Source organism: Candidatus Defluviilinea gracilis (assembly GCF_057138825.1).
The window spans coordinates 1-51,656 of record NZ_DBNHEF010000026.1 but is presented as its reverse complement, the minus strand read 5'-3'; the positions used below and the strand labels follow the sequence as shown (position 1 = coordinate 51,656).

Genomic DNA, 51,656 nt, shown 5'->3' with positions numbered 1-51,656 from the left:
GGCTCCAATACGCTCCATGCCGGTATCGAATTTCAAATGAGTTTTGACGCGCCTGCCCGAAGTTCGAGAGAAGTCTTCCGCGGCGGAAAGCAAAGCAATGGAAGAGCCAGTCAGCGTCAGATCGTATTCGGCAAACAAGGGAAGTTGTTCCGCAAACGCCCCGCCCGCGACCAGAATCGGCTTTTTGATTCCCAACGCGCGAAGGTGGATTCCCTCCTCCGCGATCGCAACGCCGAAATAATCCACAAAGGGTTCGATGAACGGCGCGACGCCATCCACACCGTGCCCATAGGCGTTGGCTTTCACCATCGGCATCACCTTTGCGGGGGCAACCCGCGCGCGGATCGCTTCGATGTTCTTTTTCAGTTGAGTGAGATTTACTTCAAGGAAGGTAGGTCGCATGATTCGATTTACGATTTACGATTTACGATTTACGATTGGCGATTTACGATTGGCGATTTACGATTGGCGGATTGCGCCAGTGATATTCAACATCAGGCTCGCTTTCGGGCGGCGGGCTTGTTCCAAACTTCTCGGCGATAAACCCGTGTTTTTCGTAAAACGCGCGGGCATTCCGATTGACCTGCAACGTGTAAAGCCAAAGATGCGCAGGCGAGATCTTTCGCGCATGTTCGAGCAACGCTTCGCCAATTCCCTGCCGCCAAAAATCAGGGCGGACGTATAACTGGTCGATAAACTCGTTTTCCATTGCCATAAACGCCGCAATACGACCGTCCGTCACAGCAACCCAAACTTTGTTCGTAGCCAGTATTCGATTTTGAAAATAATCGCGGTCTTCGAAGAAGAAATGACCTTTCTCGCGCTGAAGATCGGGCAACGATTTTTCACGAGAAACACGCCACAAGATCGTCACCGAATCAAAATCAGCGTCGATGTATTCACGGATCGTCAAATTCTCAATCATTCGATACACCTTGCCTGCTAAAAATGAATTGAGCCAAATGGCTGGCACCGCCCATTTGGCTCAACATCAAACCGAACGAGATGGCTTAGTAATCGCGCCGGCGCTCGCGGTTACGGTCGCCGCCGCGGAAACCGCCGGGACGTTCCTCGCGCGGACGGGCAATGTTCACGGTCATCGCGCGGCCATTGAAATCTTTGCCATGGAACATGGAGATGGCGTTCTGGGCTTCGTCAGCCGAATTCATCTCCACAAAGCCAAAGCCCTTGGAACGTCCGCTGGCGCGGTCACGGATGACCTGCGCCGACTTCACCGTGCCCGCCTGCGCGAACAGGTCCTGCAAATCCGCATCGCCTGTGTTGAACGGCAGATTACCGACATACAATTTTGCTTCCATGCTATTCTCCTGAGTGTGGGCTTCGACGGTGAAGCAACCGCCGAAGCGAGACGGAACGATAGTGCATGACGTAGTGATCACAGACACCCAGGTGCCAGGAAGCGAGTTTCCCTCTGATTGTCGGACCGCCATTTCTCATGCAACGACCTCTAAATTTTAGCACAATCTGGATTTGACGGACTACGAATTCATCGACCAAAATCTCAGCCACTTCCCGTTCTCGCGCAGGGAAAACTGGTTCGCCACCTGCAACTGGTCCAACCGTGACGAGGCGTCTCCGCCAAGCGCGTTCGCAATCCGCGCATCGCCAACTCGCCCAAAAATACGGGTGCGAAAAATGGGAATCCACGAAATGACTCTTCCATAGCGTGGCGCGGTCATAGTGAGGAAAGCCCAAACCTGGCGAGACGCCCCATGCGCGAGGAGCCAGCGCAAGTTTTGCAGGGAGTCGAAGTCGAATCCTGCCACTGCCTCGAGATCGTCGATCAGCAAAAGCACGGATTGTTTATTGCTTGTGTTCGCGCGCGCCCATGCGGCAAGTGAAAGCAACAACTCCGGCGCGCCATCTTCATGAGCCGAGAAAATCGCCACGCGATACGGCGAAATCCTCTCGTCTTCCCACTCATTAAGATGCGTCGTGATCACTCCGAACTGAACCTCTGATGGTTCATGAGTCAACGACAGCGCGCGGACAATGTTTTTCAAGAATGCGGTCTTCCCCGAACCGGCGTCGCCGGCGATGAGGATCGGTCCCACCGCGGGATCGCGCATGTTCAACAACACCGGCAAGCCGTCTGAAGCCATGCCGAGGAATAATGCTTCGCGCGGTAGAGGACCAATTTGGGCGAGAATCTGGTCGAGGGTGGGCAAAGCAGGCAGAGGCGCGGGATGAGGCGCAGCGGCTTCCGCTTTGAGTTCCATCCGCGCATCCAACAGCTGTGCGTAACGATGATTGTCGTGGGTCATGGCAAGCTCCTTTAGAACTTATGTTCTATTTTAATCGCCATGAATTTCTCGTCAAGGTTTTGAAACTTAAAGTTTGAATCAAAAAAGCGGACGCGGATTGCGCCCGCTTTTCGCATGGATCGACCTATCCAATCGCGCCCGAAACGGTTCCACTCGCAAGGGCGCCATGAGCGCGGTTAGATCTTCCCCGCCACATAATCCAGCACATCGATCTTGGTGAGGATCCCAAGCGGGCGGCTGTTATCGATGACAATGAGAGCCAGCCCAACTTTCAACGATGGCATCGCTTCTTCGAGCGACGTCTCTGAGGGAAAAACTGCGCCAGCGTGTTGCACAAGCGGATCGATCGCCTCATCCTGTGTATGCTCGTGTTTATCGAGCATGTGATTGAGCAAATCCACTTCTTCGATCAAGCCGACAAGCGTTCCATCCGCGCCGACGACAGGCATTTGTGAAATCCCATGCTGGTGCATGATGGCGACAACCTTGCGAATTGAATCGCCGATCGTGGCGGTGTACAAAACTTTGTCGGGTTTGGCAATGAGCAGATCGCCCAGCGTCGTTTCGCCGAATTCCATCGAGAGGAAACCGAACTCGCGCATCCACTTGTCGTCGTAAAATTTTGAAAGGTAACGCGAGCCCGAATCCGGGAGAAGCACAACCGGCAAACGAGCTCCTCTTAACTTACGACAATATTTGATCGCGCCAGCCAGCGCCGACCCAGACGAGCCGCCTGCAAAGATTCCTTCCTGTCTCACCAGTTGACGCGCCCACAAAAACGATTCGCGGTCGCCCGCGCGTTCGATGGCATCTACAACCGAAAGATCGAGCGCGGTTGGAAGAAAGTCCTCGCCAATCCCCTCCACTTTGTATGTTTTGGGATACGCGCCATCGGGAATCGTTCCTTTGTTTTGCCAAATCTCTGTGAGGATCGAGCCTTCGATGTCCACGCCCACGATTTGGATCTTCGGATTCTTCGACTTGAGAAAACGCCCGACACCTGTGATCGTTCCGCCGGTCCCCATGCCGATGATGACATCGGTCACACGCCCATCGGTCTGATCCCACAACTCGGGACCGGTTGTCAGTTCGTGCGTCTTTGGGTTATCGGGGTTGTGATATTGGTTGGCAAGGATCGCGTTCGGCGTTTCGCGGACGAATCGCTTTGCCACTTCATAATACGAGCGCGGATCGTCCGGCGCAACCGCTGTCGGTGTGATGACCACCTTCGCGCCATACGCGCGTAACAACAAAATTTTTTCGTTGCTCATTTTATCCGGCATGACGAAGATGGTTTTATAGCCCTTCAACGCCGCCGCAATGGCAAGACCCACGCCTGTGTTTCCCGATGTCGCCTCAACGATTGTCCCGCCCGGTTTGATCTCTCCGCGCTTTTCAGCCTGTTCGATGATGAACGCCCCAACCCGGTCTTTGACCGAACCGCCTGGGTTCATCCATTCCAATTTTGCATACAACGGAACCGGTAAATCTCTGGCTATCCTCCCTAATCGTACAAGCGGGGTGTTCCCCATCGCGCCTAGGATATTGTCATAGACTCGTTTTTCCTTTGAGACGGGTAATGCCATTCTCGCTCCTTCGTTGGGATGCTGGTATTTTACCAGTTTCGTTTAGAAACAAAATCACACTTGACAGAACATCGCCAGTAAACCATAATGGTTCCAAAATGGAACCGCGAGGCAAAAATGGTCACTGTGACAATCAAAAATATTCCAGAAGCCGTTTATGACATGATCAGAAATCAGGCAAAGACCAATCATCGCAGCATCAACGGAGAAATCCTGTCCATTCTTGAGCAGGCAATTTCCATTCCGCCGCTTGATATTCAAGAAACCTTGAAACGCGCCCGAAAGGTGCGCGAACTCACCGCCCAATACAAAATTACGGCAGATGAAATTGAAAAATTGATCAACGAGGGCAGGGAATGATCGTTGCGGACACGAACTTGATCGTGTATCTCTTTATTACGGGCGACCAAACACCTTTAGCGCAAGATGTTTTAGCAAAAGACCCTCATTGGATCGTTCCGCCTTTGTGGCAAAGCGAATTCCGAAATGTTCTTGCGGGGTACATTCGCCGGGGCATGGAATTATCTCAAGCGCAAGAAATTATGAGGGATGCTTTGTTGACATTAGAAAACCGGCAGGTGGCGCCTTCGTCTGAAAAGGTGTTTGAACTGGTTTCAAAAAGCGACTGCACCGCTTATGACTGCGAGTTCATTGCCCTAGCCCAGCAACTTAATATATTGCTCGTAACATCGGACAAGCAATTATTACAACGATTTCCAGGTTCAGCGATTGCATTAAAAGAGTTTATAAAGTAAGCACATATCTCTAATAGACCTTTTTCAAAGGTGGAAATGTTTGCTCCGAAAGCGGATGTTCTCTAACGTCCGCGTGCACGTCACTCGGATTTAATAGAATTTTGAGAAACAACTCAAACCGATCTAATGACTGGGGAAATCCATCTTCACCTATGAGGCGCAGCTGTGAAATGAACATTGCTAATTAGAGTTTCGCTTTGCGCAATGCAATTTTCGCTATCCACATAACCCGGATAAATAATAAACATCAACCCTTGCGACAGTTGATCGTTTCCTGCAGAAGTGGCATCGAACTGCTCATAAAGAATATAGAAGATAAGATCAGGATCACCTGATAACCGAGAGTAATATTGAAAATCACCTAAAACTTTGGATTCGACGATATACCTAGAATATGGGTCAGATAGCGTTTTAGGCATCGTCACAACGCAATCAGGAACAGATCGATTCACAAACTCCCAAGAATGGGAAACCCCATTATGCCACGACAGAAAATCCCAAACAGTGTTCTCAAAATCAATTGAATAATCGGGAAATTCTTGAACCGCCCAATGGAAACGATCTATGTCTATTGATTCGAGTTGCGAAACAGACGCACTAGATAAATCGGATGGAACAGGATAACGAGGGTCTTGATTGAGGAAAATCCACGCTTGATCCATTGTCAATCCTACAGTCATTTCCAGCGGCGTGATTGACATTTCAGTAACGATTGTGGTTTTCAACTCCGGGCTTGCCCATTGACTAATTTTATCCAGGTAGGTGAGCACTGCATTTACTTGAGCATCAGTAATTTTTACATCATCACCATTTCCGTTTACAAGGGCATTGAGATTTGGAGTCCATAAATTTAACAAGGACAATGAATCAAGCAGCAGCGGAGACCGATGTGCAAATAAGATATCCGTGATCTCTCTGCCATGTTGATCGAATAAGTCTATATAGTGATGTCCCTTTGGCGACTGACCAAGGAGTTCAAAACGAACCCGCCAGAACAAAACAATATCGAAATTGCGAGCGATTGCTTTTGCGATCATTTCCGGGTTAGACAAGACGCCAATGCACATTAAAAGCCCTAGTGAGAGGATGGTCACTATTTTTGGAAACCTGCGTCGATTAGTGTTTTTCATCTTCGCTCCTTCAAATATAGGTGACTTTGTTCAATCTTTGACACATCACCAAAGTAAACGAATGTTCAGTTGGAAAAGTTCCTAAATTTCAACCTGGTCTTCATGCTTAAGTTCATGCCTAAGTTCTTGCTTAAGCTCAATCAATACAACGGCAAACTCCCATCCACCTCCCTCGCCCAGGCGTTGATGCCGCCTTTGAGGTTCTTCGCCTTCTTGAACCCGGCGCTTGCCAGCAACTCCAGCGCGCGGGCGGAGCGTGAGCCGCCCTTGCAAAAAACGACCATCTCGTCGGCAGAGTCCAATTCGGTGAGCCTGCCCGCCAGTTCGCCCAGCGGAATGTTGATCGCGTTCGGCAGTGCGGAAATTTCCAACTCGTGCGGTTCGCGGACATCGAGCAGTTTGAGGTGATTCGTCTTCAATCGTTCAGAAAGCTCGGGGGCGGTGATATCCAAACCGGCGCCAGCAGACCCTTCGTCGTGGTCGTGACTCGGGACACCGCAAAATTCTTCGTAATCGATCAACTCTTTGATGTCGGCGTTCGGTCCGCACACGCGGCAGTTTGGATTCTTCTTCAACTTCACAAAGTCAAACGACATGTCGAGCGCGTTATACAGCAGAAGTTTTCCGATCAACGGCTCGCCGATGCCGAGTAAAAGTTTCAACGCTTCTGTGGCTTGCAGTGTGCCGATCGTTCCGGGCAACACGCCTAGAACTCCGCCTTCCGCGCACGAAGGGACGAGTCCCGGCGGGGGCGGCTCGGGGAAGAGACACCGGTAGCACGGTCCCTCTTTGGCGTAGAAGACGCTCACCTGCCCGTCGAAGCGATAGATCGAGGCGTAGACGTTCGGTTTGCCGAGGAAGACCGCCACGTCGTTGGTGAGGTAGCGCGTAGGGAAGTTGTCGGTGCCATCGAGAATCAAGTCGAAGTCGCGGGCGATTCGAAGCGCGTTCTCGGAGGTGTACGGCTCGTTGAACACATCCACTTGAATGTCGGGATTCAAATCCAGTAATTTTTCTTTGGCGCTTTCCACTTTCAACTTTCCAATCGTAGACGTGCCGTGAATCACCTGCCGTTGCAGGTTCGACGAATCAACCACATCGTAATCCACGAGCCCGATACGACCGACGCCCGCCGCGGCGAGATACAACGCGACAGGCGAGCCAAGTCCGCCTGTGCCGATGATCAGCACGGAGGAATTTTTCAATTTACGCTGACCCTCGAGCGCAACTTCGGGAATCAACAAGTGGCGCGAGTAACGCAGGATTTCATCGCGAGAAAGTTCTTGGGTCATAAAATCTCTTTTCATTCGGAGCGCAGACTTCGGTCCGCACCATTATTTTCTTGCGGACTCAAGTCCGCATTCCGTTTCTTCAACCGCCCGCAATGGACGGGATCAACATCAACCTCTCCCCATCTTTGATCGGCGTTTCGACGCCTTGCAAATCTTTGATATTGTTCTCGCCGATAAAAATATTGACGAATGGACGCAGTTCGCCGCCCTCATTGAACAAATGCGGCTTGATGTTCGGAAATTGCTTGGTCAGGTCGTTCAACGCTTCGGATATGTTCGCGCCGTTCACGTTGACTTCATTCTTGCCGTTCGTGTACGGGCGCAAGGGGGTTGGGATTCTCAAAATGGTCATAAGGTATATTTTCTCGTTTCTTTTTACCACAAAGGACACGAAGTACACAAAGGGGAAAGGCGGTTTCGCCTTAAGGTTTTAAACCTTAGTGACCGTAGTGTCCTTTGTGGTTAAGGAGTTCTAGATAAACAATTGTACATCCGCATCGGCGGCATATTCGAGGAAAGTCGCCGCCCCGCCGATCTCTGCCTGCGGGATGAAATCTTCCCTGCTGAAGCCGAACACATCCATCGTCATCTGGCAACCGATCAAGCGAACGCCCAAGTCAATGGAGACCTCGCGCAGTTCCTCAATGGTAGCGACGCCTTTATTCTTGAACGTCTTCTTCATTAGATTGGTCGCCACGCCTTCAAAGCCCGGCACATTTGCCATGAGCAAATTCGGCATCGCCCAATTAATATTTTGGAACGCTTCGGGACCGAAGGGCATTTTCATCGGCATGGCGGGGTTACCCAACGGCGAGACCGCCGCAGTGAGTTCAGGCTTGAGCAACGTGAGTCCATAAAACGTGAAGAACACGCCCACTTCCCAGCCCATCGCGCCAGCCGCGCTCGCAAGGATGAACGGAGGGTATGCCCAGTCCAGCGTCCCTTTGCTGGAAATTAACGCGAGCCTCTTCGGCGCGTTCGGGTTTGATTTAGACATAGTAAATTCTCCAAAACTTTCCAACACGAAGGATACAAAGTACACAAAGAGAAAATCTACAGAAAGGCGATTCGCTCGTCACTCATCCAACCTTAGTGACCTTCGGGTCCTTTGTGGTAAGAAAATTATTTCTTCCTTAAAAAGAATACAAACTTGCCGCCTTCGACGGTCGAAAGCAACAACTCATTACCAGTTTGCCGACTCCACGCTTCGATGTCAGGCGGCGAACCCGCGTCGGTGGAGACCATCTTCAAAATTTGACCGGGCTGTAATTCCTTCATCGCCTTCGTCGTATTCACGATCGGCATCGGACACAACAGATCACTGCAATCCAACAGCCGATCTTCTTTGATCACTTCAAACGCTTCCATTATTTTTTCTCCTGTTCGTTTTCAAAAATATAAATTTCTTCTTCGTCATACTTCGAGCGATCTTCCGTCAATCTCCACGAGCGATGGCTGACCGCCTTGCCATCGTCCACGCGCGTGATGATGTACGAGAAGAACGGTTGCGCCCACTCACGGTCATATTCGGATGGGACGTTGGGGCAATCGGGATGCGAGTGGAAGACGCCGATCAGACTCAGGGTGAGGCTGTCTGCCCTCACCTCAGCCTTCATGTACTCCTCAGCCGTGATCAAAAAGCGATTGTGCCGCGCTCCGTCTTCGCGCGCGTTGGGCAATGTGAGAATCTCTTTCACTTCGCCTTCCTCGCCCAGCAAGAATCCCGCGCCTTCATCGGGATATGCCGCTTCCAAATGCGCGTTGATGCGAACGAGTAGGTCATTCGAAATCTTCAACATATTGCCTCACCCTCTCCCCGCTTCGACTTCGCTGTCGCGCCGCTCAGCGCGGAATTGCGTTGACTCCCATAAATTTTTGTCGCTCAAGTATTTATCGCCCGAATCGGGGAAGACCGTGACGACAACACCTTCATCCAATCGTTCAGCGACTCGCAATGCCGCAACCGCCGCCGCCCCAGACGAGATGCCGACAAACAGACCTTCCTCCCGCGCCAGCCGCGCGACCATTTCACGCGCGTCTTCGGTTTTGATTTCAAGAGTCTCATCGGCAAATGTTTCATCGTAAATCCCCGGCTTGATCGCCGACGGCATATGCTTGAGTCCTTCCAATCCATGAAACGCGGCATCAGGCTGAAATGCGATAATTTTCACATCGGGCAATTGCTCGCGCAAATATTTGCCTGTGCCCATCAACGTCCCTGATGTGCCGAGCCCGACGACCAGATGCGTGATCTCGCCGTTCGTCTGGGCAAGGATTTCGGGTCCCGTTGACTTGTAGTGCGCCTGCCAGTTGGCGGGATTAATGTATTGATTCGCATACCAAAACAGGCTCGGATTTTCGATTGCCAACTTCCGCGCTTCAACAATTGCGCCGTCTGAACCTTCGCTAGGATCGGTGAGGATCAGCTCCGCGCCGAGCGCGCGCAAGATGGCGAGTCGTTCGGGGCTGGCGCTGGCAGGGATGGTCAATGTGACGGGAATCCCAAGCGCCGCGCCGAAGGTTGCGTACGAGATGCCCATGTTGCCCGACGTTGAATCGAGCAATCGCTTTCCGTTTCCGAGGTCGCCATCCGCAAGCGCGGACTGAATGATGTTGAGCGCGGGTCTATCTTTGACGGAGCCGCTCGGGTTGAACCATTCGCCCTTAGCAAAAACTCTCACCGCCTGAGGCAAGCCTCCACTGAGGCGGCGAAGCGGGATGAGAGGCGTATCCCCAACAAGCGACGTGATGTCTCCCGTCGAATCCGAATCGGTCTGAGGAATTTTGTAATCGAGTAGAGTCATTGCATCCTTAAATCAAAAGCAGTCAACAGACAAAATAAAAGAACGGCGAACAAACGCCTCGCGGAATGAAGCACGCGGGAGTCGTCCACCGTTCTGAGTAAGTCGTTGACTGCGGTCTGTGTCTCAGGCGGTGGTTACGAGCCCCGCCGTAGACACAAGCAATAGTTAAGTGTTTTCATAGTTTGGCAATCAGATGCTCGCTATTTTACAGTTCTTACCGAGATTGTCAAGTTAAATTTGTACAGCGTTCGTGAAGACTTGTCAGACAAATATCGCTTTCGTTCGTTTTTACCGCGAAGCGCGCTAAGTCCGCCAAGAAAAGCAAGAAGTTCTTCGCGCTCTTTGCAGTTCATTTTACGTGTGTCCAACACAAAAGACACACTAAATTCTATGTCATTCTGAGCCGCGCTCTTGCTCTTTGCGGCGAAGAATCTCCACGACCGTCTCAGAGACCCTTCGCTAACGCTCAGGGTGACATGATGGTGATGTGTTTGACTTTGGACACTTCGATCATTTTTACTGTTGCATTTGCATCAAGAAATCTCTATAATGAATTCAACCAACGGAGGCAGATATGGCTCAATACAAAGTGATCGCAGGGACATTCCACGTGAAGGGATTTTCGCCCGACGGCGATTCGATCCGCTTTCAGGCGAAGGATCAAAGCCACTGGGAGTTTTTTACATGGAAAGGGGAAGCCGCCGCAAAAAAGGATGACAAACGCAAACAACTCCGCGTGGAGTCGATTGACGCGCTGGAGACTCATTACGAGGGCTATCACCAGCCACGCACGTTCGCGCTCGCCGCGCTCGAGTCACTCCTGGAGATGATCGGCATCAAAAATGTGATCTACAGTTTGAGTCAGACAAAAATCGTGGATGCAGACGATGGTAAATCTGGTTTCATCGCCTCCGCGTCCATTGACCCGTTCGGGCGACCCGTGAGTTATCTCTTCCCCAAGTCAGCCAACCTGACAGACGGCGCGATCATGGACTCAAACAGTTTGCCTATCGAAGATTCGCTCAACTTTGAACTCGCGCGCGAGGGACTGGTCTACCCCACGTTTTACATCGGCACAGATCGCGCCTTCGCCGAAAAGATTCGCGCCGTGGTGGCACGCGCGCGCAAGACCAAGCGCGGCATCTGGTCTATTGACCGCACTTCGGATTTCACTCTGTACGACATCCGCACTTTGCAGGAAGATATTTTGATCCTGCCCAAGTTGTTCCGCAGGCTCGTGAAATTCTTCGACAACAACTCCGATTTTGGGATGTTGAGCGATTACATGAAACGGCAAAAGGACAAACTCGAACTCTGGGATGGGACAAAGAAAGATTCGCTCGCAGACTTGATGAAGATCAGCGGACGGCGAATCCAGTTGAAGACGCCGCCTGAGGATATTCTGTTCAACCCGAAGTAGAACGTAAACAAGTACACAAGCAGACACGTAAACAAAATCCCCTGAAACAATTGCTTCAGGGGATTCTAATCTCTAATCTCCAGCCTCTAATCTCTGGTCTACTCCTCCTTCTTCCCCTCCATTTCCTTCTTATGCGCTTCGATGATCGCACCCGCCACATGGGTCGGGACAACATCGTAATGATCGAGTTCCATCGTGAAGTAACCGCGCCCGCCTGTGATCGAGCGGAGTTGCGTGGTGTAGCGCGTCATCTCCGCCATTGGGACGTGCGCCACGATGACCGTGTTGCCGCGTTCCGAATCGGTGCCTTGGACGCGCCCACGGCGGGTGTTGAGGTCGCTCATCACATCGCCCATGTTTGCATCAGGGATGGTGACGCGGACATTCATGATCGGCTCGAACAACACGGGACCCGCATCCTGCACGGCGAGTTTGAACGCTTCGCGTCCCGCGATCTCGAACGCGACAGGTTTTGAATCCACTTCATGTTCTTTGCCGTCGAACACGATGACCTTTACATTGCTCATCGGGTAGCCTGCGAACGCGCCGCGCTCCATCGTGGCTTTGATTCCCTTTTCGATGGGCGGCAAATAGGACTTGGAAAGATTCATCCCCACGAGTTCATCGTCGAATTCAAAATCGGCGGAGGGCAGAGGCTCGATGCGCAGATGCACTTCGCCAAACTGGCCCGCGCCGCCTGTCTGTTTTTTGTGGCGATATTGCGCGGATGCTTTGCGCGTGATTCCTTCTCGATATGGAATCTTCGGTTGATGCGTTCCCAGCCCCACTTGGAATTTCGTCTGCGCGCGGTTGATCGCCACGTCAATGTGCTGATCGCCCATGCCTTGCAACACGGTTTCGTGAGTGATGGGATCATTCTGCCAGGTCAACGTCAAATCTTCTTCACACAACTTGGTGAGCGTTGGCGAGATCTTCGCGGCGTCGGCTTGCGTCTTGGGAGTCACTGCCACGCGATACAACGCGGCGGGGAAATGCGGCTTGGCAACCATGAGCGGATGTCCCTTGTCGCAGAACGTGTCGCCTGTCGCGGTGACGCTCAACTTTGAGACGGCGGCGATGTCTCCCGCGTGGACAACCTTCGCAGGGATGACTTCTTTGCCGCGCTGAAAATGCAAGCCCGACATGCGTTCGTCCGCGCCTTTGTTTTGATTCCACACATGCGCGTCGGCTTGGATCGAACCTTGCAACACGCGGAAGTACGTCATCTTGCCGACGAACGGGTCAGCAGTCGTCTTCCACACATACGCGGCGAGCGGTTCAGAATCAGACGGTTTCAATTCTTCCTCGCCATCCTTCCCTTGCGCAACTCGTTTCGGTCCCTGCGCGGGAGGCGGCATCAGGTCAATGATGTCGTTGAGCAGGGCAATCGTTCCGATCTCCCGCGCGCCTGCCGCGCAGAAGACCGGGACAAAACTTCCAGCGTAGACAACATCTTCAAGTCCGCGAACCATCTCTTCGTCCGAGAGAGAACCGTTCTCGAGATATTTTTCCATCAGTTCGTCCTCACCCTCCGCCGCGTCTTCCACCATCGCAAAGTGCGCCGCATCTGCCGCTTCTTTTAATTCAGCGGGGATGTCAGCCGTTGTTTTGCCGTCACCCATGTATGCTTTCATGCCGATGACATCCACCACGCCTTTGAAATTTTGCTTCTCACCAATGGGAATGTGCACTTGCACCACGCGCTTGCCATGCACTTCTATAAATTCTTTGATGGCGTCGTATGTCTTTTGAAAGTCCGCGTTATCGCGATCCATCTTGTTGATCACAAAAAAGCGCGGCAGGTTGAACTCATCGCAATAACGCCACGCTAACTCGGTGCCGACCTCGATGCCGGCAACCGCGTCCACGACAATGATCGCGCCATCGGCAACACTCAACGCGGAAATTGCTTCGCCCACGAAATCGGTGTAGCCCGGCGCGTCGATGATATTGATCTTGTGATCGCGATGTTCGATTGGGATAACGCTGGAATAAATTGAAATTTTTCGACGATGTTCCTCATCGTCATAATCGGAGACTGTCGCGCCGTCTTCCACTTTTCCAAGCCGTGTGGTCCCCCCCGTTACATGCAAAAACGATTCCGCCAACATGGTTTTCCCCGCGCCGCCATGCGACACCAGCGCAACGTTACGTAAAAACTCAGTGGTATACTCTTTCATCGAAAAGCCCTTCCTATGCAGATGGGATGTGATGCAAGTCGCATGATTGTAAACAAACTCAATTGAATTGTCAAAGCAGGATGAAGTGCATCGCATCTCTCGCCGCCTCTGCCTGTTCACGCTTCGATCAACATTTTCTCCCCCTCGTCCTTTTTCTCCTCTTTGAACCGCGAAATTCGCTTTTCCTTACCAGTCTTATGTAGGTCACGCTTTTAGTGACTTCTACTCGATACAACTTTATCAACCGCAAAGCACGCGAAGTTCGCCAAGAAAACCTATAACTTTTGCGCTCTTCGCGTTCTTAGCGGTAAGAAAACATGAAACCCGAACTCCGCATCTTCCACGATTCCGAACGACTCAGCCGACATGCCGCGAATCTGTTCGTTGAGCAAAGTCATCGCGCCCTCCTCGAACAGACTCGTTTCCTCGTCGCATTAAACGGAGGCAATTCACCAACACGCCTCTTTCAACTTCTCGCCTCCGACTATCGCGATCAAGTTGAATGGAGCAAGGTTCATGTCTTTTGGGGCGATGAGCGCTGTGTCCCGCCCGACGATGCGGGGAGCAACTTTCGTCAAGCGGATGAACTTTTGTTGAGCAAGGTGGCGATCCCTGAATCAAATATCCATCGCGTGTTGGGCGAACTCGACCCAGCCTCTGCTTCGAAAAAATATGCTGGAACATTGAAAACATTCGCCGATTCAAATTTAGATTTTCCGCGCTTCGATCTCATCTACCTCGGCATGGGCGAAGATGGGCACACCGCGTCGTTGTTTCCCAACTCGCTTGTGCAAGTGGATGAGCCTGTGATTGCAGTCACTGCGAAGTATCAAGACCGCCCCGCCAACCGCGTGACGCTGACTCAACTCGTCTTCAACCAAGCGCGGATGATCGTCTTCATGGCGACAGGCGAGAAGAAGGCTGAAGCGTTGGCGCATGTGTTGAGCGAAAGATATAATCCCGAGGTATATCCCGCGCAACGCATTGACCCGAAAGATGGTCAATTGATTTGGTTAGTGGACGAATCCGCGGCGAGCAAGTTGCCGAGGAAGTTAAAGGGATTGAAGATTTGTGAAGGTTGATATAAAAGACCTCACAGGTCTTTAAGACCTGTGAGGTCTGAAAAGAGGAGAAAAAATGGAACTCGCAATGATCGGACTTGGGAAGATGGGGTTGAATATGACGACACGTCTCATCGGAGGAGGGCATCGCGTGGTGGGATATGACCGCACAGCCGCGAATGTCGAAGAGGCGAAAAAAGTCGGTGCGGACGGCGCAAGTTCATTGAAAGAAGCAGTAGGGAAATTGAAAGCCCCGCGTGTAGTGTGGACGATGATTCCCGCTGGGAAACCAACGGACGATACGATTCAAGAATTGTCGGAACTACTTTCAAAGGGCGATGTCGTCATTGACGGCGGAAACTCCAATTACAAAGATTCGATCCGTCACGCGGAGTTGCTCGAAGCGAAGGGAATCGAATTCATTGACAGCGGCACAAGCGGCGGGGTGTGGGGCTTGAAGGAGGGATACAGCCTGATGGTTGGAGGCAAGCCCGAAGTCGTGGAAAAGATGCGTCCTATTTTCGAGACGTTGGCTCCCGCCGCCGATCAAGGCTGGGGACGAGTCGGTCCGCATGGCGCGGGTCATTTCGTCAAAATGGTTCACAATGGAATCGAATACGGCATGATGCAGGCATACGCGGAAGGGTTCAGCGTAATGAAAGCGAAAGAGGAGTTTGGCTTGGACCTCGCGCAGATCTCGCACATCTGGCAATACGGAAGCGTTGTCCGCTCGTGGCTGCTCGACCTCGCCGCGCGCGCATTGGACGAGGACGCGAGCCTTTCAGAGATCAAACCGTGGGTGGCTGATTCGGGCGAGGGGCGCTGGACGGTGTTCGAATCAATTGACCTCAATGTGCCTGCGCCCGTGCTGACTCTCGCGCTGCAAATGCGACTCGCCAGCCGCGATGAAGAGAACTACACCGCGCGTATGTTGTCCGCGTTGCGCAATCAATTCGGCGGGCATGCAATTAAGAAAGCAGAGTGATCTGCCACAGAGTCGCTGAGACACAGAGAAAAAATAATTTCTCCGCGACTCTGTGTCTCTGTGGCAAAACGAGGATTCAATGGCAAACGGACTCCCCACTTCCATCATCATCTTCGGCGCGTCGGGCGACCTCACCCAGCGCAAACTCATCCCGTCGCTGTTCAACGTCTGCCGCAAGGGACGGCTGCCCAAACAATTCCGCATCATCGGCTACGGCGGAACTGCGTTCACCGACGAAGCATTTCGCGCGCATCTTGAAGAGGGCGTCAAAAAGTTCGCTTCGTTCGAGTTCAAGCCTGAACAGTGGGCAGATTTCGCGCCGCATCTTTTTTACCTGCAAGGCAATTACGACACACTCGACGACTTCGAAAAACTTAGTGAAGCCACCACCAAATGGGAGGGCGACGCGGGAAATCGCATTTACTACATGGCAACGCCGCCGGGGATTTTCCCACACATCATTGACCTGTTGGGCATCACCGAACAGTTGACAGAAAACGGCGGTTGGCGGCGCGTCGTCATCGAGAAACCGTTCGGCATAGACCTCGACTCGGCGCGGAAACTCAATGAGCAAATTCACAAAACCTTGAACGAGAATCAGATCTATCGCATTGACCACTACCTCGGCAAAGAGACCGTGCAAAATATTTTGGTCACGCGCTTTGCCAACACCATCTTCGAGCCGTTGTGGAACCGCAACTACATTGACCATGTCGAGATCACCGTCGCGGAGAAAGTCGGCGTGGAACATCGCGGACGTTTCTACGACGGCGTCGGCGTGATGCGCGACATGTTCCAGAATCATCTTTTGCAAATACTCTCGCTCGTTGCGATGGAGCCGCCCTCGTCGTTCGAGGCGAACGCGCTGAGAAACGAAAAAGTTAAAGTCTTGTGTTCGATCCGCCCGATGAACTCGGAGGCGGTCGCGCAGAATGCCGTCCGCGCGCAATACAAGGGATTCTTGAAAGAGGACGGCGTCAACCCCGATTCCAAAACTCCCACGTTTGCCGCGCTCAAACTACAAGTGGACAACTGGCGCTGGCAGGGAGTCCCGTTCTATTTGAGGTCGGGGAAAGCGTTGAAAGAAAAGGTGAGTCAGATCACGGTCCAGTTTAAAGAACCGCCACACATGTTGTTCAACGCGTCCGATGGCGGTCTCAACCCGAACATGCTCGTCCTCTTTCTGCAACCCGATGAAGGCGTGCATTGGCGATTTGAGGCGAAAGTCCCCGATACAATTTCAGAGACGCGCCCAGTAGACATGGAATTCCACTACGCGGACTCGTTCGGCAAGGCGGCAATCCCCGAAGCCTACGAACGCCTCTTACTCGACACGATCACTGGTGACGCCTCTTTATTCACGCGCGCCGACGAAGTAGAAACCGCCTGGGGACTCATTGACCCGATCCTCGAAGCGTGGAAGTCCACAAGTCAACCCCTCGCCGCATACGATGTCGGCTCGTGGGGTCCCGCCAAAGCGGACGCGTTGCTGGCGCGGGATGGAAGGATTTGGTCTATGTTAGATGGGAGGAAGGAGTAGCGAAAAAACTCGGAGATTTTCAAAATCTCCGAGTTTTGATTTTACCCGCCGTTTGACAGTTTGATTTTTGGACGCCAAGCTAAGGGTCGATAAATTAATAACTTCCCCTATGTTTGTTCGCTCGCAGTTGCACTACGAGCGGGATGCACGAATTGCCAAGCAAATCGAACTGCATCCTCACCAGGGAATTTATATTTTTACGAACCCTAATATCTCCCTCTAGCCAAAACATTCTCCGGATTCGCCAACTCGCTCTCCCGCGCCGGGAATACCTGCACGGCGCACGCTTTGAATTCGGGAATCTTTGCCTGCGGATCGAGCGCGTCATTCGTCAGCAGGTTCGCGGCGGCTTCGTGGAAATGCCAGGGAATAAACACCACGCCCACTGTGGTCTTTTCGGTGACGGTGGCGCGGGCGACCACCTCGCCGCGGCGCGAGGTGACGCGCACAGGCATGTTATTCGCAATGCCATGCATCTCCGCGTCTGCAGGATGGATTTCGACTCGCGCCTCCGGGTACACCTCGTCGATCGCCGAATGGCGCGTCATTGTGCCGCCGTGCCAATGCTCGAGCAGGCGACCAGTGGTGAGGATGAACGGATATTCGTCATCCACAGGTTCCTTTACCGGCACATAATCCACGCCGATGAATTTACCCTTGCCGCGCGGGAAGGTTTCCTTGAACAGCGTCGGGGTGCCGGGGTGGTCGAGCGTCGGCACGGGATAGATCAAGCCGACTTTCTCGATGCGTTCGTAGGTAATGCCGGCATAATCTTTGCTCAAGGAGGCAACCTCGCGCAGGATCTCCTCGGGGTGGGAATATGCCCAATGGCTTGTAGCAACCCCCAGTCGAGATTCGAGGCGAAGCGCCAAGTCGCAGAGAATTTTCCAATCAGGGCGCGAATCTCCGCGCGGAGGTTGAGCCGTACGCACGCGTTGCACGCGACGGTCTGTGTTGGAGAATGTTCCATCTTTTTCGGCGAACGGAGTCGCAGGCAGGAAGACGTCGGCAAACGCGCCGGACTCGTTGATGAAAATATCCTGCGAGACGAGGAATTCCAACTCTTGCATGTGTCTGCGCGTCTCGTTGAGATTCGGCTCAGACATCATCGGGTTCTCGCCCATGATGAAGAGCGCGCGCACGCCGCCTTCATGCGCGTGACTTAAAATCTCGGTGGTGGTGAGCCCAAGCTTGCGCGAAAGCCCATTGGGTTCGATATTCCATAATTTTTCCCATTTCGCCGCGAGTTCCTCATTATCCACGCGCTGATAGCCGGGATAAAAGAACGGCATCGCCCCCATATCGCTCGCGCCTTGCACATTGTTTTGCCCGCGCAACGGATTCAACCCCGTTCCATCGCGCCCGATATGCCCTGTGAGCAACGCAAGGTTCACAAGCCCAAGCGCCGATGCCGTGCCGTGTGAAAGTTGCGAAATACCCATGCCCCAATAGATTGCGGCATTGTTTGCTGTGGCGTATAAACGCGCCGCTTTGCGAATATCCTCGGCGGGCACACCGGAGATTGCCTCCGCAAATTCAGGCGTGAACTTTTCGAGCGACTCGACGAATTCGTTGTACCCTTCGGCGCGATTGGCAATGAACTCTGCGTTAATGAGATTCTCTTTGACGATCACATGCGCCATCGCGGAAAAAACAGGAACGTTTGTGCCGGGCTTGAGCGGGAGCCATAACTCTGCGAAATCCACCAGGTCGATGCGGCGCGGGTCGATAACGATCATCTTTGCGCCGTTTTTCCTGACCGCTTCTTTCATTTGCAGGGCGATGATCGGATGATTCTCGCCCGTGTTCGAGCCGGTGACGATGAACACGTCGTTCAACGCCACCTGTGAGGCTGTGTTGCTCATCGCCGACGTTCCCAGCGCCTGAAGCAGGGCAACCACGCTCCCCGCATGACATAGGCGCGTGCAATGGTCCACATTATTCGTGCGGAACAACGCCCTCCACATTTTTTGCAGGAGATAATTATCTTCGTTGGTGGCTTTGGCGCAACAATAAACCGCCATCGCGTCCGAGCCGTCGCGTTTGTAGATGCGCGCGAGGTGATCGGCAGTGATGTTTAATGCCGTTTCCCAGTCTGTGACGACCCAATCCCAAAGATTGGAGATTTGCGAATCAGTGATTGGCGCGCCGTCGACGCTGACTGCAAAGACTTGTTCGCGCCCTGCGGGTTTCGGCTTGCCTTCGAGCAGGTATCTTCGCACAAGAGGCGTCGTCACACGCTTGGGATGATAGATAAAGTCGTAGCCGAAGCGTCCCTTCACGCACAAATTTCCCTGATTGACAGGCGAATCGAACGGCGAGGTGACTTTGTAAATAAAGTCGTCTTTGATGTGCAACTGCAAATTGCATCCCACGCCGCAGTAGGGGCAGGTGGTGGTGGTCATGCGGTCGGGTTTGATCATAGTCTCTCCAATCGCGTCAAAGGTCTACCGTCGCAAGTCGGATGACTTGCGACTCTCAACTTTTGACCTTTCTCTTTTTTCTTCCCGTATTCAACACGCTGATCTCGCTCGGGCTCATCCCCTGTTGCAACAAATACTCGCGCTTCGGCTTCAACGCGCCCGTCGGGCACACCGCCACGCATTGACCGCACAACACGCATGTTGTTTCAGGGATGGTTTTATCGAAGAAGGTGCCGATCTGCGTTTCAAACCCGCGCCCCTCAAAGTTGATGGCGTATGTGTATTGCGCGTCCTCCGCGCAGACTTGCACGCAACGCCAGCATAACAGGCACTTCGAGTAATCGCGGATGTACATCGGGTTGTCGTCTTTGACGCCCGACTCGCGGCGCTCGGCATCGGGGAAGCGATTCGCCTCCGCGCCATACGTCTTCAGCATTCCTTGGATTTCGTCCGCTTCAGACAAGTCCATCGTAGAGTCGAGCATCTCCAGAATCGTCTTGCGCGCGCGGACGACCTTCTCGCTTCGCGTGCGGACCTTCATCCCCTCCCCCGCCTGAACAACGCACGCCGGCTGAAGCGTCCTTTGCCCCTCCACCTCCACAACACACATTCGGCATAACCCATTTGCCGTCGTGGCGTCGTGATAACAGATCGTCGGCACATCCGCCCCGATTTCGCGGGCAATGTCTAACAGGGTTTTCCCTTGTTCGGCGGTGACTTCCTGGTTGTCAATCGTTAATTTGATTTCCATAGATACTCCGTTTGAAAGGCGAAAGTCGGCAAGTTGAAAACTTTCAACGTTCAATCTTTCGAACCTTCAAACAATTCTGGCCATAACTTCATTGCAGAGAGGGTGGCGCTTGCCGCGGTCTGACCCAAGCCGCATAAACTCGCATCCGTCATCGTCCAGCCGACATCCTGCAAGCGGATCAAATCGCCGTCGAGAGTTTTCCCCGCCGCAACGCGATCTAAAATTTCCATTTGACGCTGTGTGCCCATCTGGCAGGGATAACACTTGCCGCATGATTCGTGCGCGAAGAAGTGACCGAGGCTCTGTAACACCGCCCGCATGTCGCGCGTTTCATCGAAGACCATCACCACGCCGGAACCAAGAGGCAAGCCAGCCGCGCGCAAATCTTCGAAGGTCATTTTCATATCGAGGTGTTCGGATGTGGCAAACGCTCCCGCCGCGCCGCCGAACAAGACGGATCTCAACTTCTTGTTATTCGCAACACCGCCCGCCAGGTCAAGCAGTTCGCGTAAAGTCATGCCAAACGGGGCTTCGTACAACCCGGGCTTCGTCACGTCACCGGAAACGCAGAACAATTTGGGTCCCGGCGATTTCTCAGTTCCGATCTTTCGATATGCGGAGGCGCCCAACCCGATGATTAACGGGATATTGCAGAGCGATTCAACGTTGTTGACGACGGTCGGTTTGCCGAACACGCCGTGAGTCGTTGGGAAGGGCGGCTTGATGCGCGGAAAGCCGCGTTTGCCTTCGATGGACTCAAACAGCGCGGTCTCCTCGCCGCAAATGTAGGCGCCCGCGCCGACACGGATTTCGATATCGAATTTTTCGTTCAGGTACCCGGCAGAACGCGCTTCGGTTAAAGCGTTTTCCAAAACCGGCGCAATGTACGGGTACTCTCCACGAATGTAAATGTATCCCTTCGTTGCGCCGATGGCAAACGCGGCAATGCGCATCCCTTCGATGGTGCGATGCGGGTCGTCGAGCAACAAGATTCGATCTTTGAACGTGCCCGGCTCGGATTCGTCCGCGTTACAGATGATGTATTTCTGGTCGCCTGCCGCTTTTGCCGCGCCCTCCCATTTGATTCCTGTCGGGAATGCCGCGCCGCCGCGCCCCACCAAGCCTGAAGCCTTGACTTCCGCGACAACCTCTTCGGGTTTCATCGTGAATGCCTTTTTCAGGGCAACATAGTCGCCGTATGCTTCGAGTGATGTTGTGCCGTTGCCGCAGTTTGCGGTGAGCATACGAATTGAGCCATAGACCATGGACAAGGGACGACTTTCCGCTTTCGTTCCATCTCCGGTCGTCGATCGCCCTTCGTCCATCGTCCATACCGCTGGCGCGTGTTCGCACAGCCCCAGGCAGGGACTCGGCTCGATGGTTAGAGACAGGTCGCCCGTCGTTTGACGCGGTTTGAGTCCATGTTGCGAACACAATTGCTCCAACACCTTGTCTCCGCCTTTGAGCGCGCACGCCACATCCGCGCACACGCGAATAACGCGACGGCTGGTTGGTTCGTTATAGAAGAGGGAATAAAACTCGATCACGCCGTGCACATCGGCAAGAGGCACGCGCAACGACCGGGCGATCTCTGCCGCGACAGGCTCGGAGATCCAACCATATATTTTTTGAGCCGCATGCAAGGCTGGCAACAGCCCCGCGCGGCCCATCGGGAGGTAGGATTCGATTGCAGGTTTGAGGGAAGCAAGGGTATGGTCTGCCATGAAATCTCCGCGCAGAAGTATAGCCTAAAATGATTACACCGGCACAGTGACGTTTGGAGGACAAAAATCACCACGCAAACTTCATTCGGGTATACTCACGCGAGGCGATAGCCCTAATCTCCATCGGAGCAGACGAGTGAAACCAAGCGGAATAACAGGCTTCGTTCATCAAACATGGAAAACGATACTGATCGGCGGTATCTGTGTGTTGTTGTTTTGGTGGTGGCGCGAACCGTTCGTCGAGTTTATCGGTTGGTTCGGCAACCGGGAGGCTGTTGCCGGCTTGATCGAAGAGTATGGAAACTGGGGGGTTGCAGTATACTCCGCGCTGTTGGTGTTGCAGTTGATTGTCGCATTTGTGCCCGGGCAGGCGCTCGTGTTTGCGGGCGGTTATGTCTTCGGGTTTTGGAAATCTTTATTCATCACCATTCCCGTCGCTGTGATCGGAAGCCAGGTCGCGTTTTATCTTGCTCGTCGTTATGGGCGGCCTCTCGCCTATCGGCTGGCAACGCAACGGGCAATCGACCGCTGGGAATCGATCTCGAAAAATCAGGGGATCTTTTTTTATTTCCTGGCGTTTAACCTGCCTATCTTTCCCTCCGATGCGATGTGCTACGTGGCGGGGTTGGCGTCCATCTCTGCGCGGCGCTTTTTTATCGCGAATCTTTTCGGTCGAACCGTTTCAACCGTCTTCACCGTGATGGTGGGAGCCTATGGGCTGACTCTGCCGCCCGCGTTCTGGGTGGTCGTCCTATTGACAGTGATTGGGCTCTACGCCGCATGGGTGATCTATGCGCGCAAACACAAGCTCAAAATGAAATAATTCTACACATTCAATATCGCCGTCGGGAGGAAACGCGGCTGGCGGCGGTATTGCGTCGCTTGTTCGAAGGCGTAGGCGAGTTTGATCAATGTCGGTTCCTGCCAGGCGGTTGAGAAAAATGAAATGCCCACCGGCAAACCGAACACATACCCCGCAGGGACTGTGATGTGCGGATACCCCGCCACAGCCGCGGCAGAGGTCGATTCCATATCCCAGTTGATCGCGTCGCCGTTGGCGAGGTCGATCATCCACGCTGGCCCGCCTGAAGGGGCGACGATGGCATCGAGCTTATATTTCTTCAAGGTTGCGTCGATCCCATCTTTTCGCGTCAGGCGCAAATTCTTCTTCAAGGCATCTTTGTATTTTTTTGCTTTCAGCGAGCCTTTTTCCAGGGCGGTCGTCATCCGTTCGTGACCAAAATACGGCAGGACAAGATCGCGGTTTTCTTCGTTGAACCTGATCACATCTTCCATGGAATGAACGCGCGCTTCCGCGCCAAGCGATTTCAAATACGCGTTTAAATCCGCCTTGTATTCGTAATACAACACCTCGCGTTCTGTTTCCGCAAACTTATCGATGTTTTTCACATCGGCAGGATCGATCACGATCGCGCCAAGATGTTTCATCACGTCGATACAATTTTCCAAAATCTTGAGCGCGCGCGGATTCGAGCCCGCCATATTCCGCGCGACTCCGATCCGCGCGCCTTTGAGTCCATCCAGATCGAAAAACTTTGCGTAATTGGACAAGCCCCGCTTCTTGCTCGGACGTGTAACTGAGTCGCCCGCGTCGACTCCCGTCATCGCCCCGAGCAGGATCGCGGCGTCGGCGACCGTCCGCGTCATGGGACCGGGCGTATCCTGGCTGTGCGCGATGGGAATGATTCCGCTGCGGCTCAACAAACCAAGCGTCGGCTTGATTCCAACAATTCCATTCGTCTGCGCGGGGCAAATGATCGAGCCGTCGGTTTCGGTGCCCACCGCCCCGACGGATAAATTCGCCGCAATTGCCGCCCCCGATCCGGAGGACGACCCGCACGCGGAGCGATCCAACGCATACGGGTTGCGTGTCAAGCCGCCACGCGAGGACCATCCGCTCACCGAATTCTTTCCGCGAAAGTTTGCCCACTCGCTGAGGTTGGTCTTGCCCAAAATCACCGCGCCCGCTTTGCGAAGTTGCTTCACAATGAACGCATCCCGCGCGGCATAGTTCCCCTCAAGAGCAAGCGACCCGGCGGTCGTTTGCATTTTGTCGTGTGTGTCGATATTATCCTTCAACAAAACCGGGATTCCATGCAATGCGCCGCGCACCTTCCCCTTTTTCCGCTCGGCGTCCAACGCGGAAGCGATCTCCAGCGCGTCCGGGTTCAATTCAATGATCGAATTAACGTGAGGACCGTTCTTATCCACCGCCTCGATGCGCGACAAATAAAGATCCGCCACCTGACGCGCCGTCAGTTCGTCGGCTTCGAATTTCTGCTTTAGGTCGGCGATTGTCCACTCTGGCAGGATCATTACCGTCCCCCCCCGGTGATGTAATGTTCCAGCTGAGAGATCATCGACTTCTGCACTTCCACCACCTCGCGGAGCACGTCGCGCACCGAGATCAACCCCTCGAGTTTTCCCTCAGAGTACACAGGCAGGTGACGGATATTTTTCTCCAGCATCAGAGCCATGCAGGTTTCGAGTTCCTCGTTCGTATCGATGGCAATGACCTTCCCCGTCATGATCTCATCGACCTTCGTGTCCGTTGCCTGTTTCCCCGAAAGTTCCAACTTCCGAACGCAATCTCGCTCAGACAATATCCCCTTCACCTCTCCGCCATCCATGACCAAAACCGCGCCGGTATTGTGCGTTTCCATCAATTTCATGGCTTCCAGCACGGTAGCCGAAGGCGTAATCATAAAGATTTCTGTTCCTTTTTTACGGATCATATCCTGCACAGTAGCCATGGTTCGCTCTCCTTTCGCGTCTTGGAAGATAGGTCAAAGTATAGGCTCAAACGCCCGCGCTGACAAGGAAACACGTCAAAAAACCGACTGCGCCACATTCCACGATTTGGCGATTTCGCGGATCTCCTCCGCGCTAAGCCCGCCGCCCGGCGAGTCGGCGAACCGGTTCAAGGTCTCGTAGTGAGCCGCGGTTTCCGCGTATTCGATCAGGTCGGAGGCGCTCAAAATCGAATGATCGGCGCGCGCCATCACCCCATGACGCGCCCAAATCACCACTCGGTGAGTTCGAAGCGAGAGTTTGGTCTCCACCACCAACTGAGCGGAGCCGGGTAACAGGAAAGGGACTACCCCGATCCCCTCCGGCATGTTGAGGATGGCTTCGGGTTGCCAACGGAGCAACCGCCGGCTGAGCGTTTTCTCATCCTGATATTCTTCGAGGTGGCTGAGGTGCGTGAGATGCACGGGCTGGGCGTGGATGACGGCATGAAGGGCGACATCTGTCGAGCGCATCCGGTCCGCGTGGACGCCGAGATGGGAGTTGAATTCGCTCGTCACCCGCTGAAACTGGCGCCGGGACGATGTGTGCAACTTACCGGTCCGCCCGCCAGGGTCGACCGTGACACAGGCAAGGTTTCCCAACGGAGATTCGGCGATCTCTCTCAACCTTCTGCCTGATCCGCTGACGATCAGCATCATCCCAGCCAATTCAGGGGAGGCATGAGGCAACTCGATCTCCTGCTCTTGAGGGAATTGGGCGCGAACCTCCAGCGGCTTCCGCAGGCAGACCGAAATATTGCCCGCCGCCCCCTCAGCCGCGCCGATCTCAGCCAGCCGCAAGCCTGCCTGCCCCAGGTGATAGAGAATAGTGTCAAGTTCGAGCGCGGTATGATCTGCCATTTGGAGCGATTTTATCACTCACCCCGTTCAGGATTGCAAGATTTTTCAGATTCTTCTCTACCATACATGAGAAGACTTTTACCGCAAAGCACGCTAAGACCGCCAAGTTAAAAAGGTTTTCTTTGCGTTCTTTGCGGGTGTCGCATGGCGACACTTAGCGGTGCAGATGTACGGTAGAGAAAAGCTCAATGTCTTGCGCTTACCTGCAATTAATAAACAAGACTCCCTTTCGGGAGTCTTGTTTTGTCGGGGTGCCGAGATTTGAACTCGGGACCTCACGGACCCGAACCGTGCGCTCTACCGGTCTGAGCCACACCCCGATTACTGCAAAGCGTGCGAATTATACACACCGGATTGTGAATTGACAAGTTACGGGTTGAGCAGGACTTCCTGAGTGAACACATAAAACACACCGGGAATGCGGTCATCTTCTTGATGGATGGTCAGGCGGGCGGTGACCGGCTCCGAAACTCGATAGGGTATTGTCGTTTCAAACAACTGCGGCGAGGCTTGTGCGATATTCAGCACGCGCAACCCCAGCGACTTTCCATCCGGCGTGATCAACTCGAGGATGATCGGCTCCACACTGAAGGGCCAGACATCCCCGCGAACGGCGAGATTGCCGCCCGACGCGGAATCTTTTTTGGTTGGGAAAAAGACGCGGATCGGCTCAGAGGGATTTCCCGGCGTGGTGATCTCATTTTCCCCCGAGGAGAGCAACAACAGCCGAACGGAATTTACGGCTTGCGCGCGGTCAAATTCATCGAAGGTGCTGACGGTAAGCCGCGCCACCTCCGCCGCGCCGGGAATCTCAAATGCGACTTTGATGGTCTGCTGGATGCCGTTGTTGGAGGTGGGCACATTCTTTTTGAGCAGGCGCGTGATCAATCGCCCATCTTCGCCGAACAGGTCCACTTGCACAATTTCGCTCGCGCCGGTCGTAATATCCATTTTGAGGGTGATCGGCGAGATCACTTTCGAAAACGGACCCGGCGAACTGATCTCGATCTCCGCGCGGTCGTGCCCGGGAATGCTGGTTGCGGTAGGAGATGGACCCGGCGTGATGGTCAACGTTGGCGCGGGAGGCATTGTGGGCGCCAGTGTGGAAAGAGACGCGAGGTGGGTTTCCGTGGCGGCGAGGTTCGCCGCTTCCGCAGTTTGAGCGATGACAAGGGGTAGTTGTTCAGGCGGAATCGGGGTCGGGATGGGGCTTGAGGCCGGGGAGGCGCAACCGGCCGCAAGTCCGAGAAGAGAGGCGATGAGTAGGAGTCGAAATTTCATTTATTCATGAACAAGTCCAATGACCCATGAAAGAATCATTGGACTTGTTTCTATACGCACCAGACACATTTACAAAGAGTATATCTCGCTATATTTTTTCGTCAGGTAGCGAACATATGGCTCCGCTGTGATCTTTGAACCGGTGACTTGCCGGACGAGATCTTGCGGATCGTATTTTTGACCATGTTGGTGGATGTTCTCTCGAAGCCAGCCGAGCAGGGCATCGAATTTACCCGCGCGAAATTGATCGTCGAGGTTGCGAATATCTTTGTTGATCTTTTCCCACAACTGGGCAGAAATGAGATTACCCAGCGCATATGTGGAAAAGTATCCGACCAACCCGGCCGACCAGTGAATATCCTGTAACACGCCCTGCGCGTCATTCGGCGGAGTGACGCCGAGATATTCCCGCATCTTTGTGTTCCAAATTTCAGGCAGGTGTTTGAGGTCGATCTTGTTCTCGACCATGGCGATCTCGAGCTCGAGGCGGAGCATGATGTGCAGGTTGTACGTGGCTTCATCGGCATTGACGCGGATGAGCGAAGGCGCAACCTTGTTGACGGCTTTATAGAATGCCTTGAGCCCGATGCCATCGAGTTGCCTCGGGAAAGTCTTTTTGAGTTTCGGGTAGAAGTGTTCCCAAAACGGAAGCGACCGCCCAACAAGATTTTCCCACAGGCGAGATTGCGACTCGTGAACGGCAAGCGATGCGCCGCTTTCCAAGGCGGTGCGTTCGTACGCGGGGTTCACGCCCTGCTCGTACATGCCGTGTCCCGCTTCGTGCATGGTACTGAAGATCATCGCCAGCGGGTTGTCGGCTTCAAAACGCGTGGTGATGCGGACATCGTTCACGCTGAACGTGGTTTCAAACGGATGCGCGGCTTTATCCTGCCTGCCGCGGCTGAAATCGTAGCCGAAACTTTTGACGACCTCTTCGCCAAAATCCCACAATTTTTTCTCGTTATATTTTTTCCGCAAGAAACCATCGCCGACTTGTTTTGCCTCGCTTACGGCTTTGATCAACTCCACCTGCTTGGGGCGCAATCCCTCAAAGATGGCTTTCACATCGGCGGTCTTCATGCCGGGTTCATAATCATCCAGCAGTGTGTCGTAGGGGTGGTCGGCAGGCGGAAAGAATGAAATGTACTTGTGAACAAGTTCTACCATTTTTTGCAGATGTGGCAGAAAGATCGAATAGTCCGATTTTCCCTTTGCTTCCACCCACGCTTCAAAGGATTTCGAAGTGGCTACTGCCTGTTCCGCCACGAAAGACGGTGGAACGCGCTTCGCCTTATCGTAATTTCGGGCGGCAACACGGATCATCGCGGCGTCATCCGAATCTACGCCGGCAAATTCGGGTTTCAGGTCATCGATCAAGCGTCCCACCTCATCGGATGTGAATTTCTCTTGCCTGATCTTTCCCAGCGTCGCCAATTGTTGACCGCGCGCGTCTCCGCCCATCGGCGGAATGTTTACCTGCTGATCCCAATCCAGCACCGATGTGGCTCTAGCGAGATCGGAAACCTCCCCAAGTATCTCTTTCAAGCGAATAAGCTTCTCAGACACGGCAACTCCTGAAATTTTTAATTGACCTTCCAACGAAGCGGTTTATTTTGCAAGGCGGATAAAACCTCGTTGGCGATATCCTCCGAGGCGCGGGATTGCGCTTCGGCAGTCTGCGCCCCGATGTGAGGTATGGCGATCACTTTTGGGTGGAGGACTGCTTCAGTTTCCCCGGGCGGTTCCGCCGCGTACACGTCCAGCGCGGCGCCAGCGACCTTGCCGCTGTTCAACGCGGCAACCAACGCGGTTTCGTCGATGATGCCTCCGCGCGCCGCGCACACGATGCGCGCGCCGTCTTTCATCTGTGAAAACGCCAGCGGACCGATCATATCGCGCGTTTGCACGTTGAGCGGCAGATGCAAGGAGATGAAATCAGACCACCCGTACAGATCTTGTATCGAGACAGGCTCCGCTCCGCGTTTTGAAATTTCATCTTCCGAGATCAACGGGTCGTAGGCGATCACATTCATGCCGAAGGCGGCGGCGCGTTTGCCCAACTCCACGCCGATGCGCCCAAAGCCGATCACGCCGAGCGTTTTACCGTTCAACTCCACCCCTTCGAGGTCTTTTTTGAGCCACTTGCCTTGCTTCATGCCCGCATCGGCGCGGGGGATTTCGCGGGCGAGGGCAAGCATCAACCCGAAGGTTAATTCGGCAACGGCGATCGAAGTGGACATCGGCGCGTTGACCACCACGACGTTGCGCTTTTTTGCCGCGTCGAGGTCGATGTTGTCCACGCCGACGCCGGCGCGGCCGATGGCTTTGAGGCGGGCGCCCGCTTCCACAACAGAGGCAGTCACCTTCGTCCGACCGCGAACGATGAGTCCATCGTAATCGGGAATCGCTTTGAGGAGGTCGTCCGCTGAAATATCGCGGCGATCATCCACATCCGCGTGGGAGCGCAAAACATTCAAACCGCTTTGGTCGAGTCCGTCCGTAATGAGGATTTTTAATGGTGTCATACTCGAATTTTATCACGTAGGGTGAGATGCTATCTCTGTTCGTTCATCAGTTGAACTGTTGGGCGAACGCCCCCTGTTCAGGCGGCAGTCTCGTTCATGCGGCAGTTGAACTGCCGCATGAACGAGGACTATTCATATCGCAACGCCTCGACCGGCTCGAGGTTCGCCGCGCGGTTGGCGGGGTAGATGCCGAAGAATAATCCGACCGCCGCCGAAAAGATCGTGGCAAGCGCCACCGCATCGGTCGTGACGACCGGGATGAAGTCTGTGCCGTTTGCCGCGGCGATCTGCCCCACTGCGTAGGCGATCACCCAGCCAAGTAGGATGCCGATGATCCCGCCGATGAGACTCAACAAAGAAGACTCGGTGAGAAATTGAATCAAAATATCGCGCCTGCGCGCGCCGAGCGCTTTACGTAAGCCGATCTCGCGCGTGCGTTCGGTGACCGAAACAAGCATGATGTTCATGATGCCAATGCCGCCCACGAGCAGGGAGATTCCCGCGATGCCGCCCAGGAAGATGGTGAGCACGCCGGTAATGGCGGCGAACGTTTGCAGAAAATCCTGCTGGGTAAACACGGTGAAATCGTCACTGCCGATCGGCGTGCGATGGCGCTGGCGCAAAATGTTTGCGATCTCCTCCGAGGCTTGGGGAACGGTCTCTCCGCTTGTGGCTTGCACGAAGATCACATCCACTTCATCGCGCGCGTTACGTTTGAGCAGACGCGCCTGCGCGGTGGTAAACGGGAGGTAGGCGCTGTTATCCTCACTGCCAAACGCGCCGCCCCCTTTCGCCACCAACACGCCGATAATGCGGAAGGGCTGTCCCTCAATGCGGATCGTTTCGCCCACAATGCCGTCATGCCTGCCCATGATCACATCGGCGGCTTCGGGACCAAGCACCACAACCGACATGCGCCCCAGCAAATGCTCCTGGTTGATAAACTCGCCTTCTGAAAGTTCCAGGTTGCGAACGGAAAAATATTCGGGGGTGACGCCGGTGATCGTGGTGGACGCGTTTTCACCGGCAAAGGTGATGATCCCATTGCCTTGAATCGCCGGCGCGACAACCGCCACCGAAGGCGCGGCAAACGGGTCGGCAAGCGCTTCGGCATCGGCGAGAGTCAACGGGCGGTCGTTCCGCGCGCTGCTTCGATCTGGCGCTTCTTGCTGGCTTTCAGGACTGCCGCGAAACACGAACAATAAATTCGTGCCGATACTGCTGATCGAACCGGTGATGGACGCCTCCGCGCCGTTGCCCACCGCCAACATGGCGATCACCGCGGCGACGCCGATCACGATCCCCAGCACGGTCAGACCGGACCTCAACTTGTTCCCGCTGATGGATTCGAGCGCCTCCAGGAAGGCTTGCGCAATGCTCATGTGGCGCCATCCAGTAGCCCATCGCGCAAGCGGATGACGCGCTGGGTTTGTTCGGCAACTGTTGGGTCGTGAGTGACGATGATCAACGTGGTTCCGCTCTCTTTGTTCAGATCGAGCAGTAAATTCATAATTTCTTTGCCGACTTTCGAATCGAGGTTGCCCGTCGGTTCGTCTGCCATGATGATGGCTGGGTCGTTGACGATGGCGCGCGCGATTGCCACGCGTTGTTGCTGTCCGCCGGAGAGTTCGGCGGGGCGATGCGTCATCCGATTTTCCAAACCGACGGCTTTCAACGCCTCTATCGCCCGCGCGCGCCTGCCCCTCGCGTTCCCGGCGTATTTGGAATTACTCGAATACCGCAGTGGAAGTTCCACGTTGGTGATGGCAGTCTGCCGCGACAGCAAATTGAAACTTTGAAAGACAAAGCCCACTTTACGATTGCGAATATCCGCCAATTGATCGTCGTTCAAGTTGGCGACCGTCTCGCCGTCCAACACATATTCTCCGGCGGAGGGGCGGTCTAAACAGCCGAGCGTATTCATCAATGTGGATTTGCCCGAACCCGAGGGACCCATGATCGCCACCACTTCGCCGCGCCGAATATTGAACGATACGCCGCGCAATGCCTCCACTTCCACTTCGCCCATCTGGTAGACCTTGCGTAGATCGTGGGTTTGAATCACCCAATCCATGCTAGCCTCCAAATGGACCTCCAACTTCGACCGGCGGATTGAGAATGATCGAAGCGCCTTCCGAGACATCGCCGCCAACCAGCACGCTCATCGTGTCGGAGGAGGCGCCCAGGCTGACCTCGGTTTTTTGCGGTATGCCATTCACCATCAAATAAATATAGCGTTGCCCATCCAGCAAACGCACCGCGCGATTCGGAATCAAAATCACGTCGTCGATCTGCTCCACCGTGATATTGACAGCGGCGGTCATGCCGGGCTTCACCTCCGCATCGGCATCGGTCAATTCGATGGTGACTTTGAAATTCACCACGCCATTGACATTTGTGCCGGCTTTGGCAACTTCAACCACTTCGCCGTGATAATCCTTGTCAAGGATGGCGTCGAACGAAAGCGTGGCGGGTTGACCGACTGCCACACTGTTGATATCCACCTCAGAAACTTCGACATCCACGAGCAGGCTGGTCAGATCATCGAGACGGAAAGCCGTCGCGCCCGCGCTGACTTGATCGCCGGGGAGCGGGTTGGCTTCGGTAATCGTGGCGGCAAACGGCGCGGACACTCGAGCCAGGTTGAGGGTGGCTTGAGCCGCATCCACGCGGGCTTGCGCGGCGGCGATTTCGGTGAGGTTACCCCCCGCCAGCCGGTCAAATTCGCGTTGGGCATCGTCTAGCTTTGCTTTTGCCAGGGCAAGGTCCTCGTCCGCTTTGGCGATGGCTTCGGCGCCGGCATAACCGCGATATTCCTTCAGGACTGGAATTTTTCGGTTGCCAAATGTTTTGTAGATGATTTCCTTGATGTGAATTTTTCCGTTCAATTCTTTCCGCCAGTTGGCGGCTTTGTCGTACACTGCCTGCGCATCCCGCAAATTGATCGTCGCCTGGGCGAGCGCGGTATCAGAATTGGTGAGATCGTCCAATGCTTGTTGCGCGCTGGCGAGGTCTGCCTCAGCCAGAATGATGCTTTGCGGCAGGGAGGTCTTCTCGAGATAGGCAAGCACGAAATCCGCGGGGACGTTATCGCCCACTTTCGCATTCACCACATCCACTGTGCCTGCCGCCTGCCAGATCAGGGTCGCCGATTGTTTCGCGCGGACGGTTCCCGTCGCGCCAATGGTGGCAACCAGGTTTCCCCGTTCGATCGAAGCGGTTTGGAACTGGCTGGCAGTGTCTGGCTGGGAATTGCGCAGATAGAAAGACCCGCCCACTCCCAAGATCAAGATCAGCAGTACGATCCACAACCATTTTCGTTTCTTGAAAAAATCACGCATGAGGTTCCTCCAACAAAATTCTAAAGCCGGGAAAATTCTACCCGACAAATATGAATTGCCAATGAATTACTTAAGTGATATTCCGCGCCGTCCCGAAGGATGGGTTGAAAAATAGGCGTATTGCGCGAGAGCCTTCGGGTCGTTTCGCGTAAGGCGAATTACTCAACGAGATATACGCAACTATGAAGCCGAAGTTTCTCCGACGACCGCTGAACGGCTTACAGGCGCCACCGTAGAAAACCAGAGCAGGATCGCTCTCTTTGACAAACAAAGGAAACCCGTCCGCTCGTGTTCCAGCGCATCCGTGCTGATATAATTTTCCTGTGTTATATCGAATCGCGCGCATCCTCGACTTCCTCGCCATCACACTCCTCGTCATCTTTGCGGTCTCAGGCGATGCGCCGCGCCTGACCGGTCAAACCGACCGCGCGCGCCTCTACACGCGCGAGATCGAGTTCGATTACCCAAACTGGGTGTGGAATGCCACATGGATAAAGATCGAACAAAATGTGATTGGCTTACCCTACCTCTTCGATCGCGGCGCAAACAAACAGATTGTTTTCGAATACCTGCGCGCCACACAACAATTGATGCAGACCGAGTATTCCCTCGAACTCGTCATCGCCGACCCCGCCGTCACCGACAAAGAAACTGCCAGCGCGCAACTCCGCGCCAACAGAGATATCCTGCTCAAACGGCAGGAGGCGCTGGCTCCGCTGGCTGAGGCAACCTTGCAAGGTCAAATCTCCGAAGCATTGGCAGAACTCAACCTTACCAGCGGCGGCCAGCCCATTCCGCCTGTCTTATATCACACCTCCCCCACACCGCTCGCTCTCGTCGTCTCGCGCCGCGATGCGATCGAACAGATCGCGAACATTTCAATCCTCCCCACCCTCACCATCGACGAACAGATCAAACTCGAAAACAACGTGGCAGATGCGCTGGATGTCTCCACGCTCATCGTCCCCATTGGCGGCGTAGGCGTGTATCCCACCATGGTCACCGAAACCACCGACCTGCGGTGGCTGCTTGAAACCATCGCGCACGAATGGACGCATAATTATCTCAACATCCGCCCGCTGGGAATCAATTACAGCACAACTCCCGAACTACGCACGATGAACGAAACGACCGCGTCCATCGCGGGCAACGAGGTGGGGACTTTCCTCATCGAAAACTATTACCCCGAACTGCTCGCTTCGAATCCCCATTTCGGTTTGGTCGTCTTTCCTCAAACGCCTCCCACCCTCGGCAATCACGACGACCCGCCCCCATTCGACTTCCGCGCCGAAATGCGCGAGACGCGCGTCACCACCGACGAACTGCTCGCCCAGGGGAAAATCGAAGAAGCAGAAGCCTACATGGAAGAACGCCGTCAGGTTTTCTGGCAAAACGGGTATTTGCTCCGCAAACTCAATCAGGCATACTTCGCTTTTCATGGCGCGTATGCCGATATGCCCGGCGGCGCGGCGGGAGAAGACCCGGTCGGTCCCGCCGTCCGAGAACTGCGCGAACAAAGCGACTCGCTGGCAGATTTCATTAATACCATCGCGCAGATGACGTCCTTTCAGGAACTGCAACGCGCCATACAACATTAACCTCATGCTGAAAAAAACTTCATCGCTATTTCTTCTATGCCTATGGGCAACCGCCTGCTCGCCTGCCCCCGCCACCCCCACGATCCACCTCACCCCTTCTTTCGATCTTGTGGCTCCCACCCAGCCATCCTGCGCCACGGTCAACATCGAACCCACGCCGGGACCGGAGGCTCCATCCTTGTTCCCGCCTGAGAATGCAACCGACCGCTCGCTGGGAGCCAGCGAAGCGACGGTTTCGTTCATCGTCTACATCGACTATCAAGATTCGCGCAGTGATTTTTTTGTCGACGTGGCGAATCAATTGCTCGAAGAATTCCCGAAAGACGCGCGGTTCACTTTCCGCCCGTTCCCGCTTGTGGACGTAAACGACAAATCTGCCCTTGCCATGCAAGCCATCGAAGCCGCAAACAGACAGGGCAAATTCTGGGATATGCACAACCTGCTGTTCGCGCAACACGAGAACTGGGCAAACTTGTCGGCGGTGGATTTCGAGCAGTGGGTCACCGCGCAAGCTTCCACGTTGGACATGAACGTTGAGCAGTTCCAATCCGATCTCAAAAGCGGGGAAACCGTCGCGCAAGTCCAAAAATATGCCGACGATGGAAAATCCATCGGCATCCCCGGCACGCCGCTTGTCCTCATCAACGGGCAAATCTACGGCGGACCGCGCGATCATGGCAGTCTCAGGGATATCATCGCGTTGATCCTCATGGGCAAGCGTCAGTTCACATCCTGCCCTCCGTTAACCGTTCAACCCGACCGGCAATATATAGCCACTCTGCGCACCGAAAGAGGCGACATCACGCTCGAACTCTTTGCGGACAAAGCGCCCGTCACTGTGAATTCATTCATCTTTCTCGCGCGCAATGGATGGTACGACGGCATTACCTTTCATCGCGTCATTCTCGACCTGTTCGCGTTAACCGGCGACCCAAGCGGCACCGGCGACGGCAATCCCGGCTACTATATCATCAACGAATTCGACCCATCCCTGCAATTCAACCGTCCCGGCGTGGTGGGGATGACCAACGCCGGTCCCAACGCCAGCGACGGACAATTCTTCATCACCTTCACTCCAATCGCGCAATACAATGGAAAATACACGATCTTCGGTCAATTACTCACCGGCATGGATGTTCTACTTTCGCTCAACCCGCGCGACGCTCAACCGGGAAGCGACACTCCGCCAGGCGACACACTGCTCAGCGTGGAAATCGAAGAAAAATAAGGCTATGGTAAGATACCTCTCATGCCTCTCAATACCTATTCCTCCACCGCGCGCGATGGCGACCTCGTTCAACTTGTCGGCTTGCGCCACAAACATTTCATCTTCAACCTGCAAGCCGGCGCAAAATTTGAAACGCATCGCGGCGTCTTGCAACACGACGACCTGATCGGCAAAGCATGGGGCACGCAGGTTTTCAGCCACCTCGGCTCGCCATTCTTTCTCCTCCAGCCTTCGCTCGGCGACCTGCTCACCAACCTGCCGCGCACCACGCAGATTATGTATCCGAAGGATATCGGCTTCATTCTCGTGACGATGGGCGTCGGACCCGGTCAGACCGTGATGGAGGCTGGCTCCGGCTCCGGTTCGATGACGACCGCCCTTGCCTACGCCCTCGGCGCGGAGGGGCGCGTGATCTCGTATGAAATCCGCCCGGACATGCAAAACCTTGCCCGCAAGAATCTTGCCCGCTTTGGGCTCGATACCCGCGTAGAGTTCAAATTGCGCGACATCGGCGAAGGCTTCGACGAAACCAACGCAGATTCATTTTTCCTCGATGTGCCCAACCCGTACGATTACATCTCACAAATCCGCGCCGCGCTCAAACCCGGTGGATTCTTGTGTTGTTTGATCCCCACCTTTAATCAAGTGGAGAAGACCCTGCAATCGTTGCGCCAGACGAACTTTGCGTTCATCGAAGTGTGTGAAATTTTATTGCGCTACTACAAACCCGAACCGACGCGCCTGCGCCCGACCGACCGCATGGTGGCGCACACCGGCTTCTTGCTCTTCGGCAGAAAGATCGAACCCAGTGAAGATCCGCGCGGGAGGGAACTCAACGAAGAAATAGAAAAAGGAGATTCGTAGCCAATGCGCCGCCTATTTCGCCGCCAAGCCAAAAAGAGAGCCGGGCACATCCCGCCAATTTTGCAGGAAGCCAATTTTGCTTTTGATAAAGGCGAGTATGGACGCGCTGGAGAACTCTTTGAACAGATCGCCCAAACCGCCGATGCGCGCGGCGGTCCGCGCGCGCCGCTCTTTCATCTTCAGGCTGGGCGAGCGCGGATATACGCCGGGCAAACAGCGTTGGCTATCCCTTCGATCAAACGCGGGCTGTCCCTGCTGGCTGAGCGAGGACAATTTCAACGCCTGCTTCAAGCGCGACGCCGCGCGCTCACCGAATTGAAAGAACGCGGGTTGCACGAGGAAGCCGCCGCCATCGACTCATGGCTGAAATCGATCTCCCCCGAATCCTCCGAACTGGATACCCAAATACCACAAGGTAAAAAGCCCGTCCTGCCCACGCACTGCCCGCAATGCGGCGCGGTTCTGCGACCCGATGAAGTGGAGTGGCTGGACGAGATCACCGCCGAGTGCGGGTATTGCGGAAGCCCGGTGAGGGAAGCAGATTCGTAAGACAAAGTTCCACTTTGTCGAACAGTTAGGGATGCAGTTCGATTTGCTTGGCAAATCGTGCATCCCGTTCGCAGTGCAACTGCGAACAAACATACAAGTTATTAATTTACCGACCCTTAATTTGTGCTGCAATGCGCGAAATGAACCTCACTGAAGAATTTATCTCCCAGCGACTGTGCGAGGCGCTTCAATCCGCAGGCACATCCTCCGATGGGTACGCGGAATTGGAACTCACAGACGAAACGCGTCTGAAATGCGCGGCGGTTCTGGCGCCGCTGGTGCGGCAGGATGACGAATGGCATCTGCTCTTCACCCGCCGCACCGACCACGTCGAATCACACAAGGGGCAGGTCTCCTTCCCCGGCGGCGCATGCGACGAGGGCGAATCCACGCCGGAGCAAACAGCCCTGCGCGAGGCTGAGGAAGAAATCGGGATACGCCCCGGCAATGTGAAAATTTTAGGACGGCTTGCCAACCTCATCACCATTTCCTATTTTCGGGTTACGCCGGTGGTGGGCGTGGTGAAATGGCCCACTGTGTTCCGCGTAGGCGAGCATGAAGTGGCGCGTGTTTTCACGATCCCGCTGGGGTGGCTGGCGAACGCGTCCAACCGGTGGCAATTTGAAATAGGGGAAAAGAAGCGTTCCGTCATCGCGTATCATCCCTACGATGGCGAGTTGCTCTGGGGCGCGACGGCGCGTATGACCGTCGATTTGTTGAAGGTGTTGGGGTTTTAAAAAACTTGCAGGGGCGAGTCTGAAACTCGCCCCTGCGTTGTTCGAAACGATTCTTACTTCTTCTCGTCGGAGGCTTCTTCTTCCTTCTTGCCGCGCTCCACCGAGAGTTCGGGTTCGGTCGGGGTGACAGCCGCCACCGCGCCTTCTGCGCCCGGTACCGCCGCTTCCTCTTCGACCTTTGGCATGGTCGCCACGGCAACCATTGTGTCGAGGTCTTCGAGCACGCGCACCTTGTCTGAAACGACCACATCGCGCACACGCAAGCCGTCGCCGATTTTGGCGAGGCTGGAAATATCGACCTCGATGCGTTCGGGCAGGTCGGCGGGCAAACATTCCACGTGTAGTTGTTCCAGGTTATGAACCATCACCGCGCCATGATCTTTCACCGCGCCAGAAACGCCCACAAAATGGATCGAAACCGCTGTGCGAAGTTTTTCGCTCATCGAAACCGCGAGAAAATCCACATGCAGTAAACGGTTCTTGATGAAATCGCGTTGTTTTTCGCGCACGAGCGTCAGATGTTGCGTGCCTTCCACATCGATCGTTACCAGGCTGGAGGAGGTTGCCCTCGCCAATGCCAGCGAAGCGGAGTGCGCCTCCAGATTGATGTTGATCGGGTCTGTGTGACGACCATAGATCACGGCCGGCAATTTCCCCTCGCGCCGCAATGCCTTCACTTGCTTGCCAACCACTCCCCGCTTTTCCGCTTTTAGTACAACTTTCTCCATCGTTACTCCTTGAGCGCCTCTCACCCGTCGGTTGCGGACTGAAGCCCGCGCTCCGGATTACCTTCGCTCTATGAAATGATTTTCTGTAGTGACGAATTCATTCGTCATCTTTAAAGCGACTGAGTCGCTACTACATTTAACTTCGCCGGATCAAAAACCGACCCAACAGCAACATCAACCCGCCAAACAAACCGCCGATCAGCCCGGCAATCACCACGCCGCGCGTATCGAGGGTGGTAATGACGTTTCCATTCACATTTCGCGCCAGCAGGACAACCGCGCGCACATCCTGCGCGTGGACTTCCTGCGCCGCCAGATAGCCCACCGTGCTGTGATGGATATCCGCACTTCCCGCGCCGATTACGGCTGTATACCCGCTGATCGACACGTTCTCCGCTTGGACGATCCCCGTTGCCGTGTTCTCCAACTGCGCCTCGGTGGCGTTCACCATTCCTAACGCAGACTGCCGCGTGGTAACTTGGTTGGCTTTCACATTCGCCGCCGCGCTATTTTGCATTTCCACTTCCTCGGCGCGGATGAATTCCGCGTCCGCCTGGCGCATCCGCACCAATTCCGCATGAACGGATTTCACATCGGCGTGCATGACGTTCGTCACCTGTGGCGATTCGAATTCAGGAAGTTCTTCGGGTTCGACCATAGCGGGCGAGATTTTACCACAAGAAACCTTGCCTAACGATCACGAAACCGCTCAACAACAGGGGCAAGCCACATGCCTGCCCCTGCCCTGCCGTCATTATTTCGGAGTCAACACCAGATGCCCTTCGGTATCCGCGATGATCGCGGAGTGTTCCCACAACATGGGATAGTATTCTATATTTGCCCAAAGCGGGGCGAGATCAATGTAGTGAGGGTGATACGCGTGACCAGATTGCCCAGTGGTATGAACGGTAACCGAATTGCTCAATACACCCAAATCCACGATCATACGCATCGAAGGCAGCCAATTGGTCTCGTACCCATCGCGCACCGACCAGCCGGTGGCGTTGACAATCGCCTCGCCGCCGCCTGTCGGGAAAGGTCCGCGGTTGAACAGGTCTTCGATCAGACCGATACCGGACTCGCCCAAAGTGCCATTACGGAATGTGGAGGCATGCATATCGCCCCATTTCCATTTCGATGTGTCACTGCCAAACTTCTCTTCCAGTTCAGACACTCCTTCGGCAAAGGATTTTTTGATGATCTCTTCGCGTGTTTCTACAACCTCGGTAGTGGATGTATCGTCCCACCAGCGACTCGATTCGTCCATGTGGCGCATCACTTCGTTCCAGCGCGAGCCGCCGTCCGGGTAGTAACGTTCCTCGGGCATCTCATCGTTGAATGTGTTTTTGAGCATGCGCCGCCAAAAGGCGTTGAACATCGCCGCCGCGGAGGAGTCGATACTGTCCTGATAATCCCAACCTGTCAGCAAGCTGGCATGTTTTTCGGACAGCCCTTCCGTCTCTAAAAGAATTGGGACGTACTGGGCGGCGACAGCATCGAACGAATCGCCTTGCATCTGTTGAATATAAGCGATGTCGATTTTTCCCGGCGCGTCCTGAATCATATCCACGATGCGTTGCGCCCTAAACCCGTAATCCCAATCATAGGTGATCCAATTGGGGTAATCGAACGGCGGGACGCGGTTGTTGGCAGTGACAATATATCCCTCGTCCGGGTTCACCGTATAAGGCAATTCTTCAAAGGGAAGATAGCCCGTCCACTCGTATTCATCCGTCCAGCCGGGAACGGGGAGCGTCCCATCTCCTTTGGCTCGAATCGGAATGTCGCCGGGCATTTGGTAGGCAATGTTGCCATTCACATCGGCATAGATCAAGTTTTGCGGCGGCACGTGGAAATCCTTTGCCGCTTCTCGAAATTCATCCCAGTTTTTCGCTTTGTCAAACCCCCAGATGGCTTTGAAAGGCGTGGAGGGGGCAAGCGCCGTCCACTGGAGGGCGATCACATATTGTTCCGGTAAATCCACACCGGCGCGATCTTTAAAGGGCACAAATTCCTCGTCGCCCGCTTCCCCTTTGTCTTTCAAGGGACCGTAATCGTCAGAGATCACGGGACCGTGACGTGTCAGTCTCACCGTATGGCTGATCGGTTCGCCGCCCGCCACGTGGATGATTTCCTCGCGGGTTTCGAAATCGACCCATTCGCCATTGACCTCATATTGATTCGGGTTTTCGGGGTTGACCCGTTCGATATACAAATCCATCACATCGGGACCCACATTGGTGAAACCCCAGGCAATCTGCTCGTTATGCCCGATCACCACACCGGGAACGCCGGGGAACGAGAAACCCGCCACATTATACGGACAGGCATCGGAGACCGGTCTACATTCCAAGTGAACCTGATACCAAATGGACGGCATCTGTATACCAAGATGGGGATCATTGGCGAGGAACGGCTCACCGGTAGAGGTAAGGCTTCCGGACACCGCCCAGGAATTTGACCCAACCCCATCCCCCAGCGGACCCAGCGCAACGTCTAACAATGACACGTTGTTCTGAAGAGTGGCGAGCACATCGTCAGGGATGTTGAACGCCGCGGCAGGAGTCGCATTGCGAGCAACCGTCTCGCCGCCGATCTTGTTGACGATCACCGGATGATCCGACGGGTATTCAGGGAATAGTTCGGCAACCTGCTCGGGCGTAAGCGTCTTCATTAACACTGCCCGTTCGATTTCCTCGCCCATGTTGCCGCGCAAATCCCATGCCATGGCTTTGCCCCAGGTCAGGCTATGCACCGGCGTCCACGGTTCGATCTTGTAATCCGGCGCAAGGATGGGCAAACCCAGAAGGGCATATTCGAGGCTGAGGTCAACAGCGTCTTTGCCTTCGATATAGGAGTTGACGCCGGCCGTGTAGGCATTCACCAGCGCTTTCGACTCGGCGTCGAGCAGTTCATACTCCTGTTCGGCAGTGACGCGCCAGCCCAGCGTGCGCAGGAACGCGTCGGTATCGGCTTGCGATGGGAACATTTCGGCAATTCTGCCGGACCCCACATGACGCCAGAAGTCCATTTGCCAGAAACGGTCTTGCGCGTGGATGTATCCCTGCGCGAAGAATAAATCGTGCTGGGTGGTCGCATAAATATGAGGGATGCCCACGCTATCGCGATACACATCCACAGGTCCATCAAGCCCTTCAAGTTGAATCTCCCCATCAATTTGTGGGAACGATTTCGGCGCGACGGTGTTCGGGAGATAACTTTTGAAATAGAACCCGCCGCCTCCGGCAAGGAGCACGGCGAGAATCAAAGCGCCCAAGCCCGCGCGTTTGAGAATGGTCTTTGTTTTTGACATGGTAGCCTCCATATGTAATGTATCGAGGCGAATCTTTCACCTCGGCTCGATGGGTTTTATTTGTTCAGCCACGCAATTCGCAGGAACCTTTGAGAAATGCTCTTTTCTCTATGATCTCTGCGGCGAAAATGATTTTCGCCAGAGGTCTATTGTGTAATTCCCAACAATCTTGGGAACCAATACCATAACACATCCCGCGCGGGCTTGCCATGCACCGACGCGGATTTGTCCTGTAACTCAACCGGCGCAAAATATCCGCGGCTGACCAACCCGCTCACCCATGAGCGCGCATTCAGGGCGTTGAAGATGGCATCGTAGATATCCACTTGTTGTTGCAGGTCGATGTTTACGGTGGCGAGGTCTGCGTTGGGGCGGCTGAGGGCGGTCCAATCGAGGCAGGTCCCGCTCGCGCTGGGAATACATCCTGTGGCTGAATTTGTCGCAGACGGGTACGATAGCGCGATCACAAATGGTTTGGCGATCTGTTGTTGCCACGGCGCAATATTCTGGTCGAGGAGTCTGCCAGCCTCATTCATCATATCTGTCTTGTTGGGGGCGGCAAGCGAACTTATTTTTGCGAACCACAACAGGTATACGGCGTCGGTGTCTTGCAAGACCGTCACCGGCGGCGTGAAATCGGTGGTGTTGTATGGGATTGCAAAAAGCAGGTTTCCGCGGAAGCGCTGGCGAATCTCCGCGATAATCGATTTCCAACGGGCGTCCGCGTCGGCTGGGACTCCGCTGGGGGAGCCATCGGCAAGCTTCCCGTTGGGAAGAGCCGGGAGAATCCAATCTCCACCGATGATCAAGCCCTGCGCGCCAGATTGTGTTGCCTGGTCGGCAAAATGGATGGCGAAGGCGCGATAGTGGTCGAACCAGTCGTTCCACCAGGTTCCATCGCGCGGGGCTTTGCTCCAAAAATCGGCGGCGTTCGTAGCGAAACGGGGTTGTGGAAATATGGCAACGTTGAGGCTTTGCGCGCGCGCTTGGGTGACCGCGTCGAGGGTGTCTTTCCAAAACGCGTCTTTGCCGGGCTGTTGCGCGAACACGATCGGGCTGACCCGTTCGTACGTCCACGAGGGAGTGTAGATCACCCAGTTCGCGCCGATGCCTTTGATGTTTTGGAGGGCGGCATCATTGAAGCGCGGGACGTTGGGATCGTAATACGCCTGATATTCGATGCCCGCTATAAACCCGGCTCCGCGCGACGGGATGTTGGTTTGCACGAGGGTGGCGCTGCCGGCAACCTGGGGCCAAGCCCACGCATCGACCGTGTCGGTGAGGAATTGCGGCGTGATCGTGCCCGAGATGTTGCGCCCATGCGCTGTGGGACCGACTTGTTTCGATTCGTCCGCCGAGTCGCATTGGGCGTTGCGGCAGTAACGATAGGCGAACGTCGAACTGTCGCGGAGCGGACCGTATAACTTGAACGTCCAGTGGTTTCCACCGGCGTTTTGCATGGGGATGGGAGGAGTCCAGCCATTGTGCGAGAACTGGATGTAGATGATATCGCCCGGCGGAGTATTGGCGGGCACGGTCACATCAAAAAGGATCGGCGCGTTGGGCGGCCCGTTTTGCCACGAGTGAACGGCATCCTGAATGGTCATATCCTGCGAGCCGACAAGGATGCGGCGCGTGACGAACCTCCCCTCCGAAGTGAATTCCGAATTCCAATACCCATCGCCGATGGTGTATTTGTATTGCACATCCGCGCCAACAGGGAGACGGATCGTGGTGGTGTATCTGCCGTCCGCGCCGAGTTGCAGAATCGGCATCCGGTCGGCGACGGTACTGAGTCCGCCGCGCAGGTCGGCGAAGGTGTTGCCAAACTGAAGCAGGCTTCCCGCGATGCGAAGCGCGCCTTGAGTCCCCTGCGGGATGGAGACGATGAACGTCACGTTCACTTGCGGCAGTTGCTTGAGTCGAATCTGGGCGGCTTGGGTGACCTGGTTATCTGCCACTGCCGCGCCTTGCTGAAAGACCTGGTACGAACCATCCAACGCGTAGGCGACGAGGTTGTGCGTGCCGGCGCGCAAACCGGAAAGCAGGAACCGCCCGGCTGAGTCGGTCAAGGATTGTTCGCCACCGGCGGTTACAAGAATATCGGGGATCGGCTGGTTGGTGTCGGCGTTCACTACAGCGCCGAAAATACTCCCCGAAAGCGTGTTGACCGGCTTGTCCGTCCAACTGCTGACCGTGTCGATGATCTGCGTATTTCCGCTGGCGTAAAACAACCGGTAGCGAATGGGCTGGTCGAGATTCGTGTCTTCTTGCGTGGCGGATGGGTAGCGAACATAAACATAACGGATCACCGCCTGATCGGGGATCTGCAAGGTCCGCGTATAGGTAACGGTATCGATCGGGCTGAGTTCATAATCCACCGGGTTGTATGCCAGCCCGGCAACTTCATCCAACACGCGGATCACAACCTTTTCCCCCGGCAGAAGCGGGTCTGGCACGCGCACGGTAAAGGTCACATCGGCGCGCGGCGCGGGCGTGGCGGTTGGTCCGCCGGGGAGCGGCGTGTTGACGACTGCCGTCGGAAACGTGGGCCACTTGATCAATGAAATGGCGCAGGCTTGATTGACCAACGCCAAAACAGTCATCACAAGAAGCATCCGCTGGGATATGGGAATACGCGCGTTCATTTCTCTCCTCGATCTATCGCTTCATCCGACGGGTTTGCCTGCTCCGAACTCCTCAACAGGTTCCACAGCCCTCGCGCTTCTCCCGCGCAACGCCGCGGCAAAGTAGCTCAACAGGATGCTGAAAAAATAAAGCAGGGTCATCGGCAACATCACCAAACCCATGTTGACCGGGTCGATGGTTGGCGTGACCGCGGCGGCAAGAATGGCAATGATCACAATGGCAAGTCTCCATTGTTCAACTAATACTTTCGGTTGGACAATGCCAACATACGTAAGGGCAAAAATCACCAGCGGCGATTCGAAGAACAGTCCGATCCATAACATCAAGCCTGTGATAAAACCAAAATATTCCTTTGCCGTCCACACTTGGGCGATCTCGGTAAATCCGCCTAAAAACGGCAGGGCGGCTGGAATCAAAAGACGATGGGTCGTCCAGACTCCGCCCACAAAAAGGATCGTGGCGACCGGAATGGCAAGCAGGCTGAATTTCTTCTCGCGAGCCTTCAACCCGGTCGCGGCAAACTGCCAAAAACCAAAAGCAATGAAGGGAATGGAAATCGTCAAGCCGCTGGTCAATGCCACCCTCATATAAACGCCGATCTCTTCGGTCACCTCAATCGCCTGCAATTTCGTAAGCCCGCCCACGGGAATGGCGAGGTATTCCATCAACGGGATGGTGAAATAAAAAGACACTCCCACAGCCACGGCGATGATGACCAATATCCACAGCAGGTGCGCGCGGAAATCCTCCACGTGATCGATCAGCGTTTTTTCCGAGGTCTCATCCGGGTCGGTGTTGAGGTATTTCCACGCCCGCGCCGGGGCTTGAAGAGGAAAGAGGATGATCTTGTACAGAAGAACAAACGGGAACGTCAGCGCCCGCCACAACCGATTAAAAAATTTACTCATGTTTTGTTTCGTCTGCCCGTTCCTCAATTGTCTCAGTAGAGTTGCGCGAAACCGAATCGGTGGCTTGGGGCTTTTTCGGCGCTGGCGGTTTTCTGGTTTGAGGCGCTTTCATCGTGGAAGTCGGGGAGCGTTTGGCGGCCGGCGGAGCGATGACGTTTGTCAAATCCGCTTCCTTTTGAAAGTCTTCAAGGTTTGCTTCGCGCATCAACCGCTGTGGAAGATTGGTAACCTCTTTGAAGGTGTTCGCGATCACTTTCCCCGCGTCGGAAGTAACGTAACGGTTGAGGAGATGACCGATGGTGCGCCCCGCCTGCTTCATGTTTTTCGGTCCAAGAACAATGATGGCAATGAGAACGATAAAAAAGAACTCGGAAGGTCCAACGCCTAAAATTTCCATTTATGCCTTTTGCAGGATTTGTTTGATCTCGTGCTGGTGATCTGCCAACGCGCCAAGCACCCCATTCACAAAACGCGGCGCGGAATCGGAGCCGTAGAGTTTCGCCAGTTCCACCGCTTCATTAATGGCAACTTTGATCGGCGTTTCGTGAAAGACCGCAAACTCCCACAGCGCGATCCGCAAGATGTTCCTGTCGATCGCCGCGATCTGGTCGAGGGGCCATTCCGGCGCATACTTCGAGATCAGCAGGTCTAAATTAGATGAGAGCGGAAGCACTCCAAAGACGATCTTGCGCGTGAACTCCGAGAGATCGTCCGACAGCGGAAAATCTTCCAGCCGCAATTTCAACACATCGCCCGGAATATGATTTGCAATATCCACTTCGTAAAGTACTTGCAGGGCGATCGAACGCGCCCTGGTGCGGGATTTCATGCCAGACCAGCCTCTCCATCTTCGTAATCGATATTCTCAACATGCACATCCACCGCGCCCACATCCATGCCAACCGTTTCGGTCACCGCCCGCGTCACCTGTTCCTGCACGTTACGGCTCACTTCGCGGATATTCACATCGCGTTTGAGGATCAAATGCAAGTCGATGACAACCAAATTATCTTCGACTTCGATCCGCACTCCATCATGGACTCCGCGACGGAACAGACGGTTCACTCCGCCCGTGACGCCTGCCATACGGCTGACGCCCGGCGTCCCCAACGCGGATAATCTCACGATGGTCACAAGCACATCGGGAGCGATGGTGGTTTTATCGAGGGAGGGTAAGTCTGTCATAGATTCTCCACAAACAGAGACTGGCGACCAATCTCCAGTCTCTAATCTCTGTTCTTCTCACATCATCGCCATGCCGCCATCCACGCCCAACACCTGACCGGTGATGAACGCGGCTTGGTCGGAGGCGAGGAACGCGACCGCATAGGCGATCTCTTCAGGCTTGCCTTTGCGCGCCAGCGGGACTAATTTCAGCGACGCCTCGAGCGTTTCCGGCGACATCGCGTCGAGGATTTCTGTGTCCACAAACCCGGGCGCAATCGCGTTGACGGTGATATTTCGCGCCGCAACTTCGCGCGCCAATGATTTTGTGAACGCGATCTGCCCGCCTTTGGATGCGGAATAATTTACCTGACCCGGGTTCCCCATTTGCCCAGCCACCGAAGCCATGTTGATGATGCGTCCCGCGCGTTTTCGCATCATATGTTTGACCGCGGCTTTCGAACAATTGAACGTGGATTTGAGATTCGTCGCGATGACCGAGTCCCAATCGGATTCAGACATCATCATGATGAGAGTATCTTTTGTGATGCCTGCATTGTTGACGAGGATGCTCAGGTCGCCGAATGTGTCAATCGCAAACTTGATCAACGCCTCGGCTTGTTTGAAGTCGGACACGTCCGCTTGAAACGCGGCGGCTTTTCCTCCCGACGATTGCACGGCTTTCACCACTTCATCCGCCGCATCGGAGGATTTGTTGTAGTTGACGACCACTGCCGCGCCGCGCGCCGCGAGCTCGAGCGCCACCGCGCGACCGATCCCGCGCGAACCGCCCGTCACCACCGCAACTTTGTTTTCAAGCGATAACGATTCTGCCATGTATGAGTCTCCTCGCGCGAAATTATACACTGTACTTTGTATTACGTACTGCGTTTTCCATACTGCGTATTGCGTACTATGTAGTACGCAATACGCAGTAACCAGCACGGCTTCACTATTTGCCTTTCAACCCCATGCCCAACGCAACCCCTCCCCCCAGCGCGATGACTGCCGCGAGCAAGAACGCATCCTGCCAAAAACGGATGGGGAACAGGCGGATCAAGGTATCCGAATACAGAAACAACCACGAGTCGCCAACGAAAAATAATTTGTGAAATGCCGTGAAGAAACCCCAAAAGACATTTGGATTGATAACAATACCGATCGCAACGATCAACCCGATGACACCAGCCAACCCAACCATCAACCATCCACCTCGCATCAAGCCTTGACGGTATGCCTGCTCCCAGTGGGAAACCTTTGACCAAATCCCCAGCCCGAGCAAGATCGCCAGGGTCGCATACCACAGATTCAACGCGCCCTTTGTCACCTGCTTGACATCCTCCATGTGACTTAACTCGCGCTCGTTGTACAAGGGAGTCCCATCATCGAATTTCAAATCGCCAAGATACGAAATTTCCGCGCTGTTGATGAGAAACTTCAACGCGTATGGCGCCCACCTCAAACGGTCTTCTTTTGTGAAGCCGTATTCATCACGCGGAAAGTACGGCATGTTGTATTCGACTTGGAGGAAGGCAGTAGTTAACAGTAACCGCAGTCCCAGCCCGATGAGGACGAGGGGGACGAGAATAGTAACGAGCCAGGAGAAAAAAGGGAACATTTTTGTTTTCATTTTTGTCTTATTGTAAGACAAATTCCAAGTTGTGGGTACAAATAGGCTATGCAAAAAAAAAAAAAAAACACTGTGGTATAAGAAAATTTGCTGATAGGGAAGTTTTAATTCATTGGAGGAGGCAGTGATATGGAAAATCAACAGCGCCAATTTACCGATAAGGAAGTAGAAGTAATTCACCTGTTGCTCGAAGGCAAAAGCACACAAGAGATTGCCTTGCAACTTGGCGTTTCGACGCGCGCAGTTGAACACCACCTGACCCATATTTATGAAAAGTTGGAGGTATGTTCTCGAACCGAAGCAGTGTTGAAACTCATTACTTTGTTCAAAAAGTAACAAGATTCGGGAATCCGTAGTTGACAACAAACCCTACACTGATATGATCTAAAATGTTCACGATTATTTAAAGGAGTAAATATGAAAATATCAAGGCTGATTCTGATAATGATGGTCGCCCTAGTAGCGGTAAGTCTTGTCATAAGCAGCGCTGTTGCGGTGAATACCAATATCAGCGAGGTTTCTGCACGAAAGGCGGTGAAGACTAGCGAAGACTCGCTTTTATCGCCAAATAAAGCGCTCTACGATCAATTGAAAATAAAAGTACTCAACAATATAATCAAGGAAGGATGGTTCTATATTCGCGAGCATGTTCAATATGATGTTGATGCTCCTACAGAGAAAGATGTCCTGCCTCTTGTAAACTCTAGATCGGAATCGTGGTGGTACATCAACGCCGCAGGTATGGTGGAGAAGTCAATAAGCATTCAAAGGACAGAGGATGGCCAAGTTATCCAGGTAGGCATGTTTAGTAATGGTACAGCATGGAATACGACAGTAGATGAGATTATCCCAACCGAACCTTATATACTTGTGCCTGATTATGGATTAGCCTATCATCTAAAATTCCCCGACCTCAAAAGCGAACAAATCGACAAGGACGGAAAAGAATCTATCCAGTTCAAAATTAAATATGTCGAGAAGCAACCTTTGAAAATGCTGGATTATTCAAAAAAACTTCTTTCCATGGAATATGAATTTGTGTTTGACGCCACCACAGGTTTTATCGTTAGCGAAATGAGCACTGTAAACTTAGAAGACGGATCTCGGCGTGTATTAATGAATCTTCAAATCGAAGAGATAAGACTTGATTACGAGCCACCCAGCGACGTCCTTGAGTATTTCACCCTAAAAGAAAATCGGGAGGCGCAACAATGATATCGCTCCAGCGAAATTTCCATCTTGCTATTCTATTGGTCATAATCACAAGCGTATTAATTCCAGTTGGTGTTCTTGCAGGAACATCTTCGACGAACGGTGGAGTAGGGGATGCCAATTGCACGGCTTCGAAAACCATCACGCAAGGGTCTACTTGGACTGCGTACGTAAGAAGCCAGTGTGATCTTGGAATAGGGCAAATTGGTTATACGTGGTGGACAGTTCGGCAATATTGCGCTCCTTCTAACGCATATACTACCCGTTTTCAATCGTCAGTAGGCGCAGTAAACACCAACGCAAATTCATTTCAGCGATCCTTTGCGGGTATAGCGTATGCCGGTTGCACATCCTCGATACAATTGCAAGACCTTGGTCAACATGATTTTAAAACGATAAATAATACGTGGCGCCCCACTGTAAATCGCTACGAGATACATTACTAGAAGGCGCTGAATGTCTCAATGAAACCAAAAAGCCCCGAATTTCCATTCGGGGCTTTTTTACTCCAAATACTCCGTCCCACCCTCGAGAATAAATCGAATCACCATATCATTGACGATCCATTCGATAGGCGCGTGATCGTCGGTGAAGACGGTGGCTGGCTCGTAGTCCGTATTGAGGTTGGCAAATGTCACAGTCATGGTTGTGATTAGCAGTGGATTGACTGTGGAGTCACTTGATAACGCCAACAAGTTCATCGCAAAATTCTCAGGGATGGTTTTCTGCTTGGTGGCGAAGATCATCGTGTTCAACGAGCCGGGAATATCCACTGTATATATGGAAGGGAAAATAGTCGCCATCGTGGTGGCGAGTCCGTTGATGAGGCGGCGGTCGCCGGGGACGGAGGCAGAGTTGATGGTGAGCACCCCGTTCTCCGTCAGGTGGGAGGCGCAGATCTCGAAGAATTCTTGCGTCGTCATGTGCGGAGGAATGTACGGCGGGCGGTACGCGTCCACGGCGATGATGTCGTATTTTTGTTCGCTTCGTTCGAGGTTGAGACGACCATCGCCGATGATGACATTTAGGTTGGGCATGTTCATGTCAAAATAGTTGCGCCCCACTTCGACGATCTTCGGGTCGAGTTCGTAGCCGTCAATGGGAATGTCGCCGTACACAGCGGTCATTTGCCGGGCAGTTGTCCCCGCCGCGAGACCAACGATAGCGACGCGCTTAACGTCCGATGGTTTTTTATTTGCATAAAAATACGGGCTGGCGAGGAATTGATCCCACGGCCCGTTGTATTGAAGCGTGTTGGGGCTGTAGATCGAGTGAACGCCCTGTCCCTCGTTGAGACGCAGGACCGTGAAGCCGTTTTGATTCAACACCTCGATGTAGTTGTACGCGGATTCAGTTTCGTAGACTTGCGCCGCGCTCGCCTTCATGGATTGATTCGCGGTAAGCAGAGCAAGCGCAACTAGTATGAACGGCATCCAAACATGCTTGAGCATGTCGCGTTGACTAGCAAACCGCGCCAACCCAATGAGCGCGACCAACAAAAGGATCATGCTGAATAATAGAAACGTGTTTTTCGTTCCAATCGCGGGGATGGTGACGAGGGTGGGCAGGAACGTCCCGATGAATGAGCCGAGAGTCGAGATCGAATAAATTTGTCCCGAAATTTGTCCCGCGCGGGAGGTGTCGTCAACGGTTAGTCGAATCGCATAGGGAGAGATTGTTCCGAGCAAAGTGATGGGAACGATGAACAGAATCAACACCGCGATGAACGACGCGCCGAGGATTCCCACTTGCAGTGAATCGAACGCAGTTGCCGCGGCTCGCAAAACGGGACTCGCAATGTAGGGGACGAGTCCCAGCGTGAACGCGCCCCACGCGAGGACGCGATACATTGCGGCGGGAGTCGGGTTCGCATCCGCCCATTTGCCGCCGAGGAAATATCCGAGCGTGAGGTAGATGAGGATCAGTCCGATGATGCTTGCCCAGACGATGTTGCTCGTGCCGAACACGTTGCCGATGAGTCGTCCCGCCGCGAGTTCGGCGGCGAGGGTGGTCATGCCTGAGATGAAGACGGTGAAGAGGAGGTATTTTTTCATTGGGGAGGATTATACCGTTTGACGGGGATGGTAATTGGGAGAATTAGAGAATTTGAGGAGCAGAGATTAGAGACTGGAGACTAGAGATTGTTAGGGCGATTGCATCTAAATTGAGGTAAAAAAGGGCTATCTTGAAGGAGATAGCCATGACAAAGAAGCCATTGGAGGCGATCGCCGAGCATTTTAGCAAAGTGAGCGATCCGCGGGTGGATCGAACGAAGGAACATAAACTCATAGATTTGATCAGCATCGCCATATGTGCGGTGAT

Annotated in this window: 51 protein-coding genes and 1 tRNA gene; 15 read left to right on the top strand and 37 right to left on the bottom strand. The window is 54.0% G+C overall.

Going from position 1 to position 51,656, the window contains the following annotated elements; genetic code table 11:
• From AC16KF_RS03565 to AC16KF_RS03545, 5 genes are all read right to left on the bottom strand, one after another.
• The coding region (locus tag AC16KF_RS03565; RefSeq protein ID WP_484035919.1) for an alanine racemase at positions 1-402 on the bottom strand (402 nt) is incomplete at its 3' end.
• 43 nt (positions 403-445) lie between these two features.
• Positions 446-925: an N-acetyltransferase family protein gene (locus AC16KF_RS03560; RefSeq protein WP_484035918.1), complete on the bottom strand. Its 480-nt coding sequence runs from the start codon at positions 923-925 to the stop codon at positions 446-448.
• Positions 926-1,010: 85 nt separating this feature from the next.
• Complete coding sequence (locus AC16KF_RS03555; protein ID WP_484035917.1) at positions 1,011-1,319, bottom strand: RNA recognition motif domain-containing protein; 309 nt, start codon at positions 1,317-1,319, stop codon at positions 1,011-1,013.
• Positions 1,320-1,499: 180 nt separating this feature from the next.
• The gene (locus tag AC16KF_RS03550; RefSeq protein WP_484035916.1) at positions 1,500-2,285 is read right to left on the bottom strand and encodes an FtsK/SpoIIIE domain-containing protein; all 786 of its coding nucleotides are present in this window, start codon (positions 2,283-2,285) and stop codon (positions 1,500-1,502) included.
• A gap of 176 nt (positions 2,286-2,461) precedes the next feature.
• Complete coding sequence (locus tag AC16KF_RS03545) at positions 2,462-3,871, bottom strand: pyridoxal-phosphate dependent enzyme (protein WP_484035915.1); 1,410 nt, start codon at positions 3,869-3,871, stop codon at positions 2,462-2,464.
• Between the two features lie 87 nt (positions 3,872-3,958).
• Between AC16KF_RS03545 and AC16KF_RS03540 the strand changes: the two genes are divergently transcribed.
• Positions 3,959-4,231 (top strand): FitA-like ribbon-helix-helix domain-containing protein, encoded by a 273-nt coding sequence (locus AC16KF_RS03540; RefSeq protein ID WP_484035914.1) that lies wholly within the window; start codon positions 3,959-3,961, stop codon positions 4,229-4,231.
• On the top strand, positions 4,228-4,626 hold the full coding sequence (locus AC16KF_RS03535) for a type II toxin-antitoxin system VapC family toxin (RefSeq protein WP_484035913.1): 399 nt from the start codon (positions 4,228-4,230) through the stop codon (positions 4,624-4,626). The genes AC16KF_RS03540 and AC16KF_RS03535 overlap by 4 nt, the downstream gene beginning before the upstream one ends.
• A 146-nt stretch (positions 4,627-4,772) precedes the next feature.
• On the opposite strand, the gene AC16KF_RS03530 is transcribed toward AC16KF_RS03535, so the two are convergent.
• From AC16KF_RS03530 to AC16KF_RS03500, 7 genes are all read right to left on the bottom strand, one after another.
• Positions 4,773-5,756 carry a hypothetical protein gene (locus tag AC16KF_RS03530; protein ID WP_484035912.1) on the bottom strand — a complete coding sequence of 328 codons (984 nt, stop codon included), beginning with the start codon at positions 5,754-5,756 and terminating at the stop codon, positions 4,773-4,775.
• Between the two features lie 140 nt (positions 5,757-5,896).
• Positions 5,897-7,048 carry a molybdopterin-synthase adenylyltransferase MoeB gene (gene moeB, locus AC16KF_RS03525; RefSeq protein ID WP_484035911.1) on the bottom strand — a complete coding sequence of 384 codons (1,152 nt, stop codon included), beginning with the start codon at positions 7,046-7,048 and terminating at the stop codon, positions 5,897-5,899.
• A gap of 79 nt (positions 7,049-7,127) precedes the next feature.
• Complete coding sequence (locus tag AC16KF_RS03520) at positions 7,128-7,400, bottom strand: MoaD/ThiS family protein (protein WP_484035910.1); 273 nt, start codon at positions 7,398-7,400, stop codon at positions 7,128-7,130.
• A gap of 120 nt (positions 7,401-7,520) precedes the next feature.
• A complete protein-coding gene (locus AC16KF_RS03515; RefSeq protein ID WP_484035909.1) occupies positions 7,521-8,045 on the bottom strand; it encodes a DsrE/DsrF/DrsH-like family protein in 525 nt (174 codons plus the stop codon).
• Positions 8,046-8,170: 125 nt separating this feature from the next.
• Complete coding sequence (locus AC16KF_RS03510; RefSeq protein ID WP_484035908.1) at positions 8,171-8,416, bottom strand: sulfurtransferase TusA family protein; 246 nt, start codon at positions 8,414-8,416, stop codon at positions 8,171-8,173.
• Positions 8,416-8,847, bottom strand: a complete 432-nt coding sequence (locus tag AC16KF_RS03505; RefSeq protein WP_484035907.1) for a M67 family metallopeptidase — start codon at positions 8,845-8,847, stop codon at positions 8,416-8,418. The genes AC16KF_RS03510 and AC16KF_RS03505 overlap by 1 nt, the downstream gene beginning before the upstream one ends.
• A 6-nt stretch (positions 8,848-8,853) precedes the next feature.
• Positions 8,854-9,852, bottom strand: a complete 999-nt coding sequence (locus AC16KF_RS03500) for a PLP-dependent cysteine synthase family protein (RefSeq protein WP_484035906.1) — start codon at positions 9,850-9,852, stop codon at positions 8,854-8,856.
• A gap of 574 nt (positions 9,853-10,426) precedes the next feature.
• Between AC16KF_RS03500 and AC16KF_RS03495 the strand changes: the two genes are divergently transcribed.
• Positions 10,427-11,272 (top strand): thermonuclease family protein, encoded by an 846-nt coding sequence (locus AC16KF_RS03495; RefSeq protein ID WP_484035905.1) that lies wholly within the window; start codon positions 10,427-10,429, stop codon positions 11,270-11,272.
• Positions 11,273-11,370: 98 nt separating this feature from the next.
• Here the strand turns inward: AC16KF_RS03495 and fusA are convergent, their stop codons facing one another.
• Positions 11,371-13,452: an elongation factor G gene (fusA, locus tag AC16KF_RS03490; protein ID WP_484035904.1), complete on the bottom strand. Its 2,082-nt coding sequence runs from the start codon at positions 13,450-13,452 to the stop codon at positions 11,371-11,373.
• Positions 13,453-13,769: 317 nt separating this feature from the next.
• On the opposite strand from fusA, the gene pgl reads away from it, so the two are divergent.
• The 3 genes from pgl (at position 13,770) to zwf (ending at position 17,038) form a co-directional block, all read left to right on the top strand.
• Entirely contained in the window at positions 13,770-14,534 is a 765-nt protein-coding gene (gene pgl / locus AC16KF_RS03485; protein ID WP_484035903.1) for a 6-phosphogluconolactonase, read from the top strand.
• 55 nt (positions 14,535-14,589) lie between these two features.
• Positions 14,590-15,498 carry a phosphogluconate dehydrogenase (NAD(+)-dependent, decarboxylating) gene (gnd, locus tag AC16KF_RS03480; protein WP_484035902.1) on the top strand — a complete coding sequence of 303 codons (909 nt, stop codon included), beginning with the start codon at positions 14,590-14,592 and terminating at the stop codon, positions 15,496-15,498.
• Positions 15,499-15,577: 79 nt separating this feature from the next.
• Positions 15,578-17,038, top strand: a complete 1,461-nt coding sequence (gene zwf / locus AC16KF_RS03475; RefSeq protein ID WP_484035901.1) for a glucose-6-phosphate dehydrogenase — start codon at positions 15,578-15,580, stop codon at positions 17,036-17,038.
• Between the two features lie 206 nt (positions 17,039-17,244).
• On the opposite strand, the gene fdhF is transcribed toward zwf, so the two are convergent.
• Genes fdhF through AC16KF_RS03460 form a run of 3 tightly spaced genes read right to left on the bottom strand, consistent with a single transcriptional unit; the run spans position 17,245 to position 21,936 of the window.
• Positions 17,245-19,461 carry a formate dehydrogenase subunit alpha gene (gene fdhF / locus AC16KF_RS03470; RefSeq protein WP_484035900.1) on the bottom strand — a complete coding sequence of 739 codons (2,217 nt, stop codon included), beginning with the start codon at positions 19,459-19,461 and terminating at the stop codon, positions 17,245-17,247.
• 55 nt (positions 19,462-19,516) lie between these two features.
• Positions 19,517-20,212: a 2Fe-2S iron-sulfur cluster-binding protein gene (locus AC16KF_RS03465; protein WP_484035899.1), complete on the bottom strand. Its 696-nt coding sequence runs from the start codon at positions 20,210-20,212 to the stop codon at positions 19,517-19,519.
• Positions 20,213-20,262: 50 nt separating this feature from the next.
• Entirely contained in the window at positions 20,263-21,936 is a 1,674-nt protein-coding gene (locus tag AC16KF_RS03460; RefSeq protein ID WP_484035898.1) for an NAD(P)H-dependent oxidoreductase subunit E, read from the bottom strand.
• Between the two features lie 136 nt (positions 21,937-22,072).
• On the opposite strand from AC16KF_RS03460, the gene AC16KF_RS03455 reads away from it, so the two are divergent.
• Entirely contained in the window at positions 22,073-22,759 is a 687-nt protein-coding gene (locus AC16KF_RS03455) for a TVP38/TMEM64 family protein (RefSeq protein ID WP_484035897.1), read from the top strand.
• Between the two features lie 2 nt (positions 22,760-22,761).
• Here the strand turns inward: AC16KF_RS03455 and AC16KF_RS03450 are convergent, their stop codons facing one another.
• The 10 genes from AC16KF_RS03450 to AC16KF_RS03405 all read right to left on the bottom strand — a co-directional run bounded on the left by AC16KF_RS03450 (position 22,762) and on the right by AC16KF_RS03405 (position 32,754).
• The gene (locus AC16KF_RS03450) at positions 22,762-24,273 is read right to left on the bottom strand and encodes an amidase (protein WP_484035896.1); all 1,512 of its coding nucleotides are present in this window, start codon (positions 24,271-24,273) and stop codon (positions 22,762-22,764) included.
• Positions 24,273-24,710 carry a CBS domain-containing protein gene (locus AC16KF_RS03445; RefSeq protein WP_484035895.1) on the bottom strand — a complete coding sequence of 146 codons (438 nt, stop codon included), beginning with the start codon at positions 24,708-24,710 and terminating at the stop codon, positions 24,273-24,275. Before AC16KF_RS03445 ends, AC16KF_RS03450 begins: the two co-directional genes overlap by 1 nt.
• Positions 24,711-24,785: 75 nt before the next feature.
• Positions 24,786-25,607 carry a class II aldolase/adducin family protein gene (locus AC16KF_RS03440; RefSeq protein ID WP_484035894.1) on the bottom strand — a complete coding sequence of 274 codons (822 nt, stop codon included), beginning with the start codon at positions 25,605-25,607 and terminating at the stop codon, positions 24,786-24,788.
• Between the two features lie 246 nt (positions 25,608-25,853).
• Positions 25,854-25,927, bottom strand: a tRNA-Pro gene (locus AC16KF_RS03435).
• Between the two features lie 49 nt (positions 25,928-25,976).
• Positions 25,977-26,888 (bottom strand): hypothetical protein, encoded by a 912-nt coding sequence (locus AC16KF_RS03430; RefSeq protein ID WP_484035893.1) that lies wholly within the window; start codon positions 26,886-26,888, stop codon positions 25,977-25,979.
• 69 nt (positions 26,889-26,957) lie between these two features.
• The gene (locus AC16KF_RS03425) at positions 26,958-28,454 is read right to left on the bottom strand and encodes a carboxypeptidase M32 (RefSeq protein ID WP_484035892.1); all 1,497 of its coding nucleotides are present in this window, start codon (positions 28,452-28,454) and stop codon (positions 26,958-26,960) included.
• A 17-nt stretch (positions 28,455-28,471) separates the two neighbouring features.
• Positions 28,472-29,413, bottom strand: a complete 942-nt coding sequence (locus tag AC16KF_RS03420; protein WP_484035891.1) for a hydroxyacid dehydrogenase — start codon at positions 29,411-29,413, stop codon at positions 28,472-28,474.
• A 128-nt stretch (positions 29,414-29,541) separates the two neighbouring features.
• Positions 29,542-30,795: an ABC transporter permease gene (locus AC16KF_RS03415; RefSeq protein ID WP_484035890.1), complete on the bottom strand. Its 1,254-nt coding sequence runs from the start codon at positions 30,793-30,795 to the stop codon at positions 29,542-29,544.
• Entirely contained in the window at positions 30,792-31,487 is a 696-nt protein-coding gene (locus AC16KF_RS03410; RefSeq protein ID WP_484035889.1) for an ABC transporter ATP-binding protein, read from the bottom strand. The genes AC16KF_RS03415 and AC16KF_RS03410 overlap by 4 nt, the downstream gene beginning before the upstream one ends.
• A 1-nt stretch (position 31,488) precedes the next feature.
• Positions 31,489-32,754: an efflux RND transporter periplasmic adaptor subunit gene (locus AC16KF_RS03405; protein WP_484035888.1), complete on the bottom strand. Its 1,266-nt coding sequence runs from the start codon at positions 32,752-32,754 to the stop codon at positions 31,489-31,491.
• A gap of 323 nt (positions 32,755-33,077) precedes the next feature.
• Between AC16KF_RS03405 and AC16KF_RS03400 the strand changes: the two genes are divergently transcribed.
• From AC16KF_RS03400 to AC16KF_RS03380, 5 genes are all read left to right on the top strand, one after another.
• Positions 33,078-34,352 carry a hypothetical protein gene (locus tag AC16KF_RS03400; RefSeq protein ID WP_484035887.1) on the top strand — a complete coding sequence of 425 codons (1,275 nt, stop codon included), beginning with the start codon at positions 33,078-33,080 and terminating at the stop codon, positions 34,350-34,352.
• A gap of 4 nt (positions 34,353-34,356) precedes the next feature.
• The gene (locus tag AC16KF_RS03395) at positions 34,357-35,580 is read left to right on the top strand and encodes a peptidylprolyl isomerase (protein WP_484035886.1); all 1,224 of its coding nucleotides are present in this window, start codon (positions 34,357-34,359) and stop codon (positions 35,578-35,580) included.
• A 21-nt stretch (positions 35,581-35,601) separates the two neighbouring features.
• The gene (locus AC16KF_RS03390; RefSeq protein ID WP_484035885.1) at positions 35,602-36,444 is read left to right on the top strand and encodes a tRNA (adenine-N1)-methyltransferase; all 843 of its coding nucleotides are present in this window, start codon (positions 35,602-35,604) and stop codon (positions 36,442-36,444) included.
• Positions 36,445-36,447: 3 nt separating this feature from the next.
• On the top strand, positions 36,448-36,993 hold the full coding sequence (locus tag AC16KF_RS03385; protein WP_484035884.1) for a zinc ribbon domain-containing protein: 546 nt from the start codon (positions 36,448-36,450) through the stop codon (positions 36,991-36,993).
• Positions 36,994-37,133: 140 nt separating this feature from the next.
• Positions 37,134-37,730 carry an NUDIX hydrolase gene (locus tag AC16KF_RS03380; RefSeq protein WP_484035883.1) on the top strand — a complete coding sequence of 199 codons (597 nt, stop codon included), beginning with the start codon at positions 37,134-37,136 and terminating at the stop codon, positions 37,728-37,730.
• Between the two features lie 53 nt (positions 37,731-37,783).
• On the opposite strand, the gene AC16KF_RS03375 is transcribed toward AC16KF_RS03380, so the two are convergent.
• The 10 genes from AC16KF_RS03375 to AC16KF_RS03330 all read right to left on the bottom strand — a co-directional run bounded on the left by AC16KF_RS03375 (position 37,784) and on the right by AC16KF_RS03330 (position 48,122).
• Positions 37,784-38,458 (bottom strand): 50S ribosomal protein L25, encoded by a 675-nt coding sequence (locus tag AC16KF_RS03375; protein ID WP_484035882.1) that lies wholly within the window; start codon positions 38,456-38,458, stop codon positions 37,784-37,786.
• A 136-nt stretch (positions 38,459-38,594) separates the two neighbouring features.
• On the bottom strand, positions 38,595-39,116 hold the full coding sequence (locus AC16KF_RS03370) for a hypothetical protein (RefSeq protein ID WP_484035881.1): 522 nt from the start codon (positions 39,114-39,116) through the stop codon (positions 38,595-38,597).
• Positions 39,117-39,212: 96 nt separating this feature from the next.
• Positions 39,213-41,771 carry a penicillin acylase family protein gene (locus AC16KF_RS03365; protein WP_484035880.1) on the bottom strand — a complete coding sequence of 853 codons (2,559 nt, stop codon included), beginning with the start codon at positions 41,769-41,771 and terminating at the stop codon, positions 39,213-39,215.
• A 146-nt stretch (positions 41,772-41,917) separates the two neighbouring features.
• Positions 41,918-44,419 (bottom strand): glycoside hydrolase family 113, encoded by a 2,502-nt coding sequence (locus AC16KF_RS03360; protein ID WP_484035879.1) that lies wholly within the window; start codon positions 44,417-44,419, stop codon positions 41,918-41,920.
• 21 nt (positions 44,420-44,440) lie between these two features.
• On the bottom strand, positions 44,441-45,328 hold the full coding sequence (gene tatC, locus AC16KF_RS03355) for a twin-arginine translocase subunit TatC (protein ID WP_484035878.1): 888 nt from the start codon (positions 45,326-45,328) through the stop codon (positions 44,441-44,443).
• Entirely contained in the window at positions 45,321-45,725 is a 405-nt protein-coding gene (locus tag AC16KF_RS03350) for a twin-arginine translocase TatA/TatE family subunit (protein ID WP_484035877.1), read from the bottom strand. The genes tatC and AC16KF_RS03350 overlap by 8 nt, the downstream gene beginning before the upstream one ends.
• A complete protein-coding gene (nusB, locus tag AC16KF_RS03345; RefSeq protein WP_484035876.1) occupies positions 45,726-46,157 on the bottom strand; it encodes a transcription antitermination factor NusB in 432 nt (143 codons plus the stop codon). It abuts the gene before it with no gap.
• Positions 46,154-46,513, bottom strand: a complete 360-nt coding sequence (locus AC16KF_RS03340; RefSeq protein ID WP_484035875.1) for an Asp23/Gls24 family envelope stress response protein — start codon at positions 46,511-46,513, stop codon at positions 46,154-46,156. Before AC16KF_RS03340 ends, nusB begins: the two co-directional genes overlap by 4 nt.
• A gap of 57 nt (positions 46,514-46,570) precedes the next feature.
• The gene (gene fabG / locus AC16KF_RS03335; RefSeq protein ID WP_484035874.1) at positions 46,571-47,329 is read right to left on the bottom strand and encodes a 3-oxoacyl-[acyl-carrier-protein] reductase; all 759 of its coding nucleotides are present in this window, start codon (positions 47,327-47,329) and stop codon (positions 46,571-46,573) included.
• A 115-nt stretch (positions 47,330-47,444) separates the two neighbouring features.
• A complete protein-coding gene (locus AC16KF_RS03330; RefSeq protein ID WP_484035873.1) occupies positions 47,445-48,122 on the bottom strand; it encodes a TIGR01906 family membrane protein in 678 nt (225 codons plus the stop codon).
• Positions 48,123-48,251: 129 nt separating this feature from the next.
• Here AC16KF_RS03330 and AC16KF_RS03325 point away from each other — a divergent pair, with 129 nt between their 5' ends.
• Positions 48,252-48,458, top strand: a complete 207-nt coding sequence (locus AC16KF_RS03325) for a response regulator transcription factor (RefSeq protein WP_484035872.1) — start codon at positions 48,252-48,254, stop codon at positions 48,456-48,458.
• 81 nt (positions 48,459-48,539) lie between these two features.
• Complete coding sequence (locus tag AC16KF_RS03320) at positions 48,540-49,337, top strand: hypothetical protein (RefSeq protein ID WP_484035871.1); 798 nt, start codon at positions 48,540-48,542, stop codon at positions 49,335-49,337.
• 500 nt (positions 49,338-49,837) lie between these two features.
• Here AC16KF_RS03320 and AC16KF_RS03315 read toward each other — a convergent pair whose 3' ends face one another.
• Positions 49,838-51,388: a spermidine synthase gene (locus tag AC16KF_RS03315; protein ID WP_484035870.1), complete on the bottom strand. Its 1,551-nt coding sequence runs from the start codon at positions 51,386-51,388 to the stop codon at positions 49,838-49,840.
• A gap of 146 nt (positions 51,389-51,534) precedes the next feature.
• Here AC16KF_RS03315 and AC16KF_RS03310 point away from each other — a divergent pair.
• On the top strand, positions 51,535-51,656 hold a 122-nt coding region (locus AC16KF_RS03310; RefSeq protein WP_484035920.1), incomplete at its 3' end, for a transposase family protein.

Coding starts and splice junctions, on each gene's coding strand:
- AC16KF_RS03380 (WP_484035883.1), top strand. CDS start 37,134: ATGAACCTCACTGAAGAATTTATCTCCCAGCGACTGTGCGAGGCGCTT.
- AC16KF_RS03315 (WP_484035870.1), bottom strand. CDS start 51,388: ATGAAAAAATACCTCCTCTTCACCGTCTTCATCTCAGGCATGACCACC.
- zwf (WP_484035901.1), top strand. CDS start 15,578: ATGGCAAACGGACTCCCCACTTCCATCATCATCTTCGGCGCGTCGGGC.
- AC16KF_RS03510 (WP_484035908.1), bottom strand. CDS start 8,416: ATGGAAGCGTTTGAAGTGATCAAAGAAGATCGGCTGTTGGATTGCAGT.
- fabG (WP_484035874.1), bottom strand. CDS start 47,329: ATGGCAGAATCGTTATCGCTTGAAAACAAAGTTGCGGTGGTGACGGGC.
- AC16KF_RS03360 (WP_484035879.1), bottom strand. CDS start 44,419: ATGAACGCGCGTATTCCCATATCCCAGCGGATGCTTCTTGTGATGACT.
- AC16KF_RS03500 (WP_484035906.1), bottom strand. CDS start 9,852: ATGACTCTACTCGATTACAAAATTCCTCAGACCGATTCGGATTCGACG.
- AC16KF_RS03495 (WP_484035905.1), top strand. CDS start 10,427: ATGGCTCAATACAAAGTGATCGCAGGGACATTCCACGTGAAGGGATTT.
- fdhF (WP_484035900.1), bottom strand. CDS start 19,461: ATGATCAAACCCGACCGCATGACCACCACCACCTGCCCCTACTGCGGC.
- AC16KF_RS03365 (WP_484035880.1), bottom strand. CDS start 41,771: ATGTCAAAAACAAAGACCATTCTCAAACGCGCGGGCTTGGGCGCTTTG.
- AC16KF_RS03520 (WP_484035910.1), bottom strand. CDS start 7,400: ATGACCATTTTGAGAATCCCAACCCCCTTGCGCCCGTACACGAACGGC.
- AC16KF_RS03440 (WP_484035894.1), bottom strand. CDS start 25,607: ATGGCAGATCATACCGCGCTCGAACTTGACACTATTCTCTATCACCTG.
- AC16KF_RS03540 (WP_484035914.1), top strand. CDS start 3,959: ATGGTTCCAAAATGGAACCGCGAGGCAAAAATGGTCACTGTGACAATC.
- fusA (WP_484035904.1), bottom strand. CDS start 13,452: ATGAAAGAGTATACCACTGAGTTTTTACGTAACGTTGCGCTGGTGTCG.
- AC16KF_RS03325 (WP_484035872.1), top strand. CDS start 48,252: ATGGAAAATCAACAGCGCCAATTTACCGATAAGGAAGTAGAAGTAATT.
- AC16KF_RS03505 (WP_484035907.1), bottom strand. CDS start 8,847: ATGTTGAAGATTTCGAATGACCTACTCGTTCGCATCAACGCGCATTTG.
- AC16KF_RS03340 (WP_484035875.1), bottom strand. CDS start 46,513: ATGACAGACTTACCCTCCCTCGATAAAACCACCATCGCTCCCGATGTG.
- pgl (WP_484035903.1), top strand. CDS start 13,770: ATGAAACCCGAACTCCGCATCTTCCACGATTCCGAACGACTCAGCCGA.
- AC16KF_RS03515 (WP_484035909.1), bottom strand. CDS start 8,045: ATGTCTAAATCAAACCCGAACGCGCCGAAGAGGCTCGCGTTAATTTCC.
- AC16KF_RS03375 (WP_484035882.1), bottom strand. CDS start 38,458: ATGGAGAAAGTTGTACTAAAAGCGGAAAAGCGGGGAGTGGTTGGCAAG.
- AC16KF_RS03545 (WP_484035915.1), bottom strand. CDS start 3,871: ATGGCATTACCCGTCTCAAAGGAAAAACGAGTCTATGACAATATCCTA.
- AC16KF_RS03320 (WP_484035871.1), top strand. CDS start 48,540: ATGAAAATATCAAGGCTGATTCTGATAATGATGGTCGCCCTAGTAGCG.
- AC16KF_RS03535 (WP_484035913.1), top strand. CDS start 4,228: ATGATCGTTGCGGACACGAACTTGATCGTGTATCTCTTTATTACGGGC.
- AC16KF_RS03370 (WP_484035881.1), bottom strand. CDS start 39,116: ATGGTCGAACCCGAAGAACTTCCTGAATTCGAATCGCCACAGGTGACG.
- AC16KF_RS03350 (WP_484035877.1), bottom strand. CDS start 45,725: ATGGAAATTTTAGGCGTTGGACCTTCCGAGTTCTTTTTTATCGTTCTC.
- AC16KF_RS03410 (WP_484035889.1), bottom strand. CDS start 31,487: ATGGATTGGGTGATTCAAACCCACGATCTACGCAAGGTCTACCAGATG.
- AC16KF_RS03445 (WP_484035895.1), bottom strand. CDS start 24,710: ATGGCTACTGTGCAGGATATGATCCGTAAAAAAGGAACAGAAATCTTT.
- AC16KF_RS03465 (WP_484035899.1), bottom strand. CDS start 20,212: ATGGAAATCAAATTAACGATTGACAACCAGGAAGTCACCGCCGAACAA.
- nusB (WP_484035876.1), bottom strand. CDS start 46,157: ATGAAATCCCGCACCAGGGCGCGTTCGATCGCCCTGCAAGTACTTTAC.
- moeB (WP_484035911.1), bottom strand. CDS start 7,048: ATGACCCAAGAACTTTCTCGCGATGAAATCCTGCGTTACTCGCGCCAC.
- AC16KF_RS03405 (WP_484035888.1), bottom strand. CDS start 32,754: ATGCGTGATTTTTTCAAGAAACGAAAATGGTTGTGGATCGTACTGCTG.
- AC16KF_RS03550 (WP_484035916.1), bottom strand. CDS start 2,285: ATGACCCACGACAATCATCGTTACGCACAGCTGTTGGATGCGCGGATG.
- tatC (WP_484035878.1), bottom strand. CDS start 45,328: ATGAGTAAATTTTTTAATCGGTTGTGGCGGGCGCTGACGTTCCCGTTT.
- AC16KF_RS03330 (WP_484035873.1), bottom strand. CDS start 48,122: ATGAAAACAAAAATGTTCCCTTTTTTCTCCTGGCTCGTTACTATTCTC.
- AC16KF_RS03450 (WP_484035896.1), bottom strand. CDS start 24,273: ATGATCCTGCCAGAGTGGACAATCGCCGACCTAAAGCAGAAATTCGAA.
- AC16KF_RS03415 (WP_484035890.1), bottom strand. CDS start 30,795: ATGAGCATTGCGCAAGCCTTCCTGGAGGCGCTCGAATCCATCAGCGGG.
- AC16KF_RS03460 (WP_484035898.1), bottom strand. CDS start 21,936: ATGGCAGACCATACCCTTGCTTCCCTCAAACCTGCAATCGAATCCTAC.
- AC16KF_RS03560 (WP_484035918.1), bottom strand. CDS start 925: ATGATTGAGAATTTGACGATCCGTGAATACATCGACGCTGATTTTGAT.
- AC16KF_RS03530 (WP_484035912.1), bottom strand. CDS start 5,756: ATGAAAAACACTAATCGACGCAGGTTTCCAAAAATAGTGACCATCCTC.
- AC16KF_RS03385 (WP_484035884.1), top strand. CDS start 36,448: ATGCGCCGCCTATTTCGCCGCCAAGCCAAAAAGAGAGCCGGGCACATC.
- AC16KF_RS03430 (WP_484035893.1), bottom strand. CDS start 26,888: ATGAAATTTCGACTCCTACTCATCGCCTCTCTTCTCGGACTTGCGGCC.
- gnd (WP_484035902.1), top strand. CDS start 14,590: ATGGAACTCGCAATGATCGGACTTGGGAAGATGGGGTTGAATATGACG.
- AC16KF_RS03420 (WP_484035891.1), bottom strand. CDS start 29,413: ATGACACCATTAAAAATCCTCATTACGGACGGACTCGACCAAAGCGGT.
- AC16KF_RS03555 (WP_484035917.1), bottom strand. CDS start 1,319: ATGGAAGCAAAATTGTATGTCGGTAATCTGCCGTTCAACACAGGCGAT.
- AC16KF_RS03395 (WP_484035886.1), top strand. CDS start 34,357: ATGCTGAAAAAAACTTCATCGCTATTTCTTCTATGCCTATGGGCAACC.
- AC16KF_RS03390 (WP_484035885.1), top strand. CDS start 35,602: ATGCCTCTCAATACCTATTCCTCCACCGCGCGCGATGGCGACCTCGTT.